Origin of the sequence: Bacteroides luti, from assembly GCF_900128905.1 — a bacterium.
Classification (GTDB): Bacteria; Bacteroidota; Bacteroidia; order Bacteroidales; family Bacteroidaceae; genus Bacteroides; species Bacteroides luti.
The window spans coordinates 57672-115342 of the sequence record NZ_FQTV01000010.1 but is presented as its reverse complement, the minus strand read 5'-3'; the positions used below and the strand labels follow the sequence as shown (position 1 = coordinate 115342).

General features: G+C 36.2%; 44 protein-coding genes (1 of these 44 only partly in view). 31 read left to right on the top strand and 13 right to left on the bottom strand.

Annotated features, from left to right (window positions below; genetic code table 11):
• From gldG to BUC21_RS10365, 13 genes are all read left to right on the top strand, one after another.
• Window positions 1-731, top strand: partial view of a gliding motility-associated ABC transporter substrate-binding protein GldG gene (gldG, locus tag BUC21_RS10430; RefSeq protein ID WP_073401986.1) — the 3' end only. It extends 949 nt beyond the left edge of the window; only the last 731 of its 1680 coding nucleotides appear in the window; its start codon lies off the left edge, out of view; its stop codon occupies window positions 729-731.
• Between the two features lie 104 nt (window positions 732-835).
• Window positions 836-2233, top strand: coding sequence for a glycoside hydrolase family 28 protein (locus BUC21_RS10425; protein WP_073401983.1), 1398 nt, complete (start codon window positions 836-838; stop codon window positions 2231-2233).
• Window positions 2234-2566: 333 nt separating this feature from the next.
• On the top strand, window positions 2567-2839 hold the full coding sequence (locus tag BUC21_RS10420) for a tetratricopeptide repeat protein (RefSeq protein WP_073401980.1): 273 nt from the start codon (window positions 2567-2569) through the stop codon (window positions 2837-2839).
• A gap of 11 nt (window positions 2840-2850) precedes the next feature.
• Window positions 2851-3078: a 4Fe-4S dicluster domain-containing protein gene (locus BUC21_RS10415; protein ID WP_073401977.1), complete on the top strand. Its 228-nt coding sequence runs from the start codon at window positions 2851-2853 to the stop codon at window positions 3076-3078.
• A gap of 54 nt (window positions 3079-3132) precedes the next feature.
• Window positions 3133-4215 carry a 3-methyl-2-oxobutanoate dehydrogenase subunit VorB gene (locus BUC21_RS10410; RefSeq protein WP_073401974.1) on the top strand — a complete coding sequence of 361 codons (1083 nt, stop codon included), beginning with the start codon at window positions 3133-3135 and terminating at the stop codon, window positions 4213-4215.
• A gap of 210 nt (window positions 4216-4425) precedes the next feature.
• Window positions 4426-5190 (top strand): thiamine pyrophosphate-dependent enzyme, encoded by a 765-nt coding sequence (locus BUC21_RS10400; RefSeq protein WP_073401970.1) that lies wholly within the window; start codon window positions 4426-4428, stop codon window positions 5188-5190.
• Window positions 5191-5207: 17 nt separating this feature from the next.
• Window positions 5208-5750: a 2-oxoacid:acceptor oxidoreductase family protein gene (locus BUC21_RS10395; RefSeq protein ID WP_073401967.1), complete on the top strand. Its 543-nt coding sequence runs from the start codon at window positions 5208-5210 to the stop codon at window positions 5748-5750.
• Window positions 5747-6766, top strand: coding sequence for a phenylalanine--tRNA ligase subunit alpha (pheS, locus tag BUC21_RS10390; RefSeq protein WP_073401964.1), 1020 nt, complete (start codon window positions 5747-5749; stop codon window positions 6764-6766). Before BUC21_RS10395 ends, pheS begins: the two co-directional genes overlap by 4 nt.
• Window positions 6767-6859: 93 nt before the next feature.
• Window positions 6860-8056 carry an MFS transporter gene (locus BUC21_RS10385; protein ID WP_073401961.1) on the top strand — a complete coding sequence of 399 codons (1197 nt, stop codon included), beginning with the start codon at window positions 6860-6862 and terminating at the stop codon, window positions 8054-8056.
• A gap of 1 nt (window position 8057) precedes the next feature.
• A complete protein-coding gene (gene nth, locus BUC21_RS10380; RefSeq protein WP_073401959.1) occupies window positions 8058-8711 on the top strand; it encodes an endonuclease III in 654 nt (217 codons plus the stop codon).
• Between the two features lie 116 nt (window positions 8712-8827).
• Window positions 8828-10090, top strand: coding sequence for a phosphoglycerate kinase (locus BUC21_RS10375; protein ID WP_073401957.1), 1263 nt, complete (start codon window positions 8828-8830; stop codon window positions 10088-10090).
• A 123-nt stretch (window positions 10091-10213) separates the two neighbouring features.
• Window positions 10214-11164 carry an ABC transporter substrate-binding protein gene (locus tag BUC21_RS10370; RefSeq protein ID WP_073401955.1) on the top strand — a complete coding sequence of 317 codons (951 nt, stop codon included), beginning with the start codon at window positions 10214-10216 and terminating at the stop codon, window positions 11162-11164.
• 233 nt (window positions 11165-11397) lie between these two features.
• Entirely contained in the window at window positions 11398-13614 is a 2217-nt protein-coding gene (locus tag BUC21_RS10365) for a tetratricopeptide repeat protein (protein ID WP_073401953.1), read from the top strand.
• A gap of 371 nt (window positions 13615-13985) precedes the next feature.
• Here BUC21_RS10365 and BUC21_RS10360 read toward each other — a convergent pair whose 3' ends face one another.
• The 4 genes from BUC21_RS10360 to BUC21_RS10345 are packed head-to-tail and all read right to left on the bottom strand — an operon-like array spanning window position 13986 to window position 16398.
• Window positions 13986-14567, bottom strand: a complete 582-nt coding sequence (locus tag BUC21_RS10360) for a Maf-like protein (protein WP_073402122.1) — start codon at window positions 14565-14567, stop codon at window positions 13986-13988.
• 16 nt (window positions 14568-14583) lie between these two features.
• Window positions 14584-15105 carry a KdsC family phosphatase gene (locus BUC21_RS10355; protein ID WP_073401950.1) on the bottom strand — a complete coding sequence of 174 codons (522 nt, stop codon included), beginning with the start codon at window positions 15103-15105 and terminating at the stop codon, window positions 14584-14586.
• Complete coding sequence (locus BUC21_RS10350) at window positions 15102-15887, bottom strand: Rossmann-like and DUF2520 domain-containing protein (protein ID WP_139261400.1); 786 nt, start codon at window positions 15885-15887, stop codon at window positions 15102-15104. The genes BUC21_RS10355 and BUC21_RS10350 overlap by 4 nt, the downstream gene beginning before the upstream one ends.
• Entirely contained in the window at window positions 15862-16398 is a 537-nt protein-coding gene (locus BUC21_RS10345) for a nitroreductase family protein (RefSeq protein WP_073401946.1), read from the bottom strand. The genes BUC21_RS10350 and BUC21_RS10345 overlap by 26 nt, the downstream gene beginning before the upstream one ends.
• A gap of 86 nt (window positions 16399-16484) precedes the next feature.
• On the opposite strand from BUC21_RS10345, the gene BUC21_RS10340 reads away from it, so the two are divergent.
• The 8 genes from BUC21_RS10340 (at window position 16485) to BUC21_RS10305 (ending at window position 26133) form a co-directional block, all read left to right on the top strand.
• Window positions 16485-17468 carry a GNAT family N-acetyltransferase gene (locus BUC21_RS10340; protein WP_073401944.1) on the top strand — a complete coding sequence of 328 codons (984 nt, stop codon included), beginning with the start codon at window positions 16485-16487 and terminating at the stop codon, window positions 17466-17468.
• Between the two features lie 69 nt (window positions 17469-17537).
• Window positions 17538-19949 carry a TonB-dependent receptor gene (locus BUC21_RS10335; protein WP_073401942.1) on the top strand — a complete coding sequence of 804 codons (2412 nt, stop codon included), beginning with the start codon at window positions 17538-17540 and terminating at the stop codon, window positions 19947-19949.
• Window positions 19950-20067: 118 nt separating this feature from the next.
• A complete protein-coding gene (mce, locus tag BUC21_RS10330; RefSeq protein ID WP_073401939.1) occupies window positions 20068-20472 on the top strand; it encodes a methylmalonyl-CoA epimerase in 405 nt (134 codons plus the stop codon).
• A gap of 26 nt (window positions 20473-20498) precedes the next feature.
• Window positions 20499-22052, top strand: coding sequence for an acyl-CoA carboxylase subunit beta (locus tag BUC21_RS10325; protein ID WP_073401937.1), 1554 nt, complete (start codon window positions 20499-20501; stop codon window positions 22050-22052).
• Between the two features lie 21 nt (window positions 22053-22073).
• Window positions 22074-22490: an OadG family protein gene (locus tag BUC21_RS10320; RefSeq protein WP_073401935.1), complete on the top strand. Its 417-nt coding sequence runs from the start codon at window positions 22074-22076 to the stop codon at window positions 22488-22490.
• 36 nt (window positions 22491-22526) lie between these two features.
• Window positions 22527-22955 carry an acetyl-CoA carboxylase biotin carboxyl carrier protein gene (locus tag BUC21_RS10315; RefSeq protein WP_073401933.1) on the top strand — a complete coding sequence of 143 codons (429 nt, stop codon included), beginning with the start codon at window positions 22527-22529 and terminating at the stop codon, window positions 22953-22955.
• A gap of 4 nt (window positions 22956-22959) precedes the next feature.
• A complete protein-coding gene (locus BUC21_RS10310; RefSeq protein ID WP_073401931.1) occupies window positions 22960-24108 on the top strand; it encodes a sodium ion-translocating decarboxylase subunit beta in 1149 nt (382 codons plus the stop codon).
• Between the two features lie 174 nt (window positions 24109-24282).
• On the top strand, window positions 24283-26133 hold the full coding sequence (locus BUC21_RS10305; RefSeq protein ID WP_073401930.1) for a glycoside hydrolase family 13 protein: 1851 nt from the start codon (window positions 24283-24285) through the stop codon (window positions 26131-26133).
• A 73-nt stretch (window positions 26134-26206) separates the two neighbouring features.
• Here the strand turns inward: BUC21_RS10305 and BUC21_RS10300 are convergent, their stop codons facing one another.
• Window positions 26207-27028, bottom strand: a complete 822-nt coding sequence (locus BUC21_RS10300; RefSeq protein WP_073401928.1) for a glycoside hydrolase family 25 protein — start codon at window positions 27026-27028, stop codon at window positions 26207-26209.
• Window positions 27029-27402: 374 nt separating this feature from the next.
• On the opposite strand from BUC21_RS10300, the gene BUC21_RS10295 reads away from it, so the two are divergent.
• Complete coding sequence (locus tag BUC21_RS10295) at window positions 27403-30819, top strand: trifunctional glycoside hydrolase family 18/polysaccharide deacetylase/glycosyltransferase family 2 protein (protein WP_073401925.1); 3417 nt, start codon at window positions 27403-27405, stop codon at window positions 30817-30819.
• Between the two features lie 258 nt (window positions 30820-31077).
• Here BUC21_RS10295 and BUC21_RS10290 read toward each other — a convergent pair whose 3' ends face one another.
• The 5 genes from BUC21_RS10290 to BUC21_RS10270 form a co-directional block, all read right to left on the bottom strand.
• Window positions 31078-33777, bottom strand: coding sequence for an alpha-amylase family glycosyl hydrolase (locus BUC21_RS10290; protein WP_073401923.1), 2700 nt, complete (start codon window positions 33775-33777; stop codon window positions 31078-31080).
• 74 nt (window positions 33778-33851) lie between these two features.
• Window positions 33852-35246 carry an Outer membrane protein SusF domain-containing protein gene (locus BUC21_RS10285; RefSeq protein ID WP_073401921.1) on the bottom strand — a complete coding sequence of 465 codons (1395 nt, stop codon included), beginning with the start codon at window positions 35244-35246 and terminating at the stop codon, window positions 33852-33854.
• A gap of 22 nt (window positions 35247-35268) precedes the next feature.
• Window positions 35269-36393 carry a SusF/SusE family carbohydrate-binding protein gene (locus BUC21_RS10280; protein ID WP_073401919.1) on the bottom strand — a complete coding sequence of 375 codons (1125 nt, stop codon included), beginning with the start codon at window positions 36391-36393 and terminating at the stop codon, window positions 35269-35271.
• A gap of 47 nt (window positions 36394-36440) precedes the next feature.
• The gene (locus BUC21_RS10275; RefSeq protein ID WP_073401917.1) at window positions 36441-38015 is read right to left on the bottom strand and encodes a RagB/SusD family nutrient uptake outer membrane protein; all 1575 of its coding nucleotides are present in this window, start codon (window positions 38013-38015) and stop codon (window positions 36441-36443) included.
• A 26-nt stretch (window positions 38016-38041) separates the two neighbouring features.
• On the bottom strand, window positions 38042-41053 hold the full coding sequence (locus BUC21_RS10270) for a SusC/RagA family TonB-linked outer membrane protein (RefSeq protein WP_073401915.1): 3012 nt from the start codon (window positions 41051-41053) through the stop codon (window positions 38042-38044).
• Between the two features lie 285 nt (window positions 41054-41338).
• On the opposite strand from BUC21_RS10270, the gene BUC21_RS10265 reads away from it, so the two are divergent.
• The 5 genes from BUC21_RS10265 (at window position 41339) to BUC21_RS10245 (ending at window position 49704) form a co-directional block, all read left to right on the top strand.
• Complete coding sequence (locus BUC21_RS10265; RefSeq protein ID WP_073401912.1) at window positions 41339-42358, top strand: LacI family DNA-binding transcriptional regulator; 1020 nt, start codon at window positions 41339-41341, stop codon at window positions 42356-42358.
• A 505-nt stretch (window positions 42359-42863) separates the two neighbouring features.
• On the top strand, window positions 42864-44180 hold the full coding sequence (locus BUC21_RS10260) for an MFS transporter (protein WP_073401910.1): 1317 nt from the start codon (window positions 42864-42866) through the stop codon (window positions 44178-44180).
• A 215-nt stretch (window positions 44181-44395) separates the two neighbouring features.
• The gene (locus BUC21_RS10255) at window positions 44396-46708 is read left to right on the top strand and encodes a family 65 glycosyl hydrolase domain-containing protein (RefSeq protein ID WP_073401908.1); all 2313 of its coding nucleotides are present in this window, start codon (window positions 44396-44398) and stop codon (window positions 46706-46708) included.
• Between the two features lie 85 nt (window positions 46709-46793).
• Window positions 46794-48881, top strand: coding sequence for a putative porin (locus BUC21_RS10250; protein WP_073401906.1), 2088 nt, complete (start codon window positions 46794-46796; stop codon window positions 48879-48881).
• A 4-nt stretch (window positions 48882-48885) separates the two neighbouring features.
• Window positions 48886-49704, top strand: a complete 819-nt coding sequence (locus tag BUC21_RS10245; RefSeq protein WP_073401904.1) for a transporter substrate-binding domain-containing protein — start codon at window positions 48886-48888, stop codon at window positions 49702-49704.
• On the opposite strand, the gene BUC21_RS10240 is transcribed toward BUC21_RS10245, so the two are convergent.
• Window positions 49692-50597 carry a hypothetical protein gene (locus BUC21_RS10240; RefSeq protein ID WP_073401902.1) on the bottom strand — a complete coding sequence of 302 codons (906 nt, stop codon included), beginning with the start codon at window positions 50595-50597 and terminating at the stop codon, window positions 49692-49694. The genes BUC21_RS10245 and BUC21_RS10240 overlap by 13 nt on opposite strands.
• Before the next feature lie 123 nt (window positions 50598-50720).
• Between BUC21_RS10240 and BUC21_RS10235 the strand changes: the two genes are divergently transcribed.
• The 3 genes from BUC21_RS10235 (at window position 50721) to BUC21_RS10225 (ending at window position 53394) form a co-directional block, all read left to right on the top strand.
• A complete protein-coding gene (locus BUC21_RS10235; protein WP_073401900.1) occupies window positions 50721-51695 on the top strand; it encodes a Gfo/Idh/MocA family protein in 975 nt (324 codons plus the stop codon).
• 24 nt (window positions 51696-51719) lie between these two features.
• Window positions 51720-52811, top strand: a complete 1092-nt coding sequence (locus BUC21_RS10230; protein ID WP_083547675.1) for a DUF4421 domain-containing protein — start codon at window positions 51720-51722, stop codon at window positions 52809-52811.
• A gap of 115 nt (window positions 52812-52926) precedes the next feature.
• Window positions 52927-53394: a nucleoside deaminase gene (locus BUC21_RS10225; protein ID WP_073401898.1), complete on the top strand. Its 468-nt coding sequence runs from the start codon at window positions 52927-52929 to the stop codon at window positions 53392-53394.
• Between the two features lie 240 nt (window positions 53395-53634).
• On the opposite strand, the gene BUC21_RS10220 is transcribed toward BUC21_RS10225, so the two are convergent.
• A complete protein-coding gene (locus tag BUC21_RS10220) occupies window positions 53635-55239 on the bottom strand; it encodes a hemin receptor (protein ID WP_073401896.1) in 1605 nt (534 codons plus the stop codon).
• A 65-nt stretch (window positions 55240-55304) separates the two neighbouring features.
• Window positions 55305-56639: a hypothetical protein gene (locus tag BUC21_RS10215; RefSeq protein WP_073401894.1), complete on the bottom strand. Its 1335-nt coding sequence runs from the start codon at window positions 56637-56639 to the stop codon at window positions 55305-55307.
• Window positions 56640-56795: 156 nt separating this feature from the next.
• Between BUC21_RS10215 and prmA the strand changes: the two genes are divergently transcribed.
• Window positions 56796-57641: a 50S ribosomal protein L11 methyltransferase gene (gene prmA, locus BUC21_RS10210; RefSeq protein WP_073401892.1), complete on the top strand. Its 846-nt coding sequence runs from the start codon at window positions 56796-56798 to the stop codon at window positions 57639-57641.
• The last annotated feature ends 30 nt before the right edge of the window (window positions 57642-57671 follow it).

Genomic DNA, 57671 nt, shown 5'->3' with positions numbered 1-57671 from the left:
CCATTCGATTGGCATCTTCCAAAGATGGTTCTAAAGAAGCATTTACTACCCTACCCTGGTACTTTGCTCCACTTATTAATCCTTCGGCAGAAAACATTATCACACGAAATATTTCGTCTCTTAAATCAGAATTTGTAAGTACCATATCTTTTGTAGGTAACAGTCAGCTAAAAAAACAAGTGCTGCTTTCGACTTCTCCGAATGCACATACTCTGCGTGTTCCGGAAAAAGTTAGTTTGCGCTATGTGGAAATGCCGGCCGACGAATCTTATTTTAATGAGCCGAATATTCCGGTAGCCGGACTCATTGAAGGAGAATTTCCTTCTGCTTTTATCAACCAGCTTACTCCTGATAGCTGCACGGAATTACCTCAAGGCAGATTGCAACAAAGCAAGAATACAAGAATTATTGTTGTTGCAACGGGAAGTATAATTAAAAACGAATGGAAAGGACAAGGTGATGAAGCACAACCTATGCCATTGGGATATGATGAAGTTTCCGGCGAACAATTAGGCAACGCTGATTTCGTGACTAACGCCGTGAATTACCTAGCCGAAAACGAACAATGGCTGAATCTGCGTTCTCATAACTACAAACTTAGGTTGCTGAAAAAACAGGCAATTAATGAAAATAGAGGCTTTTATGAATTTATAAATATCGCTACACCGCCGCTTCTACTTCTAATAGCCGGCTTCTTATTTTCAAGACACAGGAAGAAGAAACAAAGGTAGGTTTGTGTCAAATATTACACTTTTTATGCCAAATACTACCCTTTAGTTCCTTTGTTGTTTACTTATCTTTGCGATAAATAAACAACAATTAAAGAATAATACCAATGAGAAAAGTATTCGGAATTATCCCCCTGCTTTTAATTACTCTTTTGGCTAACGCTAGTCCGATAGAGGAAGCTTGGAAAGAGTGTGCAAAGATTGAACAACAAATTAAAAAAACATCTTTTCCTAAAAGGACTTTTGTTATTACCGATTTTGGAGCAAAAGCTAATAATGAAGCAGAACCTTGCCATGATGCAATTAACCAGGCAATTATAACTTGCAATCAGACTGGAGGCGGAACGGTAGTTATCCCTAAAGGTGTATTTTATACTGGCCCTGTAACATTAAAAAGTAATGTAAATCTGCATTTTGAGGATGGAGCCGTACTTAAGTTTTCTACTGATCAGAAATTATATTTCCCTGCCGTACTGACTCGTTGGGAAGGTGTTGATTGCTGGAATGCTCACCCATTGATTTATGCTTACGGTGAAACTAACATTGCTATTACCGGTAAAGGAACCATTGATGGTCAGGGTGCTAATGAAAATTGGTGGAGAATGTGTGGTGCCAAACGCTTTGGCTGGGAAGAGGGCGTTGTAGCTCAAAGAAATGGCGGACGTGAACGCTTGTTGATGTATGCCGAAACTTCGATGCCTGTTTACAAACGCATTATGAAACCTGAAGATGGAATGCGTCCTCAGCTAATCAATTTCCACTCATGCAATACTATTCTGATTGAAGATGTAAGTTTGCGTAACTCTCCTTTTTGGGTAATTCATCCGCTATTCTGTGAAAGCATGATTGTTCGGGGAGTAGACATTCTGAGCCACGGACCAAACAACGATGGTTGCGACCCGGAATCGAGCAAAAATGTATTGATTGAAAATTGTATTTTTAATACCGGCGACGATTGTATTGCTATTAAATCCGGTAGAAATGGTGATGGTCGTAAATGGAATATTCCAAGTGAAAACATCATTATACGTGGCTGTACCATGAAAGACGGACATGGCGGTGTTGTTGTAGGAAGTGAAATTTCAGGTGGATATAAAAACTTATTTGTAGAAAACTGTAAAATGGACAGTAAAAATCTGGATCGTGTAGTTCGTATTAAAACCAGCACTTGTCGTGGTGGATTAATTGAGAATATATATGTTAGAAATGTTACAGTTGGACAATGTGGTGAAGCTGTTTTGAAAATTAATCTCCAATATGAAAACAAAGAAAATTGCAAACGTGGCTTTGATCCGATTGTACGCAATGTATATCTTCAGAATGTAACTTGTGAGAAAAGTAAATTCGGTTCTTACATAGTTGGCCTGGAAGATAACGATCATGTTTATAATATAAACGTAGAAGATTGTCATTTCAATAATGTTGCTCAGGGAAATTCAATCAAAGGAGCAAAAGATATTACCTTTAAAGGTCTATATATCAACGGAAAAGAAATCAAAAAATAATTAATTACCAAGGAAGATCATTTATATCTTCAATTATTCGGATAATAAATTTATTAATTACAACAAATATAAGATTTAAGAGGTTATCATAAAATGGTAACCTCTTTCTTTTTGCAAGAATATAGCCTGAAAGTTTTATTTATGAAAGTGATACATCTTATTAAAATAATTTCTGCTGATATTTATGCAACATAAAGAAATTGCTCCTATAACTAAAAAATTTCTTTTTTTATTATTTCAAGCATCTCTTTTTTTCATTTTTCGCTATTCTCAATACGTAAATCAAAAAATAAAAAGTATCTTTGCGTGTCTAAAGCATTGGAAATTCAAAAGATGGAAGAACTTAGCACTATAAAAGGACTACTCGACAAAGATGACGTGGAGGCCGCCATAAACGCATTGGATATATTTATAGAGTCCAATCCAACGTGTGACGAGGCATATTATCTTCGCGGAAATGCTTATCGCAAACAAGGGAACTGGCAACAAGCAATTAACAATTACTTATCGGCTATAGAAATAAACCCTCAGAGTCCGGCACTGCAAGCTCATAAAATGATAATGGACATCCTGAATTTCTATAATAAGGATATGTACAATCAATAAATTCTTAAATTATGGCTAAAATAAAAGGAGCAATAGTAGTTGACACCGAACGTTGCAAAGGATGTAATCTTTGTGTGGTGGCATGCCCTCTTAATGTGTTGTCTTTAACAAATAAAGAAGTAAACATTAAAGGATACAATTTCGCTCAGCAAGTATTAGAAGACACTTGTAACGGATGTTCTTCATGTGCAACAGTATGCCCTGACGGATGTATTACTGTTTTCAAAGTAAAACTTTAAGCAATTAAAGTCATTATTAATCAATTAAGTAAAGAACTTAAAAAAATTAAATATATGGAAGAAGAAGTTGTTTTAATGAAGGGTAACGAAGCTATCTCTCATGCAGCTATTCGCTATGGAGTTGATGGTTATTTCGGTTATCCTATCACTCCTCAATCTGAAGTATTAGAAACGCTTGCTGATCTGAAACCATGGGAAACTACCGGAATGGTTGTTTTACAGGCTGAAAGTGAAGTTGCAGCAATAAATATGGTATACGGTGGTGCCGGTTCCGGTAAAATGGTAATGACCTCATCTTCCAGCCCTGGCGTAAGTTTAAAGCAGGAAGGTATTTCTTATATCGCCGGTGCAGAACTTCCTTGTTTAATCGTTAATGTAATGCGTGGAGGTCCGGGTCTTGGAACTATCCAACCTAGTCAGGCTGACTATTTCCAGACTGTAAAAGGTGGTGGTCACGGTGACTACAGATTGATAGCACTTGCGCCTGCTTCTGTACAGGAAATGGCAGATTTCGTTGGACTTGGTTTTGAACTTGCATTCAAATACAGAAACCCGGCTATTATCCTTGCCGATGGTGTAATTGGTCAGATGATGGAGAAAGTTGTTCTTCCGGCACAAAGAAAACGCCTTACCGATGAAGAAGTAATTGCTCGTTGTCCATGGGCTACAACAGGAAAAGCAAATGGCCGTAAACCGAATATCATTACTTCTCTGGAACTTGATCCTTATGCAATGGAGCAAAACAACATCCGTTTCCAGGCTAAATATAAAGAGATTGAAGAAAACGAGGTTCGTTATGAAGAGATTAACTGCGAAGATGCAGAATATCTGATCGTAGCATTCGGATCTAGTGCACGTATTTGTCAAAAGTCAATGGAACTGGCTCGTGCCGAAGGTATCAAAGTGGGACTTCTTCGTCCTATCACTCTATGGCCTTTCCCAACAAAAGCTATTGCTAAATACGCTGAAAAAGTAAAAGGAATGATCTCTGTTGAACTTAATGCAGGTCAGATGGTAGAAGATATTCGTCTTGCTGTTAACGGTCGTGTAAAAGTGGAACACTTTGGACGCCTTGGAGGTATTGTTCCTGATCCTGACGAGGTTGTTGAAGCAATCAAAGAGAAACTAATTAAATAAAAAGACGTATGTTGAATTTGGATAAAATCAGATTGATTCTGAACATACTCTTTATGATCGGAACTTTGAGTACAATCATAATCTACTTCACAGTTGCGGATCAGATGGTAATGTTTATCGTTTGTTGCTTTACCATTTTTGTTAAATTCATAGAATACGCATTGCGAATCACTCAAAACAGCTTGAAAAAAAATAAGAGGAGGAATGACGATGACTAAAGAAGATATAATCAAACCTGAGAACTTAGTATATAAGAAACCAAAACTCATGAATGACAAACCGATGCATTATTGCCCGGGATGTAGTCATGGTGTAGTTCACAAATTAGTAGCCGAAGTAATTGAAGAAATGGGTATGGAAGACAAAACTGTGGGAATTTCTCCTGTAGGATGTGCTGTCTTTATCTACAATTACATTGACATTGACTGGCAGGAAGCTGCTCATGGACGTGCTCCTGCTGTTGCTACTGCTATTAAACGTTTATGGCCTGACAAACTGGTATTTACTTATCAGGGAGATGGTGACCTTGCTTGTATCGGTACTGCTGAAACAATTCATGCTTTAAACCGAGGTGAAAATATTACAATTATCTTTATCAATAATGCTATTTACGGTATGACCGGTGGTCAGATGGCTCCTACAACTCTTGTTGGAATGAAAACTGCAACCAGCCCTTATGGTCGTGACGTAAAGCTACACGGATATCCACTTAAAATGACTGAAATTGCTGCTACTTTAGAAGGTACAGCTTATGTTACCCGCCAGTCTGTTCAAACAACTGCTGCAATTCGCAAAACAAAAAAGGCTATTCGCAAAGCATTTGAAAACTCAATGAACGGTAAAGGTTCTAATTTAGTGGAAGTTGTTTCAACTTGTAACTCTGGTTGGAAGATGAGTCCGGAAGCATCTAATAAATGGATGGAAGAACACATGTTCCCTTACTATCCACTAGGCGACTTAAAAGATAAAGAATAATCTAAAAAATCAGAGCAATGAAAGAAGAAATAATCATAGCTGGATTTGGTGGACAAGGAGTCTTGTCTATGGGTAAAATCCTTGCCTATTCAGGCTTAATGGAAAATAAAGAAGTATCATGGATGCCAGCATACGGACCGGAACAAAGAGGTGGTACTGCCAATGTTACTGTTATTGTTAGTGATAATAAGATATCTTCTCCTATTTTGAGTAAGTACGATGCTGCAATTATCCTGAACCAGCCTTCTTTAGAAAAATTTGAAAGCAAGGTTAAACCGGGCGGAATATTAATTTACGATGGATATGGTATTATCAATCCACCTACACGTAAGGATATCAATGTTTATCGCATAGATGCAATGGATGCAGCTAATGAAATGAATAATGCTAAAGCATTCAACATGATTGTACTTGGAGGATTATTAAAAATATGTCCTATCGTTACTATTGAGAATGTTTTAAAAGGACTGAAAAAGACTCTTCCTGAACGTCATCATCATTTGATTCCGATGAATGAAACTGCTATTAAAAAAGGAATGGAATTAATTAAGAAAATATGATAGCTAAAATTAAGCAACTACTAGAAGAAGTTGAAACATTAAAAGCATCTAATGCGGAAGAGTTGGAAGCTCTGCGTATTAAATATTTAAGCAAAAAAGGAGCAATTAATGACCTTATGGCTGATTTCCGTAATGTAGCGGCTGATCAGAAAAAGGAAGTGGGAATGAGACTGAATGAGCTGAAAACAAAAGCTCAGGAGAGAATCAATGCATTAAAAGAGGCTTTTGACAGCCAGGACAGCGGTTCATGCGATTTAGATTTAACTCGTTCTGCTTATCCGGTTGACTTAGGAACTCGTCACCCACTGTCTATTGTCAAGAATGAAATAATCGATATTTTTGGCCGTCTGGGATTCAGTATTGCTGAGGGACCTGAAATTGAAGATGACTGGCATGTATTCTCTGCTTTGAACTTCGCTGAAGATCATCCGGCAAGAGATATGCAGGATACATTCTTCATTGAAGCACATCCTGATATCATATTGCGTACACATACATCTTCTGTACAAAGCCGTGTAATGGAAGTTTCACAACCTCCTATCCGTATTATTTGTCCGGGACGTGTATACCGTAACGAAGCAATCAGTTACCGTGCTCACTGCTTCTTCCACCAGGTTGAAGCTCTTTATATTGACAAGGATGTATCTTTCACTGACCTGAAACAAGTGCTTCTGCTTTTTGCAAAAGAGATGTTTGGTGCAGATACCAAGATTCGTCTTCGTCCAAGTTATTTCCCATTCACTGAACCAAGTGCTGAAATGGATATCAGTTGTAATATCTGTGGCGGTAAAGGTTGTCCTTTCTGCAAGCACACCGGATGGGTAGAAATTTTAGGTTGTGGTATGGTTGACCCTAACGTTCTTGAAAGTAATGGAATAGACAGCAAAGTTTACTCTGGTTATGCTCTTGGAATGGGTATTGAACGTATTACCAATCTGAAATATCAGGTAAAAGACCTTCGAATGTTCTCGGAAAATGATACTCGTTTCCTGAAACAGTTCGAAGCAGCAAACTAACTGATCATAAATAATTAATATGGGATAATGAATAGCTCAATGAACTGAATTATTCATTATCCTTATTTTATTATATCTCCTAATAATCATCTTATGGCAAAAGACAAGCTGGTTACCCGTAGCTATGTATTTATTCTGGCTGCGAATTTTCTGTTGTACTTTGGCTTCTATCTATTACTACCGATACTTCCTTTTTACCTCACAGAGGTTTTTCATTCAAACAACGCTACTATAGGAATAATCCTTTCATGTTATACTATAGCTGCACTCTGTATTCGTCCTTTCTCAGGATACCTACTTGATGCTTTTGCCCGAAAACCGCTTTACTTATTCGCCTATTTTATTTTCACCGGAATCTTTGCAGGTTACTTATTTTCGGGAGTACTGACCTTGTTCACTATCTTAAGAATTCTTCATGGTTTTGCTTTTGGGACTGTAACTGTGGGCGGTAATACGATAGTGATAGATATTATGCCTTCATCGAGAAGAGGTGAAGGTCTTGGGTATTATGGAATGATGAATAACACAGCCATGAGCATTGGACCAATGGTTGGCTTGTTTCTGCATGAGGTTTACTCGTTTGATGTAATCTTTACCTGGGCATTTGTATCTTGCAGCATCGGGCTTTTAATGGCTTTCTTAATAAAAACTCCGGCAAAGAAATGTGTAAAACGTGAAGCAATATCATTGGATAGATTTATTCTGCTGAAAGGAGTTCCCGCCGGACTGGATCTTATGTTGCTATCTGTTCCTTACGGAATGACAACAACCTATGTGGCAATCTATGCTAAAAGCATGGGAATAATGAGTGGCACAGGATTGTTCTTTACTTTTATGGCAGTAGGAATGGCAGTTTCACGTTTATTTTCGGGTAAACAAGTTGATAAAGGACGATTACTGACTGTTTTAGCATGGGGAATGTACCTGGTTTGTTTCTGCTATTTTTTACTTTCTGCATGTAACATGCTGATGAAGTATAGCAGTACAGCTACCACAATCTTATTCTTTTTGATAGCTCTTCTTCTGGGAATTGGCTTCGGAACAATGTTTCCGGCATTTAATACGCTTTTTGTTAATCTGGCTCCAAATTCTCAAAGAGGAACGGCAACGTCTACCTATTTAACTTCATGGGATATGGGTATTGGTATAGGCGTTCTTGCAGGAGGATATATAGGACAAATAGCAACATTCGATAAGGCATTCTTTTTCGGAGCTTGCCTCACCGTTTTATCTGTAATCTATTTCAAAAGGAAAGTTGCTCCACACTTTGAAAAAAATAAATTAAGATAATATGAGAAAGAAAGAATTATACGATAAAGTAATTGAGTGGTTCAAAGAAAACATGCCTGTAGCCGAGACTGAACTTAACTACAACACTCCTTATGAATTGTTGGTTGCTGTAATTCTTTCAGCGCAATGCACAGACAAACGTGTGAACATGATTACTCCTAAACTGTTTCATGATTATCCAACCGCCGAAGCATTGGCAGCCAGTACTCCAGAAGTAATATTTGAATACATCAGAAGTGTTTCTTATCCCAACAATAAAGCAAAACACTTGGTTGGTATGGCAAAAATATTACATAACGAATTTCATGACCAGGTACCGTCCGACATGGAATTATTGGAGAAGATGCCTGGTGTAGGAAGAAAAACAGCCAATGTTATTCGTGCAGTGATCTTCAATAAAGAGGCAATGCCTGTTGATACTCACGTATTCAGAGTCTCTAACCGGATTGGTCTGACTACAAATTCAAAAAGTCCGCTTGCAACAGAAAAAGAACTTGTAAAATACATTCCGGGTGAATTATTACCCATAGCACATCATTGGCTTATTTTGCATGGAAGATATGTTTGCATAGCTAGAAATCCAAAATGTGATAGTTGTGGGTTAAAATTGCTATGTAAATATTACAAAAGAGAATATAATGTGATAAAACAGTAAGATAAAAGAGTAAAAAACAGAAAATAATTAAATAATATTTAATTGATAAGTAGGAAATAATTAATAACTTTGCGTTCGCATTTAAGAATAATAGAATTTTAAATTATAAGAGAATTATGCAAACAATTGACAAATTCAACTTTGCCGGTAAAAAGGCATTCGTTAGAGTGGACTTTAATGTTCCATTGGATGAAAATTTCAACATCACAGACGACAATCGTATACGTGCTGCCCTTCCTACATTAAAGAAGATTATCGCTGATGGCGGTAGCCTTATTATTGGTTCTCACCTTGGACGTCCGAAAGGAGCAACTGAAAAATTCTCATTAAAACATATTATTGGTCGTGTATCTGAATTGCTTGGTGTAGAAGTACAGTTTGCAAGTGACTGTATGGGCGACGAACCTGCTGCTAAAGCTGCTGCTTTGAAACCAGGTGAAGCTTTATTGCTTGAAAACCTTCGTTTCTATGCTGAAGAAGAAGGCAAACCAAGAGGTCTTGCTGATGATGCAACAGACGAAGAAAAAGCTGCTGCTAAGAAAGCAGTAAAAGAAAGCCAGAAGAACTTTACTAAAGCTCTTGCTTCTTATGCTGATTGCTATGTAAACGATGCATTTGGTACTGCTCACCGTGCACACGCTTCTACAGCTCTTATCGCTAACTACTTCGATACTGACAATAAAATGTTCGGTTACCTGATGGAAAAAGAAGTAAAAGCAGTAGAAAAAGTAATGAAAGACATTAACCGTCCTTTCACTGCTATCATGGGTGGTTCTAAAGTTTCTTCTAAAATTGAAATTATCGAAAACCTTCTTACTAAGGTTGACAACCTGATCATTGCCGGTGGTATGACTTATACTTTCACTAAGGCATTAGGTGGTAAAATTGGTAATTCTCTTTGTGAAGATGACAAGCTTGATCTAGCTCTTGAATTACTTGAAAAAGCAAAAGCAAGCAACGTAAATATTGTTTTGGCTGTTGACGCTAAAATTGCTGATAAATTTGCAAACGACGCAAACACTCAGTTTGTTGATATTGATAATATTCCTGACGGATGGAGTGGTCTTGATATTGGTCCTAAGACTGAAGTTTTATTTGCTGATGTTATCAAGAACTCTAAAACTATTCTTTGGAATGGTCCTACAGGAGTATTCGAATTCGAAAACTTCACCTCTGGTTCTCATGCAGTAGGTGTAGCTATCGTTGAAGCTACAAAGAACGGTGCATTCTCACTTGTAGGTGGTGGTGACTCTGTTGCTTGTGTAAACAAATTCGGTTTAGCTGATGGCGTTTCTTATGTATCAACAGGTGGTGGTGCATTATTAGAAGCTATCGAAGGAAAAGTTCTTCCAGGAATCGCAGCTATTCAAGAAGCATAATTCTCCCTAGGGAGTAGATATAGAGAAGAGAGTGCTTCAAAAGTTAAAGCGAATCCCTGGATTCGAATTACTTTTGAATCGCTCTCTTCTTCTTTTATTATATTTTTATAGGATCTTCGCTTTATGAAAAAATACATTTTTATCGTTAGTATTATCCTTACTACCTCATTTTTTATTTCCTGCAAAGGAAAAGAAAAGGTTGTAGATAAGAATGAACTTCAGGAAATAAATCTCGGTGTGATGCAGTCAATGGATTATGTACCATTTACCGTAGCTCAGAAACAAGGGATATATGATTCACTGGGATTAAAAGTAAACTTTATAAAATATCTGTCCTCAAGTGATTTGGAGCACGAGTTCAAATTAGGCAAATTAGACGGTGCCATAACAGATTTAACAAGAGCTATAGCTCTGCAAGCAAATGGTTCCAAGTTAAAAGTCATAATGAAAAACGATGGAATTCTCTATTTGATAGCAGGAAAAGAATCTGGCATAAAAAAACTTACAGACCTACGAAAGATGAATGTTGGTGTTTCAGAAAATACCATAACAGATTTTTCTACAGATATTGCCTTAAAGGCAGCTAACATCCTGACCGTAAACGTAAACAAGCCTAATATCAGCAAAATAACTGTCCGGTTGGAAATGTTGCAAAACGGGCAGATTGACGCAGCTTTCTTCCCCGATCCGTATGCAACTATCGCTATAAGGGATGGACACAAATCATTAGAATCGACTAAAGATTTGGGCATTAATGCAACTGCTACCCTATTTTCCGAGAATGCTATAAAAGATAAGAATAACGAAATTATGGCATTAATACTTGGATACAATCTCGGCATAAACTTCATAAAAAGTCATCCGAAAAATGAATGGATAGAGACTCTTTCTGAAGATTTCGATTTAGCAAGATCCGTGGTAAAGCAGATTCCATTACCTGATTATCATAGAGCCGAACTTCCTAAGATTAAAGACATAAAAGCCAGCATTGGATGGCTTAAGATTAAACAGCTGATTCCGGAGGACTATAACGAAAAGAATCTGGTAGATAGTACGTTTGTTAATCAGCCATAACTCATCATTTAAAAACTTTCAGGAAAGCTTATTTGATTCTTGTACAAAAGAATAGATTCTTCTGTACAGAAGATTTAATTGTTTTGTACAAAAGAATGCAATCTTTTGTACAAGAATTCTTTGAGCATTGCCCTTAAAATCATAAAGGATAAAGATTAGGATAAATTAAATAGGCTAATATGAATATTTTTTTATCTTTGTTTGTTATAAAAGAAAACTAATAGCACAAAACTATGAACGAAGCAGCCATAAACGAAGAATATGAACGGATTATCCATTTCCTGGATCAGAAAAGATTATCTGAAGCATTAAACCGTTTGGAAGTTTTTACTCAGGATATATCCGATTGGGGGTTGAAAAACTCTTTGGAAGAATTGCAAACTTCTTATAGATATATGTTGCAGTACATGCAACAAGGCATTACAGATCCTGAACGTAATAATCTCTACAGAAAACTATTGGCTACGGCATACAAGCTAACAGACAAAGCCAGAATTGGTAAACTTACCCCAAACTCTACTGAGTATTATTATGATCGGAGAAGGTATCATAAATTTATTCCGCTCCGTACCCTTCCGGCAGTACAACTGGAACTGGAAAGTTACACCGAAGACATGGCTGTGGGTAAGCTGCTCCACTATACAGAAAAGCAGGCCGCTGATCTGGCAGTCATCCGTAAGCGTCATGAAATAGCTGTATCAGAACTCTTCTATATCCTTTGGTTAGCCGACCATTGGGAAGCACAGGAGGAAGAAGAGGCGCGCAACTTCCTGCAATCTTCACTGGTTCAGGTCAATGACCTTTGCTTGTTTGTCAGCGCATTGACATTGAGTTTGATGCAATACTTCGATATTCGCAAATTCATGCTGTTGTTTGATGCATACCAACATAGTGCAAACGATATAAACCAACGGGCTATTGTAGGACTTGCACTTATTATCTACCGTTATGATAAGCGTTTGTCTCTGTATCCTGAAGTAGCAGCCCGACTGAAATTATTAAACGAAGATGCAATCTTTGCTAATAACCTGAGTGTTATACAGATTCAGCTTTTGCGTTGCCGGGAAACAGAAAAGATTGATAAAAAGATGCGTGAAGAGATTCTTCCTGAATTAATGAAGAATCCGAACCTGAAAAATATTAAGTTCAACAATGAGGCTCCGGATGAGGAAAGCGGTCAGAACGATAAGAATCCTGATTGGGAGGATTGGATGGATCAATCCGGCCTGAACGATAAGCTTAAAGAGATGAATGAGCTTCAGATGGAAGGTGCAGATGTATATATGAGTACTTTTGCCCAACTCAAGACTTACCCTTTCTTCAGAGAAATGGCCAACTGGTTTTATCCGTTCGACATGCAGCACTCTTCTGTTGTACAAACATTCTCTACTACTCCGGTAAAACGAGATGTATTGTTGGACACCATTTATCAGTCTGGATTCTTTTGCAACAGCGACAAGTATTCTTTCTGCTTCACCATGATGCAGGTTCCGGAAGCTCAGCGAGAAATGATGGCTCAGCAATTTGAGGCTCAGAATGAAGCAATTAATGAAAGCAATAGTTACGATAAGATTCTGGCTTTTGCGCAACATGCAGATACCATTAGCAATCAGTACATACACGACTTGTATCGTTTCTTTAGGATTCATCCACGCAGACATGAGTTTAAAGATCCATTCATGGAATCTCTGAACTTGCAACATTGCGTTACGCTAAAAGATACAGTTAGCGACACCAGCAATCAGCTTACTCTTGCGGGATATTTCTTCCACAAGAATTATCTGATTGAAGCCTGGTTGCTTTATGAAGATATAGTTAAAGACAAGAAGGGCGATGCTGAAATCTACCAGAAGATGGGTTATTGCATGCAAAAGAACAAAGGCTACGAGAAAGCAATTGAGGCTTATCTGCAAGCTGATATTCTGAAGCCCGACAGTATCTGGACAAACAGGCATCTGGCTATGTGCTACCGTCAGCTAAACCAATTGGATAAGGCACTTATTTATTATCAGAAAGTTGAAGCTGCCCAACCGGATAATCTGAATGTGCTGACACAGATAGGTCACTGCTTGGTGGGACTCAAACGATATGACGAAGCTTTGAACTATTTCTTCAAGGTTGATTATATCGACTCTGAATTACCTAAGATATGGCGTGCAATTGCCTGGTGTTCTTTCGTTATTGGAAAACATGAACAGGCTATGAAGTACTACCATAAGTTACTGGAAAAAGAGACTCAATTGCTGGACTATCTGAATGCAGGACATGTGGCCTGGAGTTTGGGACAGTTAGAGAAAGCCGTAAAAATGTATGCCACCAGTCTTGCAATGAGCGATAATCAGGAGTCTTTCCTCGAACTGTTTAATAAAGATAAAGAAGACTTGATTAAACAAGGTATTAAAGAGGATGATATTCCGCTAATGCTAGACTTGTTAAGGTATTACCGATAAGAATATATAAATAAATTTTATATACATACATAAAAGATTTTATTGAAGGATTTTGAATAAATGCATATAAAATAAGACTACTATACATAAGTATATCAGACAGTTATCGTGTAAATTCAGTTTTTATTCAACGTCTCTTCAAAAAATGGAAATATAACTAGAATAAATTGAGGGGGTAACAAGGGTGTACCTTCTGAAACCCTTTGGTAGTGGGGGTGCTAAATTTTATACCAAGACATATAAAAGAAGTTTTTATTAAAGTTTGTCACCACCAGTCTAAAATATATACAATCCATTCAGATAATAAAAAAAATCCGGGCTATTAGCTTTTGCAAGCATAGTCCGGATTTTCTTATATAAGTTCCAGTTTGTTATAAAGTCTTCAATTCACGATAAAGTCGTTGAATAGGTAATCCCATAACATTAAAGTACGATCCGGTAATATTCTCTACCCCAATATAGCCAATCCATTCCTGAACGCCATATGCCCCGGCTTTATCCATTGGGAGATACAGATCTACATAATAATCTATTTCTTCGTCTGTTAATGTAGCAAATGTAACATCACTCACCGATGAGAAACTTCTTTGAAATGTTTTCGTTGTAAGACAAACACCTGTATATACCTGATGTGTTTTACCCGAAAGACTTCTAAGCATTTCTCTAGCCTCATCCATATCCTGAGGTTTACCAAGAACTTTGCCATCTAGCCAAACTATTGTGTCAGCAGTGATTATAAGTTGATCGGGCTTGATAAGATGCATGTAAGCATCCGCCTTTCCTTTGGCAATATAAACAGGAATCTCCCCTCCTACCAAGGTTTCGGGGTACGACTCATCTATATCGGGTAATGTTTTTACAGAATATTTTATTCCTAATCCAGTCATCAACTCTTTTCTTCTGGGAGAGTTCGATGCAAGTATTATTTTGTATTTACTTAAATTATCCAGCATTCTTAATTCCATTCTTTTACCAGCCAAAAGCTTCTCCATTCATCCATTTTCCCTGAGCCTTCAACACTTGCTCTACAACATCACGACCACAACCATATCCGCCATTCTTATGTGAAATATACATCGAAGCAGCTTTCACTTCGGGAGCAGCATCGGACGGACAACAAGGTAGTCCGCAGGTTTGAAGTACTTCCAGATCAGGAATATCATCTCCCATAAAAAGAATTTCTTCATCAGTAAGATTATACTTATTCTTAAAATCGTTATAATCGTTGATCTTTATGCTCGATCCCAGATAAAGGTCCTTTACTCCCAGTCCTTCAAAACGAACGCGTACAGCATTAGTCCTACCTCCAGTAATAATTGCCACAAGTAATCCATGCTTTACAGCCAACTGAATTGCATATCCATCTTTGATATTTACGCAACGCATTGGCTCTCCGCTTGGATGCAATGGAATAGTCTCAGGACTCAATACCCCATCTACATCAAAAGCCATTGCTTTTATTTTCTTTAAATCGTAATTTATAGTACTCATAGTTTATGTATGCTCTTACTAATCAATTTATAAATTTCCTGCATTTCAGGTTCGTTGGATAATAGCTCCAGATGCTTATTAATGATCTTCTCATCATAACGCACAGCCGGACCAGTTTGTGCTTCTTTAGGTGAAAGAACTTGCGCTTTCCTTTCAGTCTCTTCTATTAACGGAAGCATATAACTAAATGGCATTCCGTATTGTTGAAGCAATTTTTCTGCAAGGGCATACATGTGATTAGTAAAATTACAGGCAAAGACAGCAGCCAAATGAATTTGCCTGCGCTTTTCTGACGAAAGTTCACTAACATTATTGGTTACACAACTTGCTAATTCTTTTAAAAGTTGATTATCTGCAGAGTTATTGCTTTCAATAAAAGTCGGAATATTAAGGAAATCAACCTTTCGTTGTTTACTAAAAGTCTGAAGCGGATAAAAAACACCTTTCCGTTTTACTGAATCTGGCCAGACATTCAATGGTAAACTACCTGAAGTATGCGCCATTAAAGCATTTTCTTTACCAGCTATAATCTGAGGCATAAGTTCCACCAAGGCATCGTCTTTCAATGCTACAATATAGATATCGGCATCATTAATAACACTTTCCAGTTCTGTTGTATAATCAGCCTCAACAGCTTTTGCTAAAGTTTTAGCAGAATCTTCAGTGCGACTGTAGATCTGAGCTATTTTGATATGTCGGTCGTGGAAAGCCTCTGCAAGATTAGTTGCCAGATTTCCCGCTCCAATAAAAACGATTTTATTTTCCTTCATACTTATTGATATGTATCTTCTCCCACTGCAAATGTTCCTCATTAAAAGGTTTGCGTTCCATACCTTTATGTCCAATAGCAATAACCGAAAGGACCTGAAGTTGTAACGGGATATCCAATATTCCATGTACATATTCATCGGAAGACATTCCGGTAGCAGTAAATCGTTCACGAACCTGCACCCAGCAACTTCCCAATCCTAAATCTTCGGCCTGCAATTGAATCATAATAGAAGCGATAGAAGCATCTTCAATCCATACATCACTTGCTAACGGATCGGCAGTAACAACAATAGCCAATGCTGCTTCTGCTATAAAGTCAGCACTTTTATCTTTGCACTTAGCCAGTTTTGCCAACGTTTCTTTATCATCAACTGCTATAAATTGCCAGGGATTTGTACGTTTGGATGAGGGTGACATTAAAGCTGCTTTTAGTAAGCTCACCACTTCTTCTTGTTTCAGTTCCTCAGATGTAAACTTTCTGGTACTACGTCTGTTCTTTATCAATTCACTGAATTGTTCCATAATTATATCTGCATATTCGTTATTAACCGACAAATATACAACTAGGAATTTGATTTGTTGGTAAAAAAATATAAATTTGCAACTATATGGTATTTAAGCTTCTTACATATTATCACGCATATGATATTCCAGACTTACCTGGAGATAATGTATTTTATTCCAAAGAGATGTTTCAGATTTATGAAGCAACTCCGGGCTACACTCCTATTCTGGTTGTGGCTTATAATGGAACAAAGCCTATTGCCAAGATATTGACTGTTCTCAGAAAATGTATTCGCTTAATTCCTCCAAGCTTTATTCGCAGATGCGAAATTTATGGAACCGGAGAATATTTTGATGATGAGATAAGCTCTGAAGTCATCTTTGATAAAATGCTCGAGTACATTACAGATATTGGAATCCAGGAATCTTTCATATTAATATTCAGGAATCTGGAAAACTCATTATTCGGTTACAAAACGTTTCGAAAGAATCAATACTTTCCTATTAACTGGATGCAAGTAAGAAGCTCTCTGCATAAGACTTCCGACTTGCTAGATAAAGTTAGCGTATCTCGTAGAAGACAAATAAAAAAAGGCTATGCCAATGGGGCGTACGTTAAAGAGGCGAAAAGTATTGAAGAGATTCGAGCTTTCTCACAGATGCTTAAAATGAACTATTCGTATAACATTCGTAAAAACTTCCCTTGTATTGAATACTTTGAATATTTTGATGAGAAAGCTGTACACAGTGGAATGGGTAGAATATTCATTGTGATATACAAGGATAAAATAATTGGAGGTTCTGTACTTGTCTTTTCTAAAACGAATGCATATCTGTTATTTTCAGGAGGTATCAAAAAAACATATAAAAAACTATATCCTGGAGTACTCGCTATTTGGGAAGCCTTAAAATTTGCACAGAAAGAGGGTTATGAACATTTGGAATATATGGACGTAGGATTGCCTTTCAAGAAACATGGATACCGCGATTTTGTTCTTCGTTTTGGTGGTCAGCAAAAAAGTTCACGCCGCTGGTTCAGACTCAAATGGTCTTTCTTAAATAATTTTTTTGTTAGAATATACACATAATCTCTTTTTTACGTTATTATCTCTATATGATAGCACGGGATATTCTGTGCATAAAAAGAACGCATCAATATGAAGTACTGTGCACTTCTGGCACTCATAATAATATTCTTTCCTATAGCAATTATAGCTCAGGGAACAGCCAAAGTCTCCGGAATCGTTATGGATCAGGATAATAATCCAATAGAAATAGCCAATGTACGAATTCAGGGGCAGATAACAGGTACCGTAACTGATCTAAGAGGCCACTATTCATTAACCGTTCCATCAAAAGACAGTGTAGTTCTTGTTTATTCCATGCTGGGATATAATACAAAGAAAAGAGTATTAAAGAATCCAAAAGGCGAAATCACACTAAACGTTATACTACTCAATTCCGGATATGAACTCGGAGAAGTAACTGTAACTGAATCTAAGAGGCAAACTGGAATGACAGAAAGAATTAAAGCAAAAGATAGAAAGCTTATGCCGGATGCTTCGGGAGGAAATATTGAATCTTTAATTGCTACACAGGCAGGAGTAAGTTCGCATAACGAATTAAGCTCTCAATATAATGTGCGGGGAGGTAGCTTTGATGAGAATATTGTCTATGTAAACGGAGTAGAAATATATCGGCCATTATTAATTCGCTCCGGGCAACAAGAAGGACTTAGCTTTATAAATCCGGATATGGTACAAGAGATAGGCTTTTCTTCGGGAGGTTATGAATCAAAATATGGAGATAAAATGTCTTCCGTTCTGGATATAACCTATAAAAAGCCGGAACATTTAGAAGGATCTGTATCTACCAGTTTATTAGGAGCAAGTGCTTACGTAGGGTTTGCTACCAAACATTTTTCCATGACTAACGGTATTCGCTATAAAACCAATCGTTATCTTTTAGGAAGTTTGGAAACTAAAGGTGAATATGATCCAGCTTTCCTTGATTACCAGACTTATTTAAACTGGACGCCTAATAAGCGTTGGGAGTTTGGATTTATAGGTAACATATCCCAAAACAAATATAATTTCAAGCCAAAAGACCGGAATACAAAGTTCGGAACAATTTCGTCTATTCAAGAATTCAAAGTATATTTCGGAGGACAGGAAAGAGATTTGTTTCAAACCTATTTCGGTTCCGGAAGTATCACCTATCACCTTAATCCTTATAATGATATCTCATTTATCGGATCTGCTTTCCATACAAAAGAACAAGAGACTTATGATATTACCGGAGAATATTGGTTAAGTTCCTTAAATGGAAGTACATCTACGGAAACGACTAATGGTGCTGAAACCATTGGTGTAGGAACATATATGGAACATGCCCGTAATTATTTAAATGCAGATGTACAGAATTACTCTATTGCCGGAAGTCATAAGATTCATAGTAATCAAATAAAATGGGGACTGGAATTAAAAAAGGAATTTATAAAAGATAAACTTCGTGAATGGGAAATGAGAGACTCGGCAGGTTATTCTCTTCCTCACACAAGTAATAATGTTGAGTTGATTTATAGTCTGGCTTCAAAAAATAAAATAAGGAGTGACCGTTTCTCATTTTATGCACAAGATGTATATAAGTTCTCATCAAATATAGGGTTACTAACTTTCAACTTTGGAGTACGAGGCAGTTATTGGAACTGGAACAAAGAATTTATCTTCAGTCCACGAACTTCCATAGCGCTTATTCCAAGGTTTAATGAAGATCTGACTTTCCGTGCAGCATCTGGAGTTTATTATCAGGCTCCTTTCTACAAAGAATTTCGGGATACTACTACAATAGATGGAAATGCAACCGTTACACTTAATAAGGATATTAAATCTCAAAGATCCATTCATTTTGTATTGGCAGGAGATTATAGATTCAGAGCTCTTGGCAGACCATTTAAATTCACCACCGAACTTTATTATAAGAAACTGGATGATTTGATTCCTTACAATGTTAACAATGTGCACATAAGCTACTACGGTAAAAACATGGCCAGTGGATATGCAACGGGAATTGATATGAAACTATTCGGAGAATTTGTTCAGGGTACAGACTCCTGGCTTTGTCTTTCATTAATGAGAACTGAAGAACAGATAAATAATAAATGGATTCCACGTCCTACTGACCAGAGATACAACCTTTCATTTTTCTTCAGTGACTACTTTCCCGGAAATAAAAAATGGAAAATGAACTTAAAAGCCACCTTGGCCGATGGGCTTCCATTTGGTCCTCCTCATTCCGGAAGAGAAGAAATTGTATTTCGAACTCCGGCTTATAAAAGAGTGGATATTGGCATGTCCAGACAAATTATTGACAACGAAGATGGAGACTATCGTGGGCGTATCAGCCGCCATATTCGCAACATGTGGATTGGGATAGATATATTCAATTTGCTAGGTATCAACAACGTAAATTCTTACTATTGGGTTACCGATATCTCTAATAACCAATATGCTGTACCTAATTACCTAACATCTCGTCAAATTAATATTCGTTTACTTTTAGAATTTTAGTCGCATAAACAACCAAAATAAAATGCTGAAAAATTTCTTTATTAAGAAGTAATTGACTTTCTTTGTACTGTTTTGTCCATAGGGATAATAGTAAATACCAATGAAAAATTAAATAATTATGAAGATTTCTCACATTGAACATTTAGGCATTGCCGTAAAGAGTATAGAAGAAGCTTTACCTTATTATGAAAATGTATTAGGTTTGAAATGCTACAATATAGAAGTAGTTGAAGACCAAAAAGTTAAAACAGCTTTTTTAAAAGTTGGAGAAACAAAAATTGAACTACTGGAACCAACTAGTCCAGATAGTACTATTGCTAAATTTATTGAAAATAAAGGAGCAGGTGTACACCATGTTGCATTTGCAATTGAAGATGGAGTTGCTAACGCTTTGGCTGAAGCTGAAACGAATGGAATCCGCATAATCGACAAAGCACCTCGTTTAGGAGCTGAAGGATTACAGATTGCATTCCTTCATCCAAAATCTACCCTCGGCGTACTTACCGAACTTTGTGAACACTAATTTATTAACTTTAATATCATAAATTCATGAGTAACCAACTTGAAAAAGTAAAAGAGCTTATAGAACTACGTACTCAAGCTCGCTTAGGTGGTGGAGAAAAAGCTATTGAAAAACAACACGCGAAAGGAAAATACACTGCACGTGAGCGAATCGCTCAATTATTAGATGATGGAAGTTTTGAAGAAATGGATATGTTCGTAAAACATAGATGTACAAACTTCGGTCAGGAAAAGAAATCATATCTTGGTGATGGAGTTGTTACCGGATACGGAACTATCGAAGGTAGATTAGTTTATGTTTTCGCACAGGACTTCACAGTTTTCGGAGGTTCTTTGTCTGAAACTATGGCACAAAAGATCTGTAAAGTTATGGATCAGGCTATGAAGATGGGGGCTCCGGTTATTGGACTTAATGACTCTGGAGGTGCTCGTATCCAGGAAGGTATAAACGCGCTTGGCGGATATGCTGAAATTTTCCAGCGTAACATTCTTGCATCAGGCGTTATTCCTCAAATTTCTGGTATTTTTGGTCCTTGTGCAGGTGGAGCTGTATATTCTCCAGCATTGACTGACTTTACTTTAATGATGGAAGGTACTTCTTATATGTTCCTTACAGGACCTAAAGTAGTAAAAACAGTAACTGGTGAAGATGTTTCTCAAGAAGACTTAGGAGGTGCAAGTGTACACTCTTCAAAATCCGGTGTAACTCATTTTACTGCTAAAACAGAAGAAGAAGGTTTATCTATAATTCGTAAGCTACTTAGCTTTATTCCACAAAACAACTTAGAAGAATCACCTCTTGTTCCTTGCGATGATCCAATAGACCGTTTGGAAGACTCTTTAAATGAAATTGTTCCTGACAGTCCAAACAAGCCTTATGATATGTATGAAGTTATAGGTGCGATCATTGACAACGGAGAATTCCTTGAAATTCAAAAGGATTATGCTAAAAATATTATAATCGGTTTTGCCCGCTTTAACGGACAATCTGTTGGTGTTGTAGCTAATCAGCCTAAATATCTTGCAGGTGTACTTGATAGCAATGCTTCACGTAAAGCCGGACGTTTCGTTCGTTTCTGTGATGCATTTAATATTCCTATAGTAACTTTAGTAGATGTTCCGGGATTCTTGCCAGGAACAGGACAAGAGTACAATGGAGTTATTCTTCACGGAGCTAAACTACTTTATGCTTATGGTGAAGCTACAGTACCTAAAGTAACCGTTACTCTTAGAAAGTCATACGGAGGTTCACATATTGTAATGAGTTGTAAGCAACTTCGTGGCGATATGAACTATGCATGGCCAACTTCTGAGATTGCAGTTATGGGTGGTGCCGGCGCAGTAGAAGTATTGTATGCAAAAGAAGCAAAAACAGCTGAAGATCCTGTTCGCTTTATGGCTGAAAAAGAAGAAGAATACACCAAGTTGTTTGCTAATCCATACAATGCGGCAAAATATGGTTACATTGACGATGTTATTGAACCAAGAAATACTCGTTTCCGTATTATTCGTGCTTTACAGCAATTGCAAACTAAGAAGTTAACTAATCCAGCTAAAAAGCATGGAAATATTCCATTATAAGTAACTATAAAACTACAAGTTATGAATAAAATAAATAAAGGAATATTAATCATTTCATTGCTTGCCGGAAGCATTGGAGCGAACGCGCAAAACCTTCGCACTAATGATTCTAAAGGCATAGGAATGGCCATTGCTGCTATGATAATTATTTTTGTTAGTTTGATTTTTTTCTATTTTGTATTCAGGATTATTGCTAATATTTCTATTCAATTATCCAACAAGAATACGATGAAGGTTAAAGGAATCACAGATAAAAACCAGGCTACAGGTCCGGAATCCGGAGATGTACTGGCAGCAATATCAATGGCATTGCACGAATATCAGGATAATGTTCACGATGTAGAAGATATGGTATTAACCATTAATAAGGTTAAACGTAACTATTCTCCATGGAGTTCTAAAATTTATACTTTAACAGAAACGCCACGTAAACGTTAGAAGCATTTTCAATATTAATTTTAAATTTAATAAAAGATGAAACAATATAAATATAAGATCAATGGAAACCTCTACAAAGTTACGGTTAACGACATTGATGAAAATAATATCGCTACTGTTGAAGTTAACGGTACACCCTACAAAGTGGAAATTGAAAAAACTGTAGCTCCTAAACCAGTAACTCGTCCGGCTGCTGCTCCTAAAACTGAAAGTGGCAAGCCTGTAGTTTCTCGTCCGGCTGCAACATCAAACAAGAGCGCTGTTAAATCTCCGCTTCCAGGTATTATTCTTGATCTCAAAGTAAAAGTTGGAGATACAGTAAAGAAAGGAGATACTGTTCTTATTCTTGAAGCGATGAAGATGGAAAATAATATTCATGCAGACAAAGATGGAAAAGTTACTGCTATTAATGTAAACAATGGAGATTCTGTTCTTGAAGGTACAGATCTTATCATAATTGAGTAATAGTATGGGAGAGCTTGGAACATATTTATCAAATAACTTAGCTGACTTCTGGAGTTATACAGGATTCGCAAACGCTACGCCAGGCGCACTTATTATGCTGCTTGTGGGGATGTGTTTAATATATCTGGCAATAAAGAAAGACTTTCAGCCAATGTTATTGATTCCTATCGGTTTTGGAATACTAGTAGGAAATATACTTTTCATGATAGGTGCCGATTCTGGTTCTTATGATGATTCTGTATTCAATGTTTTATATCAAGGTTTGGAAAGTGGTTGGTATCTTCCATTAATGCTTTTAGGCATTGGAGCTATGACCGACTTTTCTGCTCTGATCTCTAATCCTAAATTAATGCTTATCGGTGCAGCAGCTCAGTTAGGTATTTTCGGTGCTTATATACTTGCTATGATTCTTGGGGTTGATCCTGCTCAGGCTGCTGGTATAAGTATTATTGGTAGTGCAAACGGTCCTATTGCTTTATTCCTGGCATCTAAATTGTCTCCGGAATTAGTTGGTATCGTTGCTTTATCTGTTTATGCTTATATTGCTCTGATACCTGTAATACAACCACCATTAATGCGCTTACTAACCAATAGCAATGACAGAGTTATAAAAATGAAACCAGCTCGTCAGGTATCACATACTGAAAAGTTAGTATTCCCTGTTGTTGGATTGGTTCTTACTTGCTTATTGGTACCTTCGGCTTTGCCATTATTAGGTATGTTATTCTTTGGTAATCTGCTTAAAGAAAGTGGCGTTACCCGTCGTTTAGCAGAAGCAGTAAGCGGAACATTGCTTGATATTGTAACTGTACTTTTAGGATTAACAGCTGGGGTAACACTTACAGCAAGTAACTTCTTTACAGTTAATACAGTGTTCGCAATAGTCATTGGCATATTAGCAATCATTATTGCAACAGCTTCGGGCATACTATTCATTAAGCTGACAAACTTATTCCTTAAAGAAGGTAATAAGATTAATCCACTTATTGGAAATGCCGGAATTGCTTCGCCTTTGGCAGCAAACATCTCAGAAGAAATTGGTTTGGAATATGATTCTACTAATTATCTTTCTGTACATGCCATGGGGCCAAACGTAGCTGGTATTATTGGTGCCGCATTGGCTGCAGGAATACTTATGAGTTTTATTATGTAAAATAAAAAGCCTTTAATATTAAAGCGTCTGCTCTTCTTTATGAATTGCAGACGTTTTTTTATGCTATAAATGAAAACGTTTGCATAGACTCCAGTAAAGAGAAGTAAAATATAAACTTAATATCATCGATATTTTATGTACATTCGCTTAAACGTAACATTTATTAATTTAATCATGAGAAAAACACTTTTAACTTTTATCTTGTTTATAACAGCAGTTGGTATGAATGCTGCCAGTAAAATAGATAAGATTGATCCATCTTTCTGGTATGTAGGGATGAAGAATCCAGAGCTTCAATTGATGGTATATGGAAAGAATATATCTTCGTGCGATGTTTCTGTAAATTATCCTGGAGTTCATCTTAGCAGTATTGTAAAATTAGAAAGCCCAAATTATCTTTTGGTATACCTCACTCTCGATAAAGATGTTAAGGCTGGTAACATTGAACTTACCTTTACTCAGGGAAATAAAAAAGAAATTAAGTATTACGAGCTAAAAACAAGAGCTAAAAAAGGGGCTGAAAGAATTGGTTTTGATTCATCAGACGTTCTCTACATGCTTATGCCTGATAGATTTGCTAACGGAAATGCAGCAAATGACAATGATAAAGCATTATCGCCTTCTACTGTAGACAGAAAAGACCCGAATGCACGTCATGGAGGAGACCTTGCAGGTATAGAGAAACACCTTGATTATTTTAATGAATTGGGTATAACTGCATTATGGTTTACTCCTGTTCTGGAAAATAGTATGACTGGAGGTTCGTACCACGGTTATGCAACAACGAATTACTATAATGTAGATCCCAGATTTGGCACTAACAACGAATATAAAAATCTGATTGACAAAGCTCATAACAAAGGTCTTAAGATAGTTATGGATATGATTTTCAATCATTGCGGTTCAGAACATCCATGGTTAAAAGATATGCCATCACACGATTGGTTTAATTCTCCTGATTACGAAAAGAACTTTGTTCAGACTAACTTTAAATTAACACCACATGTAGACCCGTATTCATCGGATTATGATTTCAAAACGATGAACGATGGATGGTTTGTTCGTTCAATGCCCGATTTAAACCAGAGAAACCCACACGTACTTCGTTATCTTATACAGAACAGCTTCTGGTGGATTGAATTTGCTGGTATCGACGGCATTCGTATGGATACATATCCTTATGCTGATTTCGATGGAATGGCTAAGTGGATGAAAGAGATAAACGAAGAATATCCTAATTTCAACGTAGTTGGCGAATCATGGGTAACCGAACCTGCATATACAGCTTACTGGCAAAAAGATTCCAAGCTTGCAGCTCCACGCAATTCAAACCTGAAAACTGTAATGGATTTTAGTTTTTACGATAAAATAAATCAGGCTAAAAATGAAGAAAGCACAGAAGACTGGAAAGGATTAAACCGCATTTACAATAATTTTGTTTATGACTATCTCTACCCTAACCCATTGTCTGTAATGGCTTTCCTTGATAACCATGATACAAATCGTTTTCTGGAAGACGGAAACGATATTGCCGAATTAAAACAAGCCGTAACATTACTGCTTACAATTCCACGTATTCCGCAACTCTACTATGGAACTGAGATTATGATGAACGGTAGAAAAAATGTAAGTGACGGATATGTACGTAAAGACTTTCCGGGAGGATGGGCAGGTGATGCACAGAATGCTTTCACAAGAGAAGGACGAACTCCTATTCAAAATGAAATATTCGATTATATCTCTAAACTTCTGCATTGGCGAAAAGATAATGCTGTAATTTCTGAAGGAACAATGAAACATTTCATTCCACAAAATGGTATTTACGTCTACGTTCGTAGCTTTGAAGGCAAAGCTGCCATGGTTATTCTTAATGGTACCAATAAAGAACAAGTGCTTCCAATAAAGCATTATAATGAAGTACTAAACAATGCTACAACCGGCAAGGATATTATCAGTGAAAAGAATATTGATTTGACTAAAGACATAACACTCAATCCAAAACAATCAATGATTATTGAATTATAAATCACCGAATTATAAAAAAGAAGTGGCTGTACTTTTAAGGTACAGCCACTTCTTTTTTATATTGATTTACTTATTAACTAGCAGTTATAGGAACTGGATTAGGAGCTTGTTCTTTCTTTGCCGTACTTTTATTAGTATCAGGTAGACCATTCAATAAAATCTCGTTATGATCACATTCCGGATTTATAGCATTTACATCTACATTTCCACGAATACCATCAATTCTTCCCTTACGAGTATATTGCCATATATGCCAGTTATTGCCATCGGGTAATACCGGATTTCCATCTCCATATTGAGCTATAAAAATTTTATAATCTTTATAGCGATCTACCAAATAGCGATTATAAAAAGAAGGCATTGTGTATAATACAGGTTTCTTACCATAAAGAGCCTCCACTTCATTTAGAAAAATCTGAAGATTCTTATGAAGTGTATCAGCAGTCCAATATTTACATTCTTCAATATCTACTACAGGAATAAGATCCTGAGTATCCTTATTCACCGTTTGCTTAAAGTTTTCGAACTGTTCTTCGGCCGATGATTTTGTAGAAAAGAAATGATAACTTCCCACCAAAAATCCTTTTTCTTTTGCCAGCATTACATTTCTACTATAGCATTCATCTTTAATAGTAGCCCCTTCGGTAGCCTTAACATAAACAAACCTTATGGGATTATTCTCATAATGAGTTACCTTCTCCCAATCAATCGTTCCCTGGTAATGAGATACATCAATTCCACAAATTCCATCCACAATTCTTGGAGGAGCCGGTGCAACTTTAATATGTGTACGTGCTTTCACTTTACGATGATGATGTTTCCTCTTCCGGGCATCAACATGTGGAGAGAATAACAATAACAACAGGGATAATATGATTGATAAATATTTCTTCATTAGTATTGAAAAATTAAAAAACGCTGCTAAGTTAAGGAATATATTCGGAGGATCATATTTTTTAATTATTCTTTATAATTGATTTGTTTTATTTTATAAATAAACCATTTATTGAGCACAGATAAAGTCTTTACTCGCCTTACAATTACCATTTGGTGTACACCTTTCAATAACTTACTCTACACTATTTTAGTGAAAAGTGTACACCTTTTGCAAAAAACAATATCAAAGAGAGCTTTAAACATCAATAATAAAACAATTAATCTTTTTTTAATATTATAAATTTGAATAAAAGAAACATCGAAACCGTTTTTCATCTATATTTGCCCACATTTTAAAAATTAACTGAATTCAGAAACAAACTACTAGAAAAGATGGGAAAACAAGTATTCCAAACTGAAAACACATCAAGGTGGAAAAAGTTTAAATGGACAATGAGATTTTTCTCTTTTATCGTGTGCATACTTATTGCTGCATTGATAATTATGCTTATTATTGACAAAAGCCCCTCTCTCCCATTCCGACATGATTACCGAAGTGTTGTAACAGCCTCTAAACCTTTCATGCAGGAATCAAAACTATCAAAGGAATACAAGGGATTCAGAGATTATATTTCTGATAAAAAGTTTCATTCCAATTACGAAAAGGAGAAACTTGCAGCTCAGGCCAGATATAAAAAGTTTGAAACGAACTTTAATGATAAAAACTCGAATAAAATAATAAATAGCTGGGACATGTTTCCTGCAGGATTACGTTCTGCGTTTTATGTAGCATGGGACCCTCAGTCTTTCTTCTCATTAAAAAGGAATATCCGCAATCTGAACCTCATAATACCAGAATGGTTCTTTATCGATCCTAAAACCGACGAGTTAAAAACGAATGTCGATGTACAGGGATATAAACTTATGAAGAAAAGCGGTGTTCCTATCATGCCGATATTAAGTAACAACTTTGACCGCGAATTCCGTCCCGAAGCCATTGGCCGTATTCTTCATAATGAAAAAAAGAAAAAGAAAATAATTCAGGAAGTATTAAAGCAATGTCTTAAAAATAAGTTTATAGGAATCAATATTGACTTTGAAGGTCTGAACGAATCCAAAAACGAGTATTTGCTTAATTTCGTAAAGGAAATGGCTGATGCCTTTCATAAGGAAGGACTGCTTGTTACACAAGACATTATGCCTTTCAATGAAGATTACGATGTTACTCAACTTGCCAAATACAACGATTATTTATTCTTAATGTCATATGATGAATACTCATCAGACAGCGATCCGGGTCCTATCAGTTCACAAAAATGGATTGAAGCCACAGTTGACGACCTCGCAAAGAAAGTACCTTCAGAGAAAATAGTTCTTTGTCTTGGAGCATTCGGTTACGATTGGCCGGCAGCAGCAAATTCTACACCTAACGTTACCTATCAGCAAGCATTATCAAGGGCTTATGTAAGCAAGTCGAAAATCAATTTCGACAACGACACCTACAACCTGAACTTTGCTTATAAAGATGATAAAAACACCGTCCATCAGGTTTACTTTACCGATGCTGCAACCCATTTCAATACAATGAGATTTGGTGCTGAATACGGACTGGCTGGTTTCGCTGTCTGGCGTCTTGGTAGTGAAGACAACAGAGTATGGAAATTCTATAATAAGGATATTACTAAAGAAGCTGCTAAAAAAATTAGCAAGAAAGATCTGGAAGATGTAAAAATGGTCAAGGATGTCGACTATTTTGGCGACGGAGAAGTGCTTGATGTTGTAAATGTTCCTCACCCTGGAACAATAAAAACAGAAATAGATAGCGCTGAGATGTTAATATCTGAGGAAAACTATATTAAAATACCAAGTACTTTTCAAATAAGAAAGTATGGAATGGCTCCACAAAAAATGCTCGCGTTAACATTTGACGATGGTCCGGATGAAAAGTATACTCCTAAAATTCTGAATATTCTGTCACAATATCATGTACCGGCAGCATTCTTTGTTGTAGGACTACAAGCCGAAAAGAATTTGCCTATTCTTAAAAGAATATATAATGAAGGTCATTTAATAGGAAATCATACATTTACTCACCGAAATGTTGCTGCTATCACACCCGAAAGAGCACTAATAGAGTTTAAACTAACCCGATTGCTTATTGAGTGTATTACAGGTCACAGCACAATTCTTTTCCGTGCACCATATAATGCCGACAGTGAACCGGTAACTATGGAAGAAATTATTCCGGTAGCACTGGCCAGAACACAAAACTATCTGGATATTGGTGAAAACATCGACCCGGAAGACTGGCAGATAGGAATAAAAGCGGATACAATCTTTAAAAGAGTAGTTAAAGCTGTTGAAGAGCAACGTGGAAATATTATATTGCTCCATGATGCAGGTGGTGAGACCAGAGAAGAGACTATAAAAGCTCTTCCTATGATTATAAAATATTTCCAGCAAAAAGGATATACATTTACCAGCATTTCTTCTCTGCTGAACAAAGATAGAAATGTGTTAATGCCTGCTGTTCCAAAAGGTAGCGGATATTATATAATGCAATCAAATTTGGCCCTTGCCGAGCTTACCTACTGGGTTGGTAATTTCTTAACTTCACTCTTCATTATATTTATTATTCTGGGTATTGCCCGATTAATATTTATGATGATATTGACATCAAGAGAGAAAAGGAAAAAAGTAATATTAGATAGTAACTTATTGGAGAATGCGCCACTGGTCTCTATTATTGTTCCAGCTTATAATGAAGAGGTCAATGCAGTTTCTTCACTCAATAATTTACTGAAACAAGATTATCCTAACTTTAACATCATCTTTGTTGACGATGGAAGTAAGGATGAAACTTATAAGAGAGTATGTGAAGCCTTATCAGAAAATGAAAAGATGAGAATCTTCACTAAACCTAACGGTGGTAAAGCTTCGGCGCTGAATTTTGGTATTCAGCATACCAATGCCGAATATGTGGTTTGCATTGACGCTGATACCAAGCTTTATCCTAATGCCGTATCGTTAATGATGCTTCATTTTCTGGATAAAAGCAACAATGAAAATGTTGGAGCTGTAGCCGGTAACGTAAAAGTAGGTAATCAGATTAATATGCTTACCAAATGGCAGGCTATAGAATATACTACCAGTCAGAACTTTGACAGACTTGCCTATGCCAATATTAATGCAATAACAGTTGTTCCGGGTGCTATTGGTGCATTTAAGAAAGCTGCGATTGACGAAGCTGGTGGCTTTACAACAGATACACTGGCCGAAGATTGTGACTTGACAATACGTATCCTCAAAGCTGGATATCGAATTGTAAACGAAAACAAAGCGATTGCAATGACTGAAGCTCCGGAAAAGACCAAACAGTTTATCAAGCAAAGAACACGATGGACATTTGGAGTGATGCAGACTTTCTGGAAACACAGAGATACCTTGTTTGATAAGAAATACAAAGGCTTAGGAATATGGGCAATGCCAAACATCCTTATATTCCAGTTCTTAATTCCATTTTTCTCACCGTTGGCGGATATATTTATGCTCGTAGGTATCTTTGCTGGCAATGCTACGAAAATTGGAATATACTATCTGCTGTTTATGCTTGTTGATATCAGTATATCTGTACTAGCTTTTATCTTTGAAAAGGAAAAGGTATCCAAACTTTTCTGGATAATACCGCAGAGATTTGTTTATCGGTGGATAATGTATATTGTTCTTTTCAAGAGCTTTAAAAAAGCCATTAAAGGTGAACTACAAACATGGGGAGTTCTGAAAAGATCGGGAAATGTTGCAGATTTGTAACAGAATAAACTATAATTAAATAAAAAAGAAGGTGGAAAATTGAGAATAGAATCTCAACTTTTCACCTTCTTTTTATACACCCCTACTCTTTTTTATTTTAATATCTTAAATGTACCCAATGGTGTTGCCCAAAAGTAAACAATCCATTTTTATACCTTTATCTAAAAGTTTCTATCTGAAACCACTTTCAAATATTCAGTTCTAAGAGTTTTCGTTTTACTTATTGAATAGCCTCATCACTTTATAAAATAGTATATTCTATTTCATTACTTTTGTAGAACTAAAGGTTCCATCAGTATATTGAGTCCTAACAATATAACATCCTTTTTCCAAACTGATATTATCTAGCTCTGATGCACTTTTCAATTTATTAATCAAAATTCCATTAACTGAGTAAATATAAACATTACTAACCTCTTTCGGAGAAGATATAATATCGTTTATACCTGAAGACAGTGTACTGAAATCTGTAAATATCTTGAATTCATGAGCAGGAACCATGATAACCTGACTAGTAGAAACAGGAGAAGGTACATCCGTTATATAATTATACCATAAACCAGAATGAGGGAATGTTACAGTAAGATTTTTGTCTGTACTCGTGAAATTACCAACAACAACCAAGTGCTTCTGTTTGTCGGCCGACTCAATGGTAATAAATCGTCCATTAGTCCAGTTCGTAGTTTCAACCTGCCAGCTAAAAGTAGAGTTAGATGAAATTAGATCAGGATAAGATTTTCTAAGCTTAGCCAGTTTACTATATACATCATACAAACCTTTACGAGCTGTATCATCATAATAATTCCAAAGCACAGGTTTTTCACCAACACGTCCGTTATAATCAATAGAAATATCATAGCCCAATTCTCCAAATTGCCAAATCATCTTTGGTCCGGGTACTGTTAAGAAGAAGGCAGCATTGGTAGCGGCTTGTTTCATTCTAACTGATAAGTCAGTCTTTATAGTTCCATCTCCCCAAGTTAAAGCTTTATATGAAGTTCGTTCTTCATCGTGACTTTCCATATATCCAACCAGACTTCCGGCAGGCATACTTGATGTTCCGGCATATAAACCCGTGAAAGAACCCTCTGTACTAAATCCCATAGCTGTTTGACAATAAGCATTATTCATATTACGCCAAAGCATAATACCGGCACTTCCAAGTTCTGATTCTTCAGATGTTTCAGCCAGATGCTCACAAATAACATAAGCACCCGATTTACGTTTCCAAACTTCAGATGCCATACGCTTTAAGTTTGCAATACGAGCTGCATCATATCTATTTGCCCAGTTATCATCGGTACCATGTATTGTATTAGAAAAGCCTTTAGTGAAATCATAACGAAAACCGTCTACTTTATATTCATTCATCCAATAACCGGCAACACTGTCCACCAAAGCACGAGTATAAGTACTTTCATGGTTAAAATCATATCCCCAGGATAATGAAGGATTACTTATGTTAGAAGTCTTGTTGTACCATGGATTATTAGCAGAAGGAGTTCCGTCGGCATCTGCATAAAGCTTATAGAAAGGTGATTGTCCATAACTATGATTTAAAACCATATCAATAATTACTGCCAATCCTTGTTTGTGACATTCGTCAACAAAAGCCTTCATATCGTTCTTTGTTCCATAGTATTTATCAACTGCAAAATAGAAAGAAGGATTGTATCCCCAGCTGCTGTTTCCATCAAATTCATTGATAGGCATAAGCTCAACTGCATTTACACCCAGCGATTTTATATATGAAACCTTTTCCTGAGCTGCTTTAAAAGTATGTTCTGAAGTAAAGTCACGAACCAACATTTCGTAAACAATCAGTTGATCTTTATTCGGACCGGTAAAATTACTTACTTGCCAATTATATGCAGCTTGTCCTGTTTGCAAAACAGAAACTATACCTTCGGCCTTACCAGTTGGATATTTTTTAAGATTTGGATATACTGATGAAGGTATATATGAATCATTCCATGGATCAAGTAGTTTATCAGCATACGGATCTGCAATATAGATAGATCCATCTACCACATATTGAAATGCATATTCCTGCCCAACCGTTAGCCCTGTCAATTTAATCCAGAAATATTCACCATCCTTTTTAAGTTGATATTGTGGCACCAATTTCCAATCATTAAAATCACCAATTACATAAACCGTATTTTTATTAGGAGCCTGAAGAACAAGCGTTGCTTCAGTATCGCTATTATAATTGATACCCGGCTTTGCTCCAGCCGGTAAAGTTGCATTTTCTGTTGTTCCCAGAACATTTACTGTGATAGTATCTGAAACCGTTACAGTTCCGGATTCTGCAGAAACTATAACTGTTGATGTACCTACAGTGGTAAAAGAATGTGTAGCAGAAATAGAAGTAGCATTACTCTGTGATGCTATCTGAGTTCCATCAACAAAAAGTTTAAGAGTAGCAGCAGTAGAACTGGAAGCCGTCATTGAAAGAGACTGCCCATTATTGACAACAACGGGAGAAGTAGAAGGTGTATCAAACCTGACGGTAAGTCCTGCCTCATGCACATCTACAAAAATATCTTTAGAGCCAGTATCTTTTCCCTCTTTTGAATTATCAGAGCTACGAAATACAAACACCATTTTTTTTATGGTTTCACCTGCAGGTACACCATAATATGAACGAATATCAGGAGTGATAGACAGCTGCCATTTATTATTGCCCAAGGAAGTCAGCTTATATTTTGAACTATTATTTCCCCACGTTGGAGCATACTTCCAATCAGAAGAACTGGTACTTTTATCAGTAATAACACCAGTATGAGCATAAACATCACCCGTGTAATCTTTTAGCCCTTGAGTTCCTTGTGTTGCATCGAATACAATAGTTACAGCTGCATTCTGAATAGGGAAAGCAGGAGTAGTAGTGACTATTTGCGCTGATAACGGCAATATCAGAATTAGAAAAAAGAAAAAAGAGTATAGTTTTTTCATAAGCTAATTGTTCTAAAAGGATAAAAGGCCGCCCGTTAAGGGACGGCCTTTCTATCTAATTATTATATAAATAATCAATTCTTAACAATGGAATAGGTATAAGCTTTCGGATTACCTAAGTTTAATGTAATAGTATAACTACCGGCTGTGGTTACTGAAATATTATCACCACCATAAGTCAGATTAGTTAATGATCCTCCCATATTTATATCCCATGCATCATTAGCACGGAATTTGAATGAACCTACTGCCAAATCTGTGGTTACAGACCATGAACTGGTTGCAGCATTAAATGTCATTGCAGTTGAGGTATTCCATCCACCTGGAGTTGCATCACCAATAAGTCCCCATACGGTCTTTGTTGCAGTATAAGTAGCAGGAGTTGCACCTAAATTTGCAGTTAAACGATAGAAACCAGCTTCTGTAACTGATAAATTACCAGCATCTTTATCTGTGCTCAGCGTACCAGTACCTCCATCACCATAATTTGTTCCTGTCCAGCTAGGTTGAGCAGAAAACTTAAATGCCTGATTAGCTGCTGTGAAGTTTACATATCCGTCATACTTCATATCATAATTCTGACAGTAAATTATTGGAGCTGAAGCTGGATCCCATCCCTGATGTGCACCAGGTACATAAAGCTGAAGAACCATATCGCCAATATACTCAATTTTATAAGTATACTCCATCATATTCAATGTAATCTTCACGTATCCAGCCTCTGTTGCAATCTTTCCAGCCTGTGGATTAGTAGCAATCAACGAACCGGTCATTGAAGTATCTCCATCTGTGGCAACACCCAAAACACCGGCAGCCCAAACATCACCAGCAGTAACATTAGATTGTGGTATAATCTTCCAATAACAATCCTTAGGAACCTTTACAACTGCAGTAAAATATGAATCTTCATAAACATCTTTATCACTATGAGTGAATTTAATAAGCTCTGCGCCATCCCCCCAATTGTTCATGCCACCAATCAGATAATAAGCAGATTCAATTTTCGGTGCCTTTGGAGTAACAATTATATTAATTGTATCCGAAGATGCACGGAACACCTGACCGTTGGAACTCATATAAGCATTAACAACACCTTTCATTGTTCTTGCCAATGGACGTTTGCCAAATAAAGAATTAACAGTAGACTGAAGTTCCTCTTTTGATACTTGTCCACTCTTATTCAATGCTAAAGTTATTTTCTTATCGAGAACAATATCAAATCCTGTTATAGTCTGTCCCTCACTCACTGCCGGAGCAGTGAATGAGCATATCTTAACAGAATCAGTAGTTACAGTCGCTAAATCTATTGTTGTTGCAGACGCAGCAGTAGCTGAGAAAGTAACTGTCTTCCCATCTTCCTGCTTCCAGCTTTGAGGAGCAGCAACATCTTCATTGAAGTCTTCGTTACAAGCTGTAAAAGTTGTAAGAGCAGACATCAGCAAGAAGGTATATAATGATATTTTTTTCATACTAATTCTTAATTAAATGTTGTTATTCGTATTTACCTTTACCAGTCATGAAGTTCAAATACACACTTTTATCCTTATTTACTATATAACGTTCCTGATCACCACCAGTTCCACGGTAAGAGATCTTTCCATCTGCAAGTACAATAAATTCAGTCTTCCACCAGTCAACATCTGCTAGTTTTACACACATACGAACTTCGTCAGTAGCTATTAATTTAGGTGATATAAAGAATCCAGATCCATCAGCAGGAACAGTAAATGCATTTTCATCTTTAATATCCCAACCGCCAATAGTATTACCCATTAAGTAAACTTTAGGAGCATTAAATTCAATGGTATATTTAATATCACGACCAACAACTGCAGATTTTACAACTACCAAATACCAACCAGCGTTATTGACAAGCAGGTTACCATCATTTTCACCAAGACCAGCTCCTGCATTATCAACCGGAGTTGCAGATGAGCCAAATTCACTACCGTCCCATGCTTTTTCAATATTGAATTTAAGTTTGCCACCGGCAGTTACATAAATCATTCTCCAGAATGTACCATTGTTATCATAAGTTGGTACCATTGAAATAGCATTAGAACTCCAGTCCCAACCACCAATACCATCGCCAATGATGTTCATTGTTGTAGGAATAACAACAGCCGGAAGAGCAAAATGTACACGAACTTTATCTAAAGTTATAGAATTAGAATAAATTGCTCCCATACCATTGGTTAATGCAGCCTTTAAGCGAATATTAACACCGGTTGTAAGTGGAAAATCAGTTTCTGTTTTTCCATTAGCCAAAGCTAAATTGGTAGCAGCAACAGCTATTTCGGATGCATCGACATTCATCTTAGCAGTTGTATAAGTAGTAGAAAGAGTTGTATAAGCACCTTCAGTTGTAAAATCATTATTCAATGAAACCTGAACAGTATATACAGTTGCTGCAGTAAAACCATAATCAGGCTGAGAACAAGTCAACTCAATACTTGAGGATTTTTGCAGATCATAAACAGCTGTTGAATATGCTGGTGTATTCAGCACAAAGGTTGTTGGATCCTGAAGTATCGGATTGGAATCTCTATCATCTTCACAAGCTGTGAAGAGAGACAATCCTAAGAATAAGGAAGCCAATATTGTTATTTTTTTCATATTCATTTCTTTTTATCAATTAGTAAAAATAATGTCGAAACCACTCACTAATAACCTGGATTTTGAACCAGATTAGGGTTAGAATTCAAATCTTTAGTTGGTATTGGGAAAAGATTAAAGTTTGAACTGAAGTTAGTTCCATTTATCGTTCCACCCTTCCATTGCCATGTATAATCTGAGTTACCACCAAATTTGCCAAAACGAATAAGATCTGAGCGACGACGTCCTTCTAAAGCAAATTCTCTAGACCATTCATCCAAAATAGTACTATACGTATATGAAGTTTCTGTCTTTGCATGAGCACGAGTACGCAATGCATTTATAGCATCAGTTACAGGTTGAGTAGACACACCACCATTAGCACGCATTGTAGCTTCGGCAAATGTAAGATAAGCTTCGGCAACACGCATAAAAGGAACATCCATATCTACAAATTTAGAATCACTTGAAGAAGCACCATCTGCCCGCACATTTGAGAATTTAGCACAAGAGAATCCATTAACAAATTGAGATTCATCATCAATTGATAAAGTACGATCTACCCCATAAAACATGGCACGATCATCCTTTGCAGCTGCAACCATTGCCTCTGCATTCACATTAGGAGCATCTGTTGTTGGGAAAAATTTAGCCAACATTTGCGGACGACAGCTATTACCAGCCCATCCCTCAGTTGTTCCATAATATGTCATATCGGACTTATGTGTAGAAGCTATCAGGAATAATGAACCTCCATAATTTTGTGTTGTAGTACCATTTTGAATAATAGGTAATATAATTTCACTGGTTGCAGTATTAACTGTACTACCATTATTATCAGCCATAAACAAATACTTGTATGTATTACACAAAGTATAAGAAGAGGTCATTACTTTTTGTGCATAAGAAGCTGCATCAGCCCAACGAGCTTTGCCTGTATACACTTCAGCATTCAAATACAAGCGAGATAAAAGTAACCATGCAGCAACTTTATCAGCACGTCCATAAGTATTTGTCTTAGGAGCTAACATATCTGGTTCACAAGCTTTCAATTCCGACTCAATAAAATCAAAAAGCTCTGCACGACTAATTTGTTTAGGATTCTCTGTTGTCACTTTTGTAACAAAAGGAACATTTCCAAATAAATCTATCAAATAATAATAATTTAAAGCACGCATAAAACGAGTCTCAGCACGTTGAGCTACAGTTTCAGAATCGGTCTTTCCATCTGTTTGCTCCAAAAAGAAATTACATAAAGTAATATCAAAATACAAACGATAGTATAAGCCAGTTACCTGACTATGAGAAGCTCCCCATGATGCATAATTTAATTCAGGTATACCAACATCACCCCAACAACAATGTGATTCATCAGTTGGAAGCTCATTTGCATTCCAAATCAAACGATAAAAGTCAGAAGTACCTTCATCAATACCGTCAACATCTCCACTACCAGCAGGTCCTTGCTGACCTGTCAGTCCCATTGTTGCATAAATTTTAGTAAACACTTCATTTTGATGAAATTCCATCGTTGTGCTTGGATCTATAGGATTTACATCCAGATCACTTACACAAGATGTAACACTGAGCGTTAAAGTTAATGCCGCTGCAGGTATTAATGATTTTAAATATCTTAATTTCATAATTGTATACTTTTAAATATTAAAGATTAGAAGTTAAGACTCAAGCCAATAAGTGAAACCAATGGACGAGGATAGATATTATTGTCTACACCACCACTAACCTCTGGATCAAGACCCTTGTAATCTGATATAGTAAATACATTAGAGACTGTAGCATAAGCACGTCCACTTAAAGAAAGGCCAAATAATTTATTGAAAGAATAGCCCAATGTAATGTTATCACACTTTAAGAATGAAGCATTCTGTACATAATAGTCAGACATATAATAGTTTCCTAGCCCTTGGAAATTATTAGCTAAAACCATTTTTGGACGATTTTGCAAGTATCCAGACGGTGCGTAGAGTGAACTCATATCGCTATTATTTGATTCCACATCATTATAAACATAATTATTCAAACTTGCACGGAGAGAGAAACTAAGATCCCAAGCTTTATAAATAAATTTAGAAGTAAAGCCCATTAAAACATCAGCAGTTGGTTTCTTATAAAAATACTTATCATTATCATTTACAATACCATCGCTGTTGCGATCAACAAATAAGTTTTCAATTGGTTTTCCGGCATTATCATACACTTGTTGATATACATAGAAAGAAGATGCCGGATGACCAACAGCATGAGCCTGACAGGTATTACCTGTACCAGCAGAAATACCTCCTGTTGTTACATAATAACCTTTACCTTCTCCACTTGTTAATTTTGTAATTTCATTTTTATTATAAGTAACATTAAAACCTAAGTCCCAAGTTATATCTTTTGTAGAAATTGCTTTTGCATTAACTGTGAATTCAACGCCCTTATTTTCCAATGATCCAACGTTTGCATTTACTTGATTCTTAAAGTTTGTACCAGCTGCAACATACACATAGTTTAGTAAATCATCTGTTTTACGTAAATAGTAATCAGCAGCAGCTGTAATACGTCCATTCATAAAGCCAAAATCTAAACCAGCATTATATGTAGTTGTTTTTTCCCATTTCAAACCCTTATTATAAGCATTTGGACGGTATGTTTCACCATTGCCATAACCAATTGGGTAATAAGCAAAATCTTTGTTTGCATTATATGAAGCAAAGTAAGCATAATCAGAACCAATGTTTTGTTGACCAGTAATACCATACCCTAAACGAAGTTTCAAATCAGAAAGGAAATTAACATCCTTCAAGAATGATTCCTCTTTAATCTTCCAACCTAAGGCAAATGATGGAAATGTACCCCAACGATTATCTTTGTGGAAACGAGATGAGCCATCACGACGAACTGTTGCAGTGAACAAATATCTGTCTAACAATGAATAATTAAAACGGCCGAAGAAAGAAACTAAATAATTTTCCGAAGCCCATTTATTTGTTGTTTGATTATACGCCTCACCTGGCTTTTCGCTATGTGTAGCCTGATAGAATCCTGAATATGCCGAATGACCTTCACGGTGAAAATGTTGCCATTCATAACCTGCCATTAAGTCGAAATGATGAATATTCAAGTCTTTTAAATATTGTAAATATGAATTAAATGATAAGTTGTACTTATCAGTTTGTGTAGATCCGTAGCTACCATAATAATTATTTGAGGCTGAATACGGGCTAATATCTGTATCTTGTTTACCTGTAGAAAGGTCCATACCACCGTTTGCATGAATGTGCATGTCTGGAAGAAAATGGAACTTGTAATCAGCTTCCAGGTTTCCAATTAAAGATTTAGATGTTGCTTCATCATCTCTCAGATTTAATATAGCAACAGGATTAGATGTTGCTAAAGAGTTGAATGTACGTAACCAACTTGGATCATTCAAAGATTTGCCATCAGTATCCCATTGGAAGTAACCTCCAAAGTATTTCTTAGCATTTTCTGTTGAAGAATAAACTGATTGCGTTGGATCAAAACGAGCTGCAGCACCTACTACACCACCATCCACATAACGGTTCTTCGCTAACATACCTTTTAAATTAGCATTAATTTTCAGGTGATCTTCAAATAAAGAAGGAGACAAATTTACAGCAGCTGTATAGCGTTCAAATTTTGAAGTTTCAATGATACCGTTTTGATTAGTATAGCCTAAAGAGAAACGATAAGGTGTATTTTTAAAACCACCAGAAACAGTAATATTATGATCTGTAGAGAAAGCAGCACGATAAATTTCATTTTGCCAATCAGTATTAGCTGTACCTAAAGCTTTAAAAGCATCACTGGTTTCGCCATATTGAGTTTTGATTAATGAACGAAACTCATCCCCTGTCATTACATCCAATGTGTTTTTAATTGTACTAACTGATACATTACCATCATAAGTTACTTTTGGTTTTGAGCCAGCAAGTCCTTTTTTAGTAGTAATAATAATAACACCATTTGATGCACGAGAACCATAAATTGCAGTTGCTGAAGCATCTTTCAGTACAGTAAATGTCTCAATATCATTTGGATTAACCATAGATAATGGATTTGCAAGACCTTGCACTCCTTCATTATCCATAGCCAACCCGTCGATAATAACTAACGGATCATTGCTGGCGGAAAGAGAAGATCCTCCACGAATACGAATAGTAGCACCTGCACCAGGAGTACCACCGGCAGAAATAACACTAACACCAGCTATTTTACCAGACATTAAGTCTTGAGCATTAGTGGTTAAACCACGATTTAACTTATCTGGCTTTATTGCTGTGACTGATCCAGTAAGGTCATTCTTCTTTACTGTACCATAACCAATAACCACAGTACCCTCAAGCATTACAGCATCTTCTTGCAAAACGACGTTCATCGTTTTCTCTGCTTTTGCTTCAATTGTCTTATAGCCAATAAAAGAAATAGTAATGATTGAACCCTGAGGTGCTTGCAGACGGAATGCTCCATCAAAATCGGTAATAGTTCCAGTTGTTGTACCCTTAACAGCAACATTAGCACCGATAATTGGTTCTCCCTTTGCATCCCTTACAAATCCCGTAATGGAGACTTGCTGTGCAAATGCGCTCACAGACAAGAACAACCCCATCAATATTGGAAGGATTGTTTTCACGAGTTTAAGATTAACTTGCTTCATGCATTTAAAAATTAAAGTTAACAATATTATAAATAATTGATTTCTCTGAGAAAGAGAGGAATGAATCGTTAAAATTCATTTCAACTACTCAACAAAAATAGAGTTTATTAACTATTACTTGTGCGAATGATCTCATGATTTCGTTACTTTTGCTCTGCAATCGTTTGCACCTCAAATATACACCTATTATTTAACTATAAAAAACAATCTTGAGCAATTATCCTATTTTTGTATGGAGAACACTATAAAAATATATAACCTTGGATTGAAACTTATAAATTAACTATGAATAATAAAACGCAAATCACCATCAAAGATATAGCCAAGGCGTTAAATGTCTCTCCATCTACAGTTTCAAGAGCACTTAAAAACAATCCTGACATTAGTGAAGAGACAAGAAACACTATAAATAAGTACGCGCGCGAACATAATTATAAGCCAAATGAAATGGCAATGAATTTACGTACAAGCCGATCAAACACAATTGGGGTTATTATTCCGCAATTTGTTCATCATTTTTTCTCATGTGTTCTTGATGGAATTGAAGAAGTGGCTTCTAAGGCTGGTTACAATATCATTATTGCACAATCAAACGAAGAGTATTCCCGGGAAGTTAAAATTGTTCATTCCTTTTTAGCCGCACGAGTTTGCGGAGTTATTACTTCATTGGCTAAAGATACATCCCGATACGAACATTATCAGGAACTGCTAGACAATAATATTCCAATAGTGTTTTATGATCGGATTTGTACCGGAGTTAATACAGAACGTGTTGTTGTGGACGATTATGCCGGGGCTTTTGCCGCAGTGGAATATATGATTCAAACTGGATGCAAGCGTATTTTATTCTATAGCGCTCCTCTCCATCTTGAGATTTCTAAAAATAGAAAAAACGGATATCTGGACGCAATGAGAAGATACAAGGTTCCTGTTGATGATAGCATGATTAAAATATGTGATACACGAGAACAAGCCATAGCTATTACTCCTGCTATTTTAGAATCGGCAAACAGGCCTGATGGTTTCTTTGCAATTAATGATGAAACTGCTTCCGGAATTTTGTATTCATGCAAATTGGCAAATCTTAAAATTCCAGAGGATGTTTCTATCTGTGGTTTCTCAGATGGAATTATAGCTCAGACTACCGATCCTAAACTCACAACAGTAGAGCAACATGGAAAAGAGGTTGGCGAAAGTGCAATCCATTTATTAATTGATAGGCTTGAAAATAAAAATCCGGAAGAAAAGAGAAGTGGCAACAGAATTGTTAAGACCAATTTAGTAGTTAGGGGAACTACTAAATAAAATGGAATTTATAATACATTAAAAAACAAACAATTAAGATTAAACAGGTGGCAGAGGTGGCAGTAAAAAGTTATATTTTTCGGTTTATAAAATTAAATTTTGAAAATTCTGCAAATTGCGGAATTTTCAAAATTTAATTTCCAGAAGAGAAAAAAGTGTTATTTTACTGCCACCTCTGCCACCTGATAAAATTTATATAATTAATAATCAAGTAATTGCAAAAGTCAATAGTTCAATAATCAGTAGAAAGTGGTGTACATGGTGTACTCAACTGAAATCAGTTTAATAAAGTTATAGGGGGAAATTAATGATTAACCGGAGTAAGTTTAGCTAATTATTGGCGAGTAAGCTAACCGATCATGTACAAGATTGGACTCAAACATGTACATGATTGGGTGTAAACATGTACATGTTTGAAACGGGTTGACCTGATAAAAAGATTAATTAGTAAAATGAGATATAATAAACAATAATCATATAAAATCTAATAAAGAAGAATAATACAATGAAAACAAAACCAGACCTAAGTTTTTGGACACTATGGAACATTAGTTTCGGTTTCTTTGGTGTACAGATTGCATACGCACTTCAAAGTGCAAATATTAGTAGAATATTCGCCACATTAGGTGCCGATCCTCATAACCTTAGTTATTTTTGGGTACTTCCTCCGTTGGCAGGAATTATTGTACAACCGCTAATTGGATCTGCCAGTGATAAAACATGGACACGTTTCGGACGACGCATTCCTTATCTTTTTGTTGGTTCACTTGTTGCAGTAATAGTAATGTGCCTTCTTCCAAATGCCGGCAGTTTTACAAAGATATTAAATGCTATGATTTTTGGTGTTGTAGCTCTCATGTTTTTGGATACTTCTATAAATATGGCAATGCAACCTTTTAAAATGTTAGTGGGTGATCTTGTAAACGAAAAGCAAAAGGGATTGGCTTATTCCATTCAGAGTTTCCTTTGCAATGCAGGAAGCTTGGTTGGTTATCTTTTCCCTTTCATCTTTACATTCTTAGGGATCAGCAATATTGCCGAGAAAGGAATGATTCCCGACTCTGTTATTTATTCGTTTTATATCGGAGCAGCCATACTTATTCTCTGTGTAATTTATACAACCGTTAAGGTAAAAGAGATGCCTCCGAAAGAATTCGAAGAGTTTCATGGCATTACTGCTGCAGAGAAAAAGCAAAAAACTGATTTCATTTCTTTATTAAAACATGCTCCCAAAGTATTCTGGACTGTAGGTTTGGTTCAATTCTTTTCGTGGGCAGCTTTCATGTATATGTGGACTTACACCAATGGTGCTATTGCCGATAATGTATGGGGAACCACCAATACTGCATCTGCCGAATATCAGGAAGCCGGAAACTGGGTTGGAGTGTTGTTTGCAATACAAGCAATAGGTTCTCTCTGTTGGGCTGTTTTGCTTCCAATGTTTAAATCACGCAAATTTGCATATTCATTAAGTCTGTTGCTGGGAGGATTGGGCTTTATTTCCACTTTCTTTATCCACGATCAATATTCTTTGTTTGCATCTTACTTTGCTATAGGTTTTGCATGGGCAGCAATGCTGGCAATGCCATTTACAATACTAACAAACTCAGTTTCAGGAAAGAACATGGGAGCTTATCTTGGTTTATTCAATGGAACCATCTGTTTACCTCAGATTTGCGCAGCATTAATTGGCGGAGGGCTACTACACTTAGTGGGAGGTAAACAAGTAAGTATGCTGGTTCTTGCAGGAATATTTCTTATTGTAGGAGCTATTTGTGTTTTTCTTATCAAAGAAACATTGGTACAACATGAAAATAATTAATTCGGAAAAATAGTTTTTAGCAGTTTTTATAATATTATTTTTATTATCTTGCAGCAAGTTTTCAGCAAATTAGCTTACAAGATAAAATGCACGGAGAACTTTATATGTACCTTAGTAGTACCTGATATAAAGTTCTCCGTAGTATTTTTCTTTAAAGAGCAACTATAAATAAGATAAAACACACATCACTATTGTGAGCAAGAATTAAAAATACCATGAAAAGATTCCTAAAAACAGACGGATGGAATATTATTGAAGAAGAATTTCACATTAAAAACCAAAGAGCTTCCGAAAGTATTTTCAGTATTGGAAACGGAAGAATTGGTCAGCGAGGAAACTTCGAAGAGACTTATACAGGCGACACACTTCAAGGATCGTATATTGCAGGTATTTATTTCCAGGATCGTACGCGTGTTGGATGGTGGAAAAATGGATATCCACGTTATTTTTCGCGTATGCCTAATGCTCCCTATTGGAGTGGAATTAACCTTAGACTTATAGACGAGGAACTAAATCTTGAAGTATGGGATATAAATGAGTTTGAGCGTAAGCTTTTAATGAAAGAAGGCTTATCGGAAAGGACTTTTACCGTAACTTCACCAAAAGGATACACTTTAAAAATCCATGTTGAGCGCTTTTATAGCATGGCGCTATTAAATCTCTGCCTGATAAAATACAGTGTTACTTCTGTAAATTATGAAGGAAAGGTATCACTTCTCCCCTACATCAACGGAGATGTAATTCATGAAAGTTCTAATTTCAATGAAAAAATGTGGAATATCATTCTGGCAGAAACTACTCACGATTATGCTTTACTATGGACGCAGACTAAAGGCGAAGACTCTCAGGCTTGCTGTGCCACAACTTATCAGCTATTCAAAAACAATAAAGAAATAACAAACAGACCGATTAGAATTGAAAAGGAAAAATTGGTAGGATTCAGTGTCGGATCTGATGTAAAACCAGGTGAAACTTTATCATTAATAAAATATACGTCAATTGTTTCTTCACTCTATTGTGATAGAAAAAAACTTGTGGAGGAATCAATTAACGAAGCTCAGAAAGCAAAAGGTATAGGATGGGCAGCACTCTTAGATGAACAAAAGAAAGAATGGAGCAAAATATGGGATATTATTGATGTAAAAATTGAAGGAGACGATGAAGTACAACAAGCCATTCGTTTCAATCTATTCCAAATCCACCAAAACTACAAAGGCGATAACCCAAGCTTAAATATTGGATCGAAAGGATTTACCGGAGAAAAGTATGGAGGAAACACTCAATGGAATACAGAATTATGTTGTATCCCTTATTATTTGTTAGCCGGATTTGAAAATCTGGCAATCAATCTTTTGCTTTACAGATACAACCATTTACCCAAAGCTATAGAAAATGCTGAAAAGCTAGGTTTCACAAACGGTGCTGCACTTTATCCGATGGTTACCATGGATGGAGTTGAATGTCACAATGAATGGGAAATTACTTTTGAAGAAATTCACCGCAATGGTATCATTGCATACACCATTGATTTATACACTAACTATACCGGGAAAACGGATTACGTTGCTAAGTATGGTCTTGAAGTTCTTATTGGAATATCCCGATTCTGGAGTCAAAGGGTGAGCTTCTCTACACCTAAACAGAAATATGTGATATTAGGAGTTACAGGCCCTAATGAATACGAAAACAATGTAGATAATAACTGGTATACCAACTACAGTTGCATACAAAATCTTAAATCAACACTTTATTATCTGGAGTTAGTTAAAACGAAATATCCGGATGATTATCAACGGGTTTTAGATAAAACAGGCTTTCAGCTGGAAGAAACTGAAAGATGGCAGGATATAATTGAGAACATGTACTTCCCTGAAGACAAAGAGAGAGGGATATTGGTGCAACAAGATGGATATATGGACAAAGAACTTAAGCTTGTTTCTGACATTAATCCATCCGAACGCCCCATTAGTCAGCACTGGTCATGGGACAGAATTTTGCGTTCTTGTTTTATTAAGCAAAGCGATGTTCTTCTTGGAATTTACCTCTACCGAAATTATTTCGACAAGGAAGCAATTAAGAAGAATTTCCTCTTTTACGAACCGCGAACACTTCACGAATCATCGCTATCTTATTTTGTTCACGCTATTTTGGCTGCTCGTATAGGGGACGTTGATAATGCTTATGATTTATTTTTAAAAGCTACACGTCTGGACCTTGATGATTACAACAATGATTTAAAAGAAGGACTCCACATTACTAGTATGCCGGGTAGCTGGTTGGCTTTAGTAGAAGGATTTGCCGGTATGAAGTTAGACCGGGGAAAGGCATCTTTCGAACCGCTTATTCCTCCAAAATGGCAATCATATCAATTTAAAGTTAAATTCATCGGGTACTTTTTGGTTATAAAAGTCAGCCATAAAGAAATGAGTGTAAACAATCTTGCAGATACAGATGTATGCATTCAGGTGTATGGAAAAAACTATTCCATTAAGCCAAAATCTGAATTAATAATCGCTATAAACTGTTGATAAAAGAAAAAAAAGGGACATTTAAAAGAACGTGCTTAACAAATAATCTTTGTGAATTGTTTTTTGTTGTATATTTGCGTCCAATATGAAAAGGATATTATTAATATACATACTCTTAATGACTCTATCTCAGGCATACGTTCATGCCCAGATGAATGAGCCCCGTATGGGATCCCGTAAAAATAACGAGACACAAAAAGACAGTTCACAAGTAAGCACAGCAGCTATTGATCCAAAACTCTATATGTGGAGTGTGGATGAACGTTTGGGAAACAGACAAATGATTCCTGCCGATACGATTTACCACAACTTCCAGAATGAAAACCTTGTAGAAGGTATGACAGGACATAACAATTATCTGGGCAACCTTGGTTCACCATCAATGTCCAGAATCTTTTTTGATCGTCCGGTAGAGAATTCGCAGTATTTGTTTATAGATCCTTATTCTAGTTTTTTTGTTAAACCACAGAATTTTAAATTCGCGAACTCACGTTTACCATATACCAACCTTACATATTTCAAATCAGGTTCAAAAGTAGATGGCGAAGAGCGTTTCAAAAGTTATTTCTCGGTAAACGTAAACAAAAGTTTAGCTTTTGGATTTAACATTGACTATCAATATGGCCGTGGATTCTATACGGACCAGTCGACCTCTCATTTTAATGGAGCTCTTTTTGGTAGTTATATTGGAGATCAATATCAGGCACATCTTTTATACAACAACTTCAGCATAAAAATGAAGGAAAACGGTGGTATTGCTGATGATCGCTACATTACAAATCCATTAGCCATGAGTGAAGGTAAAAAGCAATATGAACCTGCAAATATACCTGTTAACTTTACAGATACCTGGAATAAGAACCATGACTCTTATGTATTTCTGACTCACCGCTATAATTTAGGATTTAAAAGAGAAAAAATTATAGAGGTAAAGGAATTAGATAAAATAAAAGAGGGAAAAAAAGGAAACGGCAAAAAAGGTGAGAATGGTGAAGCCAAGGAACAAAAACAAGAAAAGGTAATAGAATTTGTTCCGGTTACAAGCTTCATTCATACTATGAAATATGAAAGAGCTCACAAAAGATTTGTTGCATACTCAGAAGATAAAGATTATTACGAAAATACATATTTAAACGGAAGTAACCTTTCATCCAGAGATTCTACCAGTTATACATCTATTAAAAATACATTTGGAATAGCACTTCTGGAAGGATTTAATAAATATGCTCAGGCCGGATTAACGGGATTCATTTCTCACGAACTTCGCCAGTATAACTTAATGAATGCCGATTCCATAACTACAGATAAATTTACTGAAAATGAAGTATATGTAGGAGGTGAATTATCGAGAAAAGAAGGTAAACTGATCAATTATTCAGCTATTGGAGAAGTGGGAATGCTTAAGGAAAGTATCGGTCAGTTTCGTTTAAAAGGAGATGTTCGCCTTAATTTCCGTTTACTGAAAGATACTGTTGCGCTTGTTGCCCGCGGAAATATTAGCAATACTTTGCCATCTTTTTATATGCGTCATTATCACTCAAACCATTTCTGGTGGGATAATATTAATTTCTCTAAAGAATTTAAAACACACGTAGAAGGAGAATTATCTTTCAAGAGATTAGGAACCAATATTAATATTGGCGTAGAAAACATTAAAAATTATACTTACTTCAACAGTAAAGCAATACCCGTACAGGCAGGCGAAAATTTGCAGATATTAAGTGCATGTGTGAAACAAAATTTCCAGGCTGGTATTCTCCATTTAGATAATGAAGTAACTTATCAAAAGTCGTCAAACAATAGCATTTTACCACTACCTGAACTTTCTCTTTACCACAACTTGTATCTGGAAACAAAGCTGGCAAAGAAAGTCCTGAGCTTACAATTGGGAGCTGATGTTCGTTACTTCAGCAAATACTATGCACCGGATTATACTCCTGCTATTGGAACATTCAATTTACAAGATGCAACAAATGCCGACAAGTATACTAAGATTGGCGGATATCCTGTCGTAAACCTATATGCTAATTTGCATCTGAAACGTACACGATTCTTTGTAATGTACTATCATGTTAATCAGAGTTCCGGCGGATCTAATTCTTTCTATGTACCTCATTACCCAATCAACCCTCGCCTATTTAAAATAGGTATTTCATGGAACTTCTACGATTAATAACATGAAGTTAAAAGGTAAATATATTAAGTATTTAATTCCAGCGATAGTATTGATTATTCTCGCAATTTTCTTTACGCGAGAAGAATCAGAAACAGGAAAACCACGTGACTATGCCGAAATTAAGAAATCCAAAATTCTTCGGGTAGTTACAGAATATAACTCTTTGAGCTATTATGTAGACGGAGATACAATCTCAGGATTTCAATACGAACTTATAAATGCTTTTGCTAAAGATAAAGGATTGCGTTTGGATATCACTCCTGAGATGAGTTTTGATAAACGTTTAAAGGGGCTTTCTAATGGCAAATTTGATATTATTGCTTACAATATTCCGGTTACCACCGAACTTAAAGATTCCATTCTGCTAACCACTCCTATTGTTCTTAATAAACAAGTTTTAGTTCAAAGAAAGGCCGGAAAAAGTAATCCTGCATTTATTAAAAGTCAGCTAGACCTGGCACATAAAATTCTGCATGTAGAAAAAGGTTCCCCTTCTATACTTCGCATCAAAAACCTAAGCAATGAAATAGGTGAAGCTATTTATATTAAAGAAGTGGAGAAATATGGTTCAGAGCAACTTATGGCTTTGGTAGCACATGGAAACATTAGTTATGCTGTATGCGATCAAAGCATAGCCTTGGCATCTATCGATTCATTTCCACAACTAGATATTCACACTGATATAAGTTTCACCCAGTTCTATTCATGGGGAGTAAGTAAGCACTCTCCTGTATTGCTAGATACTCTTAACTCTTGGCTTAAAGAGTTTACCAAGAGTGAAGAATATAAGCGTATATATAAGAAATATTATAAAGGTTGATTTATTTCCAAATCTTTCTCTACCTGTTTCTGAGTTGCACTAAAATACTGGAACATCATTGATATTGATGGAAGCAGCTGTGCCAGATAAGAAACAAAGTAACCTATCACACTCAACACAAACATTAAGATACTGAAATAAGCAGGTAAAGTTGAGGTATTTCCATCAAGAATTGAACTGAAGGATAAAGACTGAACAAAAGAACCAACTCCCCATGGGGTGAATGCTATACCTTGAATAATTAAAGCAAATATTTCTGCCAGAATTAAAAGGAAAAATGTTCCGGCCCAATTGGGAACACCTAATTTAAAGCCTTTCTTCACTGCAGCCATTGCTTTTATATCCTCAAACATATAAATTTCCTGTGCGTAAGTGAAAGGTATAGTTATGAAAAGTAAGAATGGGAAAGTAAGTACTAACGTCCATGGAGAAAGGAATACCAAGCCTGCTAATAAAGCCATGTAGACAATAAAGAGTAATGCCAAAACCAAACTGATAATTAAAAAGCGTTTGATATTAGCAACCAGCTTATTTTTCATTTCTTTGAATGACAAGCGTGCAATAGACTCTCTCAATGAATATTCTTTTACCAATGCAAAAACTGTTCCTTTAAAAAGAATATCTCCAATTATACAGACCAATACTAATGCAGATACTAAAGCTATATATTGGGTTAATCCCGAAGCTGCAATATTGCCTTGAACAATCTGCGCTGCCAAATTATTGTATACAATAAAAAACAATGAGAGAAGTACTGCAACAGGCAAAATTATAAAAGAGCTGAACTTAGCCAAAACTTTAAAATTATTTTCTATAAAATCGAATGCAGCAGAGAAACGTCCTGCCAAGCTGCGTGATTTATAAAATACTATTTTTGATGTTTGTTTTTCCATTTATAGAGTGTTTTTTATCAGTTTATTCATATTTTGTTATGACAAAAGTAATTAAAAACAATATATTTGCAATTCGATTAACTGTAAATTTTGTTATAAGATAAATAAAGAGGATTAACGAATATGATTAAATGGGGATTTATTGGTTGTGGAAACGTAACAGAAAAGAAAAGTGGACCTGCTTTTAAGAAAATTGAAGGTTCTACTGTTGTTGCTGTAATGAGCCGCGACGAAGAAAAAGCAAGAAACTACGCTGAGAAAAGAGGCATTAATAAATGGTATACTGATGCGATGGAACTAATTGAGGATCCGGAAGTTGATGCTGTTTACATAGCTACCCCACCCTCTTCACATGCTACTTATGCCATTATGGCCATGAAAGCAGGTAAGCCGGTTTATATAGAAAAACCAATGGCCAGCAGTTATGAGGAATGTACTCGTATAAACAGAATTTCCCAGGAAACAGGTGTTCCATGCTTTGTTGCCTACTATAGACGTTACCTGCCCTATTTTATAAAGGTCAAAGAATTGATTCAGGAAGGAACTATTGGAAACGTAATTAATGTACAAATACGTTTCGCTCAGCCTCCATACGACCTGGACTACAATAAAGAAAATCTACCATGGAGAGTTCAACCGGATATTGCAGGCGGAGGTTATTTCTACGATCTTGCATCTCATCAGCTGGATATTCTTCAGGATATATTTGGCTGTATCCTTGAAGCTGAAGGTTTTAAAAGCAATCGGGCAGGTTTATATAAAGCAGAAGATACAGTTAGCGCTTGTTTCCAGTTCGATTCAGGACTGGTAGGTTCAGGTTCGTGGTGCTTTGTTGCTCACTCTTCTGCCAAAGAAGACAGAATTGAAGTAATTGGCGATAAGGGTATGCTTTGTTTTTCTACATTTACATTTGATCCAATTGCCCTTCACACAGAAAAAGGACGAGAGGAATTTGTAATAGAGAACCCCGAACATATTCAGTACAATCTCATTGAATCTGTTATTCATCACTTGCAAGGAAAATCAATCTGTGCTTGTGATGGTATCAGTGCTACGCCTACAAATTGGGTTATGGATAAAATCCTTGGTAAAATTTAGTTCTGAATTACTAAGTTATTATTGATGAAATTAGCGTTTACCTTCTTATGCTTTCTACTATCCGCAACATCTATTTTGTTGGCTCAGGATGGAAAAACAGAATTTTATAAGTTCGGAAAAGAGCTGAAAGATAGAGCAAAAGAAAATGTAAATACAATTGGACATAAAATTAACGAAATTGATACCAGTTATGTTGAGCCAAATAAATTCAATTACGCATTTATGTTGGAGAATAGTAACTGGTATGAATATTATATATTTGAAAGCAAAGAAGAGAATCCTCAGCGATTAACAATATCTCCCAATATGAGTTATAAACTTGGCGCATACTTTGGGTGGAGATGGATTTTTCTGGGATGGTCTGTGGACTTAAGTGATTTTTTTGGAAATAAAAAGCTATCAAATAAAAAAACAGAATTTGGGTTAAGTCTTTATAGCCCCATGATTGGAGGCGATGTTTATTACCGAAAAAGTGGTAGTAATTTCAAGTTGAGAAGTACAAGTGGTATTTTTGAAGACAACGAATATCCGGCTATTGCTACAGATATTAATGGCTTTTCTGTTGCTATTAAGGGGCTAAACGCTTATTGGGTTTTTAACAACAAAAAGTTTTCTTATCCTGCAGCTTACAGTCAGTCTAGCAATCAGCGCCGCAGCGCGGGTTCTTTTATTGCAGGATTTTCCTATTCTCAGCATAATATAAAATTCGATCACAACCAGTTACCGGCTCCCATTGTAGCAAAATTAAGTGATGCTTTAAAATTTAAAGAAATTAGTTATTCGGACTATAGTCTTAGCTTTGGATATACATACAACTGGGTATTTGCCAAAAACTTTCTGGCAAACATATCTTTGGCACCAGCAATAGCCTACAAAAAATCGAAAACGGATTCCGGTGACAGAATACTACCTACTCTTAAAGAGATGAATCTCGATTTAATAACCCGGGCAGGAGTTGTATACAATGATTCTAAATATTTTGTCGGTGCATCAATGGTAATGCATACTTATGACTACAGAACCGAGAACTTTTATCTGAACAATAGCTTTGGAACTATCCGGATTTATGCTGGATTCAATTTCAATAAAAAGAAATTTTATAGAAGTAAACTGTGAACAAAATAGTATTTTAATTCCTTTCTATATTGAATAGCTAGTTCTATAAGGTTTAGGTTTGACTATATCATATTCGTTACAGTTCCTCAGACAAAAATAAACTAATACAAGCGTTATGAATAAAGAAGAATTCATGCGAAAGGCCATTGCACTTTCAATAGAAAATGTGGCAAAAGGCGGAGGACCATTTGGCGCCGTTATTGTGAAAGACGGAGAAATCATTGCTACTGGTGTAAACCGGGTTACAAGTACGTGTGATCCTACTGCTCATGCAGAAATTAGTGCTATTCGTGCTGCAGCAAAGGCATTGGGAACCTTTAATCTTAGTGGTTGTGAAATTTATACTTCCTGCGAACCTTGTCCTATGTGCTTTGGAGCAATTTATTGGGCCCGGCTGGATAAGATATATTACGCTAATACAAAGACTGATGCTAAGGATATAGGCTTCGATGATTCATTCATTTATGATGAGCTGGAACTGAAACCTGCTGACAGGAAACTACAATCGGAGCCACTGCTTCGTGAAGAGGCCCTGAAAGCTTTTGAAGAGTGGACAAAGAATATGGATAAAATTGAATATTGATTGAAAAGCATATTCAATCTCTCTTTTTATTTCTATCTATCCTTGTACAAAAGAATTCATTCTTCTGTACAAAATAATAAATAGTCCTGTACAGAAGACTGTTTTCTTTTGTACAAGAATTATAGAATTTACCTAGTTTAGTTTTTGACTGATAAGTGATGAAATAAAAAATCCTCTTCTGATATAAAAAGTGTATCAGAAGAGGATTCATTTTGTTATCCTGACAAGTTATCTAATTACCTAAAATCTAAATCCTAAAGTTAAAAGAACTTGTTGTTTATCGTTATTCACAGAAGTCTTAGTTAAATCTAAATTATCGAATGGGTAGAAATCTTCCTTATACGCACTATATTGATAAGCAATATCAGCATAAAAGCTACCGGCTCTATATCCTAAACCAAGGGTATAGTTATTAATAGATTTCTCATTTGAATAATCAGTATCTGTACGAACAGAGTTTAAAGGCAGACTTTTATAAGCATTATTTGCGAAAGCTCCACCTGTATGGTTATATCCTGCACGGATAGCGAATTCGGGTACCAACTTTATTTCTGCACCTAAACGAAGTGTACTTACCCCCTTCAGGAAATCTTTCATCATGCCATTCTCTTCACTCATTCTTGTACCATCACCATAACTTAGTTTTGCTGTAGAATAATCCTGATATTCATATTCAGCACCAAGAGCTACATTACTTCCAATAGTATAACCCAAACTTAAATTATATTTCCAGGGAGTAGTAACCTGATAATCGGTAATTGCATCACCACCTATTTCTTTATAAGTATCATATGAATAAGAATTATAACCATCTTTTTTATACTTAATAATATAACCGTCATCGTTTACATCTGCATTAGATGTTAATATGGCACTATTATTCATCGTTAATTTATAGAAAGTTGGCGTATGTATTGCTGCTCCAATTCTTAATGGAGATTCTTCAACGGGACGAATTATAATACCTGCTTTAAAATCAACCCCCGTACCTGTGGTTTTCATGAAGTTCTCCAAAGAATATGCATAGTCTGTATTCTCAAGAAAATAATCAGGATTTGTGCTAGACGAAAAAGACTCTTCATAATAAGTATTCTTTGTATAATTCACATCATAAGCACCTAAGGTGAATCCTAAATAAACACGATTGCTAATATTAAAAGACAAGTTAAAATCATAAGCATCTATCCCTCCCCTTTCTCTTGAAGAATAACTACCAGAAGGATCATTAGCCGGGAAACCTATATATTGGTTTGTAGTAGTCGGACTCGGATGAATTAAGCAGCCATTCCATCCTAAAATTGATAACCATCCTGCATTTGCTGAATTAACACCTAAATAATCAAGATTCATATCATTCTGATTAAGGCCACGGCTTAAAACAGCCATTTGGTCTGTTTGAGAAAGGTTATTCAAGTTACCGCTCATAGCAAAGTCTCTATTAAACGATTTCGCTTTATGGTAATTGAATCCAAAGTTCACATATCTCAACGCCGTTTGATTACCTATTTTAGAAGAATAAACAAAACCAATATTATCAAATGAGCCACGATATTTATCAGAATTCATGATACTTCCCTTATAATTACTTTCGGAAGAAGTATAATTGAAACCAAAAGTAGTCATCAAATCATTACTTCTGTAAATACCAATACCGGCAGGATTCGTGCTTATTGTAGAAATATCACCACCCAGTGCTCCCATAGCACCACCCATACCTACAAAACGCGCTGTACCGTTAAGGTCTTTTCCTGAAAACTTTGCTGCATCGTATATTGTCTGAGCACCGACTTCTGAACTAAGCAAAAGGGCACACGTTATCATTTTCAATAAATTAATTGTTTTCATTGTATTGTTCTTTATTCTTTATAATGAATACCTATTATCATCTCTCTTATGGAATAAAGGGCTTATCATCTACCGCCGCCACCAGCGCGAGAACTGCCACCACCGGAACTTCCGCCACTAGAACTACCGCCACCGCCAGAGCGTGAACTTCCGCCACCACTAGAGCTTCCACCACTACTCCGATATGAGCCACCACTATTATTACTTGGTGAATAGCTACGGGTTGATGAACCATTTTCGTATGAGCGACCTGACGAACTGCCTCCATTATAGTAGCTTCTTACATCATTGCTACTACCACGACTATATGAACTACTTCTTGTTGTAGTTGATGGACGATCATATGAAGAACTTCTTCTCCCTATACCTTCACTACCGGTAGAATAAGTACGAGTTGAACTAGGTCGTGCATAAATTGTTCTTCTTGAAGATCCATCTGTACGGTCATTATAACTTGATTCTGATCTAATATAACCCGAACGACGGCTTACTCCTGATTCATAATCAGAACCAGAGCGAGTACCAACTACCCTTCCACTTCCAGAACGACGATAATAAGTAGAAGTGCGGTCTTGCAAGCCCCCAGCACGAGTATATGATGAAGTACGATAACTGGAAGAACCGGCACGCATACGAGAATCGCCAAAATCTGAACGGCGTGTATTATAATATCCGGCATGGTTTAATCCGTATCCACCATATCCGCCACCATACCATGGTCCATCCCATCCATGATAAGGATGTCCCCAATATCCATAGCCGCCCCAGTAGTTTCCGTAATAACCACCCCAGTAACCAGAATAGTAGCCACCATAGTAACCACCTCCATAAGGATAACCCCATGAAGATCCCCAGCCCCAGCCGTAGGAATTATAGCGCCAATCCCACCATAAACGGTTTGTATAAGTAGGGAATGCATAAGCATAGAAATCATCAACATATACATTCCAGTCCCATGAGTTCAAGCCATAAACAATATCCCAATAATAAGGACTACTGATACTAACGGCATAACGAGGATTGCGGAAACGAATTATCCTTTGAGCATATTCATAATCATCCTCAGTACCTTGGAATCCGTTTACCCATTCTCCACGTTCAGGATATTTCTTTTCCTCAACGTATAATGTATCGTCTACAACTTCAAATTTATTTTCTTTAGCGTTATATTGACGGTTATATTCGTCAATATCACGAACATTTCCTTTACGATCTTTAACCACAACCGGCATATTAGTAGAAACATACGTGCGCTTTTTCTCGGTAACTTGTTTCTTTTCTTCCTTCCTTAGCGAAGTATCCTTCTTATTAGGATTGTAGTAAAGATCATCATAACTTTGAGCCATCATCACTGGCGATAACCCAAGCGCGATTAGCATTAACGTTATAATCTTTTTCATGATAATTTAATTTAAAAAATTAACTTTCGCTTTTAAATCCAATACAAAGATAAATAAGGGATTTATCAATAATGGAAGATTTTCCCCAAATAGTAATAGGGATTTCCCTATTTTACTTATCTTTGTGCCATAAATAGTAATAATAAAAGTTATATTATGAGATATTTCGAAGTTACATTTAAAACAACCCCTTGTACAGAAACTGTAAATGATGTGCTTTCCGCTTGCTTGGGAGAAATTGGTTTTGAAAGTTTTATTGAAAACACTGATGGCATTAAAGGCTATATTCAACAACCAATCTACAACGAAAGTACATTAAAAGAGGTTATTGAAAATATACCTTTGGAGAATGTTTCAATCTCATATAAGGCCGAATTAATGGAAGACAAAGACTGGAACGAAGAATGGGAAAAAAATTTCTTCCAACCTATCGTGATTGGCAACAGATGCGTAATTCACAGTACCTTCCACAAAGATGTACCAGAAGCTGAATATGACATTTTGATTAATCCTCAAATGGCATTTGGAACAGGACATCACGAAACAACAAGCCTTATTTTAGAAGAATTACTGGATGCTGAACTGCAAAACAAATCTCTGCTTGACATGGGATGCGGTACTTCTATTTTAGCAATACTTGCCGCCATGAGAGGTGCAAAGCCAATTACCGCAATCGATATTGACACATGGTGTGTTGAGAACTCAAAAGAAAACATTCTTTTGAATAACATAGAGAATATATCTGTAGAATTAGGTGATGCGACCTCACTTGAAGGAAGAGAATCTTTCGATATAGTAATAGCAAATATAAACCGGAATATTTTATTAAATGATATGAGCTTTTATACTGCATGCATGCACAAAGGTTCTGAAATATTTATGAGCGGTTTCTACGTATCAGATATTGATATTCTTAAAGAAAAGGCTGAAAGTCTGGGCCTTAATTTCATGTATTACAAAGAGAAAAATAATTGGGCTGTAGTTAAATTTATAAAGAGCTAACACTACCGAAGAAGCTTTGAAATAGACAAC

Coding starts and splice junctions, on each gene's coding strand:
- BUC21_RS10425 (WP_073401983.1), top strand. CDS start 836: ATGAGAAAAGTATTCGGAATTATCCCCCTGCTTTTAATTACTCTTTTG.
- BUC21_RS10420 (WP_073401980.1), top strand. CDS start 2,567: ATGGAAGAACTTAGCACTATAAAAGGACTACTCGACAAAGATGACGTG.
- BUC21_RS10415 (WP_073401977.1), top strand. CDS start 2,851: ATGGCTAAAATAAAAGGAGCAATAGTAGTTGACACCGAACGTTGCAAA.
- BUC21_RS10410 (WP_073401974.1), top strand. CDS start 3,133: ATGGAAGAAGAAGTTGTTTTAATGAAGGGTAACGAAGCTATCTCTCAT.
- BUC21_RS10400 (WP_073401970.1), top strand. CDS start 4,426: ATGACTAAAGAAGATATAATCAAACCTGAGAACTTAGTATATAAGAAA.
- BUC21_RS10395 (WP_073401967.1), top strand. CDS start 5,208: ATGAAAGAAGAAATAATCATAGCTGGATTTGGTGGACAAGGAGTCTTG.
- pheS (WP_073401964.1), top strand. CDS start 5,747: ATGATAGCTAAAATTAAGCAACTACTAGAAGAAGTTGAAACATTAAAA.
- BUC21_RS10385 (WP_073401961.1), top strand. CDS start 6,860: ATGGCAAAAGACAAGCTGGTTACCCGTAGCTATGTATTTATTCTGGCT.
- nth (WP_073401959.1), top strand. CDS start 8,058: ATGAGAAAGAAAGAATTATACGATAAAGTAATTGAGTGGTTCAAAGAA.
- BUC21_RS10375 (WP_073401957.1), top strand. CDS start 8,828: ATGCAAACAATTGACAAATTCAACTTTGCCGGTAAAAAGGCATTCGTT.
- BUC21_RS10370 (WP_073401955.1), top strand. CDS start 10,214: ATGAAAAAATACATTTTTATCGTTAGTATTATCCTTACTACCTCATTT.
- BUC21_RS10365 (WP_073401953.1), top strand. CDS start 11,398: ATGAACGAAGCAGCCATAAACGAAGAATATGAACGGATTATCCATTTC.
- BUC21_RS10360 (WP_073402122.1), bottom strand. CDS start 14,567: ATGCTGGATAATTTAAGTAAATACAAAATAATACTTGCATCGAACTCT.
- BUC21_RS10355 (WP_073401950.1), bottom strand. CDS start 15,105: ATGAGTACTATAAATTACGATTTAAAGAAAATAAAAGCAATGGCTTTT.
- BUC21_RS10345 (WP_073401946.1), bottom strand. CDS start 16,398: ATGGAACAATTCAGTGAATTGATAAAGAACAGACGTAGTACCAGAAAG.
- BUC21_RS10340 (WP_073401944.1), top strand. CDS start 16,485: ATGGTATTTAAGCTTCTTACATATTATCACGCATATGATATTCCAGAC.
- BUC21_RS10335 (WP_073401942.1), top strand. CDS start 17,538: ATGAAGTACTGTGCACTTCTGGCACTCATAATAATATTCTTTCCTATA.
- mce (WP_073401939.1), top strand. CDS start 20,068: ATGAAGATTTCTCACATTGAACATTTAGGCATTGCCGTAAAGAGTATA.
- BUC21_RS10325 (WP_073401937.1), top strand. CDS start 20,499: ATGAGTAACCAACTTGAAAAAGTAAAAGAGCTTATAGAACTACGTACT.
- BUC21_RS10320 (WP_073401935.1), top strand. CDS start 22,074: ATGAATAAAATAAATAAAGGAATATTAATCATTTCATTGCTTGCCGGA.
- BUC21_RS10315 (WP_073401933.1), top strand. CDS start 22,527: ATGAAACAATATAAATATAAGATCAATGGAAACCTCTACAAAGTTACG.
- BUC21_RS10310 (WP_073401931.1), top strand. CDS start 22,960: ATGGGAGAGCTTGGAACATATTTATCAAATAACTTAGCTGACTTCTGG.
- BUC21_RS10305 (WP_073401930.1), top strand. CDS start 24,283: ATGAGAAAAACACTTTTAACTTTTATCTTGTTTATAACAGCAGTTGGT.
- BUC21_RS10300 (WP_073401928.1), bottom strand. CDS start 27,028: ATGAAGAAATATTTATCAATCATATTATCCCTGTTGTTATTGTTATTC.
- BUC21_RS10295 (WP_073401925.1), top strand. CDS start 27,403: ATGGGAAAACAAGTATTCCAAACTGAAAACACATCAAGGTGGAAAAAG.
- BUC21_RS10290 (WP_073401923.1), bottom strand. CDS start 33,777: ATGAAAAAACTATACTCTTTTTTCTTTTTTCTAATTCTGATATTGCCG.
- BUC21_RS10285 (WP_073401921.1), bottom strand. CDS start 35,246: ATGAAAAAAATATCATTATATACCTTCTTGCTGATGTCTGCTCTTACA.
- BUC21_RS10280 (WP_073401919.1), bottom strand. CDS start 36,393: ATGAAAAAAATAACAATATTGGCTTCCTTATTCTTAGGATTGTCTCTC.
- BUC21_RS10275 (WP_073401917.1), bottom strand. CDS start 38,015: ATGAAATTAAGATATTTAAAATCATTAATACCTGCAGCGGCATTAACT.
- BUC21_RS10270 (WP_073401915.1), bottom strand. CDS start 41,053: ATGAAGCAAGTTAATCTTAAACTCGTGAAAACAATCCTTCCAATATTG.
- BUC21_RS10265 (WP_073401912.1), top strand. CDS start 41,339: ATGAATAATAAAACGCAAATCACCATCAAAGATATAGCCAAGGCGTTA.
- BUC21_RS10260 (WP_073401910.1), top strand. CDS start 42,864: ATGAAAACAAAACCAGACCTAAGTTTTTGGACACTATGGAACATTAGT.
- BUC21_RS10255 (WP_073401908.1), top strand. CDS start 44,396: ATGAAAAGATTCCTAAAAACAGACGGATGGAATATTATTGAAGAAGAA.
- BUC21_RS10250 (WP_073401906.1), top strand. CDS start 46,794: ATGAAAAGGATATTATTAATATACATACTCTTAATGACTCTATCTCAG.
- BUC21_RS10245 (WP_073401904.1), top strand. CDS start 48,886: ATGAAGTTAAAAGGTAAATATATTAAGTATTTAATTCCAGCGATAGTA.
- BUC21_RS10240 (WP_073401902.1), bottom strand. CDS start 50,597: ATGGAAAAACAAACATCAAAAATAGTATTTTATAAATCACGCAGCTTG.
- BUC21_RS10235 (WP_073401900.1), top strand. CDS start 50,721: ATGATTAAATGGGGATTTATTGGTTGTGGAAACGTAACAGAAAAGAAA.
- BUC21_RS10230 (WP_083547675.1), top strand. CDS start 51,720: ATGAAATTAGCGTTTACCTTCTTATGCTTTCTACTATCCGCAACATCT.
- BUC21_RS10225 (WP_073401898.1), top strand. CDS start 52,927: ATGAATAAAGAAGAATTCATGCGAAAGGCCATTGCACTTTCAATAGAA.
- BUC21_RS10220 (WP_073401896.1), bottom strand. CDS start 55,239: ATGAAAACAATTAATTTATTGAAAATGATAACGTGTGCCCTTTTGCTT.
- BUC21_RS10215 (WP_073401894.1), bottom strand. CDS start 56,639: ATGAAAAAGATTATAACGTTAATGCTAATCGCGCTTGGGTTATCGCCA.
- prmA (WP_073401892.1), top strand. CDS start 56,796: ATGAGATATTTCGAAGTTACATTTAAAACAACCCCTTGTACAGAAACT.